This is a genomic window from Streptomyces olindensis (assembly GCF_040645895.1).
Classification (GTDB): Bacteria; Actinomycetota; Actinomycetes; order Streptomycetales; family Streptomycetaceae; genus Streptomyces; species Streptomyces olindensis.
In genome coordinates this window covers 1-42,133 of record NZ_JBEYZD010000079.1, presented here as the reverse complement: position 1 = coordinate 42,133, position 42,133 = coordinate 1, and the positions used below count along the sequence as shown (strand labels likewise).

At 70.0% G+C, this 42,133-nt stretch carries 32 protein-coding genes and 3 pseudogenes; 21 read left to right on the top strand and 14 right to left on the bottom strand.

Annotation, left to right across the window (positions count from 1 at the left end; all coding sequences use genetic code 11):
- Positions 1-76, bottom strand: a 76-nt coding sequence (locus ABZ948_RS34485; protein ID WP_359766329.1) for an alpha/beta hydrolase, incomplete at its 3' end; no start/stop codon positions are given.
- Between ABZ948_RS34485 and lnt the strand changes: the two are divergent.
- The 4 genes and pseudogenes from lnt to ABZ948_RS34465 all read left to right on the top strand — a co-directional run.
- A pseudogene (gene lnt / locus ABZ948_RS34480) lies at positions 44-982 on the top strand (apolipoprotein N-acyltransferase); the annotation flags it as partial. The gene ABZ948_RS34485 and the pseudogene lnt overlap by 33 nt on opposite strands.
- Positions 983-1,050: 68 nt before the next feature.
- A complete protein-coding gene (locus ABZ948_RS34475) occupies positions 1,051-1,530 on the top strand; it encodes an NUDIX hydrolase (RefSeq protein ID WP_359766323.1) in 480 nt (159 codons plus the stop codon).
- 54 nt (positions 1,531-1,584) lie between these two features.
- Positions 1,585-2,385 carry a 3-hydroxybutyrate dehydrogenase gene (locus ABZ948_RS34470; RefSeq protein WP_359766321.1) on the top strand — a complete coding sequence of 267 codons (801 nt, stop codon included), beginning with the start codon at positions 1,585-1,587 and terminating at the stop codon, positions 2,383-2,385.
- A 73-nt stretch (positions 2,386-2,458) separates the two neighbouring features.
- Positions 2,459-4,426: a helix-turn-helix domain-containing protein gene (locus tag ABZ948_RS34465; RefSeq protein ID WP_359766319.1), complete on the top strand. Its 1,968-nt coding sequence runs from the start codon at positions 2,459-2,461 to the stop codon at positions 4,424-4,426.
- Positions 4,427-4,472: 46 nt separating this feature from the next.
- Here the strand turns inward: ABZ948_RS34465 and ABZ948_RS34460 are convergent, their stop codons facing one another.
- On the bottom strand, positions 4,473-5,858 hold the full coding sequence (locus ABZ948_RS34460) for an MFS transporter (protein WP_359766317.1): 1,386 nt from the start codon (positions 5,856-5,858) through the stop codon (positions 4,473-4,475).
- Positions 5,859-6,548: 690 nt separating this feature from the next.
- On the opposite strand from ABZ948_RS34460, the pseudogene ABZ948_RS40975 reads away from it, so the two are divergent.
- The 7 genes and pseudogenes from ABZ948_RS40975 to ABZ948_RS34425 form a co-directional block, all read left to right on the top strand.
- Positions 6,549-6,836: pseudogene (locus ABZ948_RS40975) on the top strand (pirin family protein); the annotation flags it as partial.
- 1,124 nt (positions 6,837-7,960) lie between these two features.
- A complete protein-coding gene (locus tag ABZ948_RS34450; protein WP_359766315.1) occupies positions 7,961-8,173 on the top strand; it encodes a hypothetical protein in 213 nt (70 codons plus the stop codon).
- Positions 8,173-8,847, top strand: a complete 675-nt coding sequence (locus tag ABZ948_RS34445) for a restriction endonuclease (RefSeq protein WP_359766313.1) — start codon at positions 8,173-8,175, stop codon at positions 8,845-8,847. Before ABZ948_RS34450 ends, ABZ948_RS34445 begins: the two co-directional genes overlap by 1 nt.
- 43 nt (positions 8,848-8,890) lie before the next feature.
- Positions 8,891-9,604, top strand: a complete 714-nt coding sequence (locus ABZ948_RS34440) for a restriction endonuclease (protein WP_359766311.1) — start codon at positions 8,891-8,893, stop codon at positions 9,602-9,604.
- 36 nt (positions 9,605-9,640) lie between these two features.
- The gene (locus tag ABZ948_RS34435) at positions 9,641-9,895 is read left to right on the top strand and encodes an alkyl sulfatase dimerization domain-containing protein (protein WP_359766309.1); all 255 of its coding nucleotides are present in this window, start codon (positions 9,641-9,643) and stop codon (positions 9,893-9,895) included.
- A gap of 28 nt (positions 9,896-9,923) precedes the next feature.
- Positions 9,924-10,010 carry a hypothetical protein gene (locus ABZ948_RS34430; protein ID WP_359766327.1) on the top strand — a complete coding sequence of 29 codons (87 nt, stop codon included), beginning with the start codon at positions 9,924-9,926 and terminating at the stop codon, positions 10,008-10,010.
- 48 nt (positions 10,011-10,058) lie between these two features.
- Positions 10,059-10,493, top strand: coding sequence for an alkyl sulfatase C-terminal domain-containing protein (locus tag ABZ948_RS34425; protein ID WP_359766325.1), 435 nt, complete (start codon positions 10,059-10,061; stop codon positions 10,491-10,493).
- 50 nt (positions 10,494-10,543) lie between these two features.
- On the opposite strand, the gene ABZ948_RS34420 is transcribed toward ABZ948_RS34425, so the two are convergent.
- The 3 genes from ABZ948_RS34420 to ABZ948_RS34410 form a co-directional block, all read right to left on the bottom strand.
- A complete protein-coding gene (locus ABZ948_RS34420) occupies positions 10,544-10,891 on the bottom strand; it encodes a DUF4333 domain-containing protein (RefSeq protein ID WP_359766307.1) in 348 nt (115 codons plus the stop codon).
- A gap of 132 nt (positions 10,892-11,023) precedes the next feature.
- Positions 11,024-11,725, bottom strand: coding sequence for a response regulator (locus ABZ948_RS34415; protein WP_359766305.1), 702 nt, complete (start codon positions 11,723-11,725; stop codon positions 11,024-11,026).
- Complete coding sequence (locus ABZ948_RS34410; RefSeq protein ID WP_359766303.1) at positions 11,722-12,918, bottom strand: sensor histidine kinase; 1,197 nt, start codon at positions 12,916-12,918, stop codon at positions 11,722-11,724. The genes ABZ948_RS34415 and ABZ948_RS34410 overlap by 4 nt, the downstream gene beginning before the upstream one ends.
- A gap of 212 nt (positions 12,919-13,130) precedes the next feature.
- On the opposite strand from ABZ948_RS34410, the gene ABZ948_RS34405 reads away from it, so the two are divergent.
- The 4 genes from ABZ948_RS34405 (at position 13,131) to ABZ948_RS34390 (ending at position 18,932) form a co-directional block, all read left to right on the top strand.
- The gene (locus tag ABZ948_RS34405) at positions 13,131-13,943 is read left to right on the top strand and encodes an ABC transporter ATP-binding protein (RefSeq protein ID WP_359766301.1); all 813 of its coding nucleotides are present in this window, start codon (positions 13,131-13,133) and stop codon (positions 13,941-13,943) included.
- Positions 13,940-15,982, top strand: coding sequence for an FtsX-like permease family protein (locus ABZ948_RS34400; RefSeq protein WP_359766299.1), 2,043 nt, complete (start codon positions 13,940-13,942; stop codon positions 15,980-15,982). Before ABZ948_RS34405 ends, ABZ948_RS34400 begins: the two co-directional genes overlap by 4 nt.
- Before the next feature lie 70 nt (positions 15,983-16,052).
- Complete coding sequence (locus tag ABZ948_RS34395; protein ID WP_359766297.1) at positions 16,053-17,222, top strand: YdcF family protein; 1,170 nt, start codon at positions 16,053-16,055, stop codon at positions 17,220-17,222.
- 411 nt (positions 17,223-17,633) lie between these two features.
- The gene (locus ABZ948_RS34390) at positions 17,634-18,932 is read left to right on the top strand and encodes an alpha/beta fold hydrolase (protein ID WP_359766295.1); all 1,299 of its coding nucleotides are present in this window, start codon (positions 17,634-17,636) and stop codon (positions 18,930-18,932) included.
- Positions 18,933-19,129: 197 nt separating this feature from the next.
- Here ABZ948_RS34390 and ABZ948_RS34385 read toward each other — a convergent pair whose 3' ends face one another.
- The 3 genes and pseudogenes from ABZ948_RS34385 to ABZ948_RS34375 all read right to left on the bottom strand — a co-directional run bounded on the left by ABZ948_RS34385 (position 19,130) and on the right by ABZ948_RS34375 (position 20,949).
- A complete protein-coding gene (locus ABZ948_RS34385) occupies positions 19,130-19,297 on the bottom strand; it encodes an NPP1 family protein (protein ID WP_359766293.1) in 168 nt (55 codons plus the stop codon).
- Between the two features lie 159 nt (positions 19,298-19,456).
- Positions 19,457-19,639, bottom strand: a pseudogene (locus ABZ948_RS40970) (NPP1 family protein); the annotation flags it as partial.
- Between the two features lie 404 nt (positions 19,640-20,043).
- Positions 20,044-20,949, bottom strand: coding sequence for a ribosome-inactivating family protein (locus ABZ948_RS34375; protein ID WP_359766291.1), 906 nt, complete (start codon positions 20,947-20,949; stop codon positions 20,044-20,046).
- Between the two features lie 333 nt (positions 20,950-21,282).
- Here ABZ948_RS34375 and ABZ948_RS34370 point away from each other — a divergent pair, with 333 nt between their 5' ends.
- Positions 21,283-25,017 (top strand): nSTAND1 domain-containing NTPase, encoded by a 3,735-nt coding sequence (locus tag ABZ948_RS34370; protein ID WP_359766289.1) that lies wholly within the window; start codon positions 21,283-21,285, stop codon positions 25,015-25,017.
- 88 nt (positions 25,018-25,105) lie between these two features.
- Here ABZ948_RS34370 and ABZ948_RS34365 read toward each other — a convergent pair whose 3' ends face one another.
- The 6 genes from ABZ948_RS34365 to ABZ948_RS34340 all read right to left on the bottom strand — a co-directional run bounded on the left by ABZ948_RS34365 (position 25,106) and on the right by ABZ948_RS34340 (position 33,926).
- Entirely contained in the window at positions 25,106-25,894 is a 789-nt protein-coding gene (locus tag ABZ948_RS34365) for an NPP1 family protein (RefSeq protein ID WP_359766287.1), read from the bottom strand.
- A 338-nt stretch (positions 25,895-26,232) separates the two neighbouring features.
- The gene (locus ABZ948_RS34360; protein ID WP_359766285.1) at positions 26,233-28,749 is read right to left on the bottom strand and encodes an ABC transporter permease; all 2,517 of its coding nucleotides are present in this window, start codon (positions 28,747-28,749) and stop codon (positions 26,233-26,235) included.
- On the bottom strand, positions 28,749-29,519 hold the full coding sequence (locus ABZ948_RS34355) for an ABC transporter ATP-binding protein (protein ID WP_359766283.1): 771 nt from the start codon (positions 29,517-29,519) through the stop codon (positions 28,749-28,751). The genes ABZ948_RS34360 and ABZ948_RS34355 overlap by 1 nt, the downstream gene beginning before the upstream one ends.
- A 309-nt stretch (positions 29,520-29,828) precedes the next feature.
- Positions 29,829-31,430, bottom strand: coding sequence for an endo-1,4-beta-xylanase (locus tag ABZ948_RS34350; protein WP_359766281.1), 1,602 nt, complete (start codon positions 31,428-31,430; stop codon positions 29,829-29,831).
- A 119-nt stretch (positions 31,431-31,549) separates the two neighbouring features.
- Positions 31,550-32,983 (bottom strand): GH1 family beta-glucosidase, encoded by a 1,434-nt coding sequence (locus ABZ948_RS34345; protein ID WP_359766279.1) that lies wholly within the window; start codon positions 32,981-32,983, stop codon positions 31,550-31,552.
- 292 nt (positions 32,984-33,275) lie between these two features.
- Positions 33,276-33,926, bottom strand: a complete 651-nt coding sequence (locus ABZ948_RS34340; RefSeq protein WP_359766277.1) for a TetR/AcrR family transcriptional regulator — start codon at positions 33,924-33,926, stop codon at positions 33,276-33,278.
- 293 nt (positions 33,927-34,219) lie between these two features.
- Here ABZ948_RS34340 and ABZ948_RS34335 point away from each other — a divergent pair, with 293 nt between their 5' ends.
- The 5 genes from ABZ948_RS34335 to ABZ948_RS34315 all read left to right on the top strand — a co-directional run bounded on the left by ABZ948_RS34335 (position 34,220) and on the right by ABZ948_RS34315 (position 41,973).
- Positions 34,220-35,467 carry an ABC transporter substrate-binding protein gene (locus ABZ948_RS34335; RefSeq protein ID WP_359766275.1) on the top strand — a complete coding sequence of 416 codons (1,248 nt, stop codon included), beginning with the start codon at positions 34,220-34,222 and terminating at the stop codon, positions 35,465-35,467.
- A gap of 71 nt (positions 35,468-35,538) precedes the next feature.
- Positions 35,539-36,603 (top strand): carbohydrate ABC transporter permease, encoded by a 1,065-nt coding sequence (locus ABZ948_RS34330; protein WP_359766273.1) that lies wholly within the window; start codon positions 35,539-35,541, stop codon positions 36,601-36,603.
- Entirely contained in the window at positions 36,600-37,514 is a 915-nt protein-coding gene (locus ABZ948_RS34325) for a carbohydrate ABC transporter permease (RefSeq protein ID WP_359766271.1), read from the top strand. Before ABZ948_RS34330 ends, ABZ948_RS34325 begins: the two co-directional genes overlap by 4 nt.
- A gap of 128 nt (positions 37,515-37,642) precedes the next feature.
- The gene (locus ABZ948_RS34320) at positions 37,643-39,478 is read left to right on the top strand and encodes a glycoside hydrolase family 3 protein (protein WP_359766269.1); all 1,836 of its coding nucleotides are present in this window, start codon (positions 37,643-37,645) and stop codon (positions 39,476-39,478) included.
- Positions 39,479-39,519: 41 nt separating this feature from the next.
- Positions 39,520-41,973 (top strand): glycoside hydrolase family 3 N-terminal domain-containing protein, encoded by a 2,454-nt coding sequence (locus ABZ948_RS34315; RefSeq protein ID WP_359766267.1) that lies wholly within the window; start codon positions 39,520-39,522, stop codon positions 41,971-41,973.
- The last annotated feature ends 160 nt before the right edge of the window (positions 41,974-42,133 follow it).

Sequence of the window (42,133 nt, the reverse complement as noted above, 5' to 3'; positions counted from 1 at the left end):
GGGCCAGCAGGTGGTGCATGGTGACGGCGCCCTGGTACGGAGTGGCCGCGTCGCCGGTCGCCTGGAACAGCAGCACGGGCGGCAGCTTGCCGTTGCGGTCGCGGTGATCCAGGGCAACGTGCCCCGCGCGGGCCTGGAGTTCAACGCCCAGCGGCGGGCCGTGCTCGACTACCACGCGCGCGAGACGGAACGCCTGGCCGCCGAGGTCAAGGCCGGCAAGGCCGCGCGGCCCGACTTCGTGCTCTGGCCGGAGAACTCCTCCGACATCGACCCCTTCGCCAACCCCGACGCCCGGACCGTGATCGACACGGCGGCCAAGGCCATCGGCGTGCCCATCTCGGTCGGTGGCGTCGTCGAGCGGGACGGCAAGCTGTACAACGAGCAGATCCTGTGGGACCCGGTGAAGGGCCCCACCGACACCTACGACAAGCGCCAGATCCAGCCGTTCGGCGAGTACCTGCCGTTCCGTTCGCTGATCGGGGCGATCAACAGCAACTGGACCTCGATGCAGCGCCAGGACTTCAGCCGGGGCACCGAGCCCGGCGTGTTCTCCATGGACGGCGCCAAGGTCGGCCTGGTCACCTGCTACGAGGCCGCCTTCGACTGGGCCGTGCGCTCCGAGGTCACCGACGGCGCCCAGATGATCTCCGTGCCGAGCAACAACGCGACGTTCGACCGCAGCGAGATGACCTACCAGCAGCTCGCCATGTCCCGCGTCCGCGCCGTCGAGCACAGCCGGACCGTGGCCGTGCCGGTGACCAGCGGCGTCAGCGCCTTCATCATGCCGGACGGGAGGATCACCCAGCGGACCGGCATGTTCGTGGCCGACTCGCTGGTGCAGAAGGTACCGCTGCGGTCCTCGCTGACCCCCGCCACGCGGCTCGGCGTGCTGCCGGAGATCGCCCTCGTGCTGGTCGCGGCGGGCGGACTGGGCTGGGCCGTCGGCGCCGGCCTGCGCGGGCGACGCGCCGGTGACGTCTAGTCGTACTCCGGTCGCACGCTGCCCGAAACGGGCCGGGGTGTCCTGACCGGCCCCTTAGGGTCGACCTCATGGCTACTCCCGACTTCATCCGCACCCTTCGCGCCTCCGCCGGGCATCAGCTGCTGTGGCTCCCCGGAGTCACCGCCCTGGTCTTCGACGGCGAGGGCAGAGTCCTGCTGAACCGCCGGTCCGACACCCGCAAGTGGTCGGTGATCGGCGGCATCCCCGACCCGGGGGAGCAGCCCGCGGCCTGCGCGGTGCGGGAGGTCTACGAGGAGACGGCCGTGCGCTGTGTCGCCGAGCGGATCGTCCTCGTCCAGGCGGGGGACCCCGTCACGTACGACAACGGCGACACCTGCCAGTTCCTGGACATCACCGTCCGCTGCCGGGCCGCCGGCGGCGAGGCCCGGGTCAACGACGACGAGTCACTGGAGGTGGGCTGGTTCGACGTCGACGCCCTGCCCGAGCTGAACGAGCACTGTCTGTTCCGGATCAAGCAGGCCATGTCGGACGGCCCCACATGGTTCGACGCCACTGCCTCCGGCTGAACTATGGGGTCTGACCATATGGGGTAGGGGAGGGGCGCTGCCTAGGGTCGAGGCATGACCGCGCCCCGTGCCCTCCCGGCCCCCCACGCCTGCCCGCTCGACCTCGGCGGCCGCACCGCGCTCGTCACCGGCGCCGCCGGCGGCATCGGCCGCGCCTGCGCGCTGCGGCTCGCGGCGGCCGGGGCCAAGGTGAGAGCGGTGGACCGGGACGCCGCCGGCCTGGAAGCGCTCGCCGAGCAGGGCCGGGACCTCGCGGGCACCGTCGAACCGCACGTCCTCGACCTCACCGACCTGGACGCCGCCGAACTCGCCGCCGCGGGCACCGACGTCCTCGTCAACAACGCCGGGCTCCAGCTCGTGCGCCCCATCGAGGAGTTCCCGCCCGACGTCTTCCACACGGTGCTCACCGTGATGCTGGAGGCACCCTTCCGCCTCATCCGTGGTGCCCTGCCCCACATGTACGGGCAGGGGTGGGGCCGCATCGTGAACGTGTCGTCCGTCCACGGGCTGCGCGCCTCGGCCTACAAGTCGGCCTATGTGGCCGCCAAACATGGCCTGGAGGGGCTGTCCAAGACCACCGCCCTCGAAGGCGCGCCCCATGGCGTCACCTCGAACTGTGTGAACCCCGCCTATGTGCGCACCCCACTGGTCGAGAAGCAGCTCGCCGACCAGGCCCAGGCGCACGGCATCCCCGAGGAGCGGGTCCTGTCCGAGGTGCTGCTCCAGGACAGCGCCGTCAAGCGGCTCATCGAACCCGAGGAGGTCGCCGAGGCCGTGGCGTATCTGTGCGCTCCGCAGGCGTCCTTCGTGACCGGCACCTCGCTGGTGCTCGACGGCGGCTGGACCGCCCACTGAGCAGCGGGTCCGTCGGCCGGGGAGTTGTCCACAGGGCTGACGGGACGGCCGGGTCATGGTGAATCCTGTGGGCATGTCCAGCGATCACGTTCAGTCAGCCGGGCGCTTCGCCGGTGCCGCCGAAGCGCCGTCGGCCCGTGCGGAGGCGCCGGCGGTGAGTGCCGAGACGCCGTTCCTCGAGCTTCTGGCCCGGGGCGCGTCCGCCGACGCCTACGAGCAGCCGGTGCTGCTCGCGCGCGCCGAAGGACGGCCGGCGGAGTGGATCGCCGCGCTCCAGCGGGCCAAGCCGCTCGCCCTGCGCGTGCGCGCGGAGCTGGAGGGACGCCGCCGCCGCGAGGCCGAGCTGTCCGCCCTGTTCGAGACCGCCCACGACCTCGCCGGGCTGCGCGACCTGGACGCCGTGCTCCAGGCGATCGTGCAGCGCGCCCGGTCGCTGCTGGGCACGGACGTGGCGTACCTCAGCCTGAACGACCCGGAGCGCGGTGACACCTACATGCGGGTCACCGAGGGCTCGGTCGCGGCCCGCTTCCAGCAACTGCGGCTCGGCATGGGCGAGGGACTCGGCGGCCTGGTCGCACAGACCGCGCGCCCCTACGTCACCGACGACTACTTCAAGGACGACCGCTTCCAGCACACCCTCACCATCGACGCGGGCGTGCGGGACGAGGGGCTCGTGGCCATCCTCGGCGTGCCGCTGACCCTCGGGCACCACGTCATCGGGGTGCTGTTCGCCGCGGACCGCCGGGCCCGGGTCTTCGAGCGGGAGCAGATCGCCCTGCTCGGCTCCTTCGCCGCCCTCGCCGCGGCGGCCATCGACACCGCCAACCTGCTCGCCGAGACGCGCTCGGCGCTCGCCGGCCTGGAGCGGGCCAACGAGATCATCCGGGACCGCAGCGGTGTCATCGAGCGCGCCTCCGACGTGCACGACCGGCTCGCCGAGCTGGTCCTGCGCGGCGGCGGAGTGCACGACGTGGCCGCCGCGGTGTCCGAGGTCCTCGACGGCACGGTCGAGTTCGCCGAGGCCGCCGCGGCCCCGGCCGAGGCACTGGAGGCCTCCCGCGCGGACGGGCACGCGGTGCGGCACGAGGACGACTGGATCGCCGCGGTCGCCGCCGGCGGCGAACTGCTCGGCGCGCTCGTGCTGCGCGGACACCCGGGCCTCGACCCCGTCGACCAACGCACCCTGGAGCGGGCCGCCATGGTCACGTCCCTGCTGCTCCTGGCCCGCCGGTCCGCCGCCGAGGCCGAACAGCGCGTGCGCGGCGAACTGCTGGACGACCTGCTGGACGCCCGCGACCGCGATCCGCGCCTGCTGCGGGAGCGCGCGGCCCGTCTCGACGCCGACCTCGACGCCGTCCACGTGGTGCTGGCCGCGCGACTGGAGGGCGGTGCGGCCGACGCCGACCAGGAGGCGGACGCCCGCAGACGCCTGGCGGCCGCGGCGTCCCATCTGGCCGCGACCCGGCGCGGCCTCGCCGCAGCACGCGACGGCGGCACCGTCCTGCTGCTGCCGCTCGGCCCCGGCGACAGCGCCGCCGACCTGGCCCGCACTGCCGCCCGGCAGTTGGGCACCGCGGTCCACGCGCCGGTCACCGTCGGCGCCTCCGCACCCGCCGAGGCCCTCTCCACCCGCCCGGACGCGGTGGCCGCGGCCTACGCGGAGGCCCGGCGCTGCCTCGACGCCCTGGGCCTGCTCGGCCGCTCCGGGGACGGAGCCGCCGCCGAGGACTTCGGCTTCCTCGGGCTGCTCCTGGCCGGAGACCGGGACATCCCCGGCTTCGTCGACCGCACCATCGGCGACGTCGTCGCCTACGACCGACGACGCGGCACGGAGCTGCTGCGCACCCTCGACGCGTACTTCGCCTCAGGAATGAGCCCCGCCCGCACCAAGGACGCCCTGCACGTCCACGTGAACACCGTCGCCCAGCGCCTGGAGCGCGTCGGCCGCCTCCTGGGCGACGACTGGCAGAGCCCGGCACGGATCCTGGAGATCCAACTCGCCCTGCGCCTGCACCGGTTGTCGGCACCGGCACGGCACTGACCCCCGTACGCGCGCACGTACGGGGGCCGGCCGGACCGTCGAAGGCTCAGGGGGTCCGGGCGTCCGCCGCCGGGGCTGCGGCCCGGTCCGGGTCGGCGGCGGGAGCGACGTCGGACAGATCCCGGTGGCGGGTCTCCTTCGCAGCCGCCACGGCGACGACCGTGAGGAGGGACGCGGCGACGACGTAGAGGGCGATCGGTGTGGAGCTGCCGTAGTCGGAGAGCAGCGCGGTGGCGATCAGCGGCGCGGGCGCGCCCGCCGCGACGGAGGCGAACTGGGCGCCGATGGACGCGCCGGAGTAGCGCATCCGGGTCGCGAACATCTCGGAGAAGAACGCCGCCTGGGGCGCGTACATGGCCCCGTGCAGCACCAGCCCCACGGTGACGGCGATGATCAGGTTGCCGAAGCCGCCCGTGTCGATCAGCGAGAAGAACGGGAACATCCACAGCCCGACACCGACCGCGCCCACCAGGTACACGGGACGGCGGCCGATCCGGTCGGACAGCGCGCCCCACGCCGGGATGACCGCGAAGTGCACGGCCGAGGCGATCAGGACGGCGTTGAGCGCGACCTGCTTGGAGACGCCGGCCGAGGTGGTGGCGTAGACGAGGATGAACGCGGTGATGACGTAGTAGCTGATGTTCTCCGCCATCCGGGCGCCCATCGCGACCAGCACATCACGCCAGTGGTGCCGCAGCACGGCGACGAGCGGCAGCTTCTCCGCGCCCGCGGACCGGGTCGCCTTGCGGGCCTCGGCCTGCGCCAACGCCTGCTTGAAGACGGGGGATTCATCGACAGACAGACGAATCCACAAACCGACGATCACCAGCACGCCGGAGAGCAGGAACGGGATCCGCCAGCCCCAGCTGCCGAACGCGGCGTCCGACAGCAGGGCCGTCAGCAGCGACAGCACACCGGTGGCGAGGAGCTGCCCCGCCGGCGCGCCGGTCTGCGGCCACGACGCCCAGAACCCGCGCCGCCGCGCGTCTCCGTGCTCCGACACGAGCAGGACGGCGCCGCCCCACTCGCCGCCGAGCGCGAAGCCCTGCACCAGCCGGAGCACGGTGAGCAGGACCGGCGCGGCCGTCCCGATGGTGGCGTGCGTGGGCAGCAGCCCGATCGCGAAGGTCGCGCCGCCCATCAGCAGCAGACTCAGCACCAGCAGCTTCTTGCGCCCGAGCCGGTCGCCGTAGTGCCCGAACACCAGCGCGCCCAGCGGCCGGGCGGCGAACCCGACGGCGTACGTCAGGAAGGACAGCAGGGTGCCGACGAGCGGGTCGGAGTCCGGGAAGAACAGCTTGTTGAACACGAGCGCGGCGGCGGAGCCGTAGAGGAAGAAGTCGTACCACTCGATGGTGGTGCCGATGAGGCTGGCGGCGACGATGCGCTTGAGGTTGCCGGCGGGTGGGGGAGCGGTGGTTCCGGAGGCCATGTGCGCCACTTCCTCGTGTGCGGTGGGGACGGGTACGTGTCGGCACACGGTAGAAACATGCAGGTCAGGCGCACATGTGGTGGGACTACATAGTTCGCGGGCGGGGTGTGCGTGTCGCCCCCATGCCAGTGCTTCAAGGGCCGTCCTGAGGGCTTCATCGGTGGCTGATCAGACAGAGTCCATGTTGCGTCAATTGGGAGGATTTGATGCTGGCGTGCTTACTCCCGTGCTGGTTCGGTGCTGACTAAGAGCGCACGTCATCACCTGTCTTCACCTCTCCCGTGCTGACTTGGTGCTGACTACGCTGCGTTGAACTCGGTCATCTTCGGGCCGATCGGACAGCGACAGTCACCTGGTTTGACAGGGAGCTGAGACCTGGGGGCATGAAGATCGGGTCTGTGGTGACCGAGATGTTGGCCTGCGCATGGTCCGCAACTTGGACTTGTGATGCGGCGGGCGCCCCAGCCCGCGACCAGGTCCGTTGGTAGACCGCACGGGGCGACGCGAATGGCGACTCCTGCACTCTCCACTGAGAGCTGCCTGCCGGGAGTGTGCTTGCCAGGGGCACGCCGAATCGACCGCTGGGAAAGGATGTTGACGGGGGCAACTGCCGTACGGCGGACGGATTTGGTGAACGGACTGAGAGTCTGGGAAGCCGATTGCCCACCACGAGGTGCCGCACCTTGGTGCTCGGGGACTGCCGGGCTCGACAACGTCATCATCGACCCTGCCGACCCCGTACCGCCCACGCGTCGTACTGGGCTGGGAGATGGTCACGCCCGCCGACCTGCTCACCGACTCGGCCTGCTCCACTTGTTCTGGAACTGGATCGGACGGTCGCAGGACGAGATCGTACAGGCTCGTCGGGACTGGATGGAAGGTTCAAGATTCGGAGAGGTGAAGGGATGCGACGGGGCTCCACTTCCGGCCCCCGAATTGCCGCCTACTCCTTTGAAACCGCGAGGAAGGGTTCGCTGACCTGCCAAAACGGCAGATGGGTTGGTGGTGGGGCGGGCGATGCGTCGCTGTGCATGGCCTCCCGCCGCTCCGTCACGCAGGGCGGTCGATTGGACGTGTGCAGGCTCGCTCTGCGGTGCTGCGCCATTCCACGGTGTGTCCGTCTGTGGGTAGCTGTGACAGGACACTTGCTAACCCTTTGCTAACTCTACTGACGCGTCATCAAATCTGATGTGTGTACCAGGGCATACCCTCCGGCGACGTGGCGGGCACTTCAGGTTGGGCGGGCCCCTGGGGAAGGGGTTGTTCTGGCGGACGGGCCGAGTCACGCTCCGGTGCGGAAACTCAGTGCTCACCTTGATCTTTTGTGGAGAGCCGACAAGTGACAGTGCACGAGGTGGACTTGCGGTGCCCCTTCGTGAGGGAGGACTGCGTCGGAATGTTCCCAGCAGGTTCTTCGTCTGCTGGTGGTGCACGGCTCGGATGCAGTTTGACCAGCGAAAACAGCTCCGATGGCCACAAGCTGCGGATGGCTGGTCCGGGTATGGTCCGGAGCTTGGTTCGAAGTGTTCGTGGTGATGAGCGCTGCTCGCATGTTGCGCTTGTACGACGATGACGGCCTCGGCACTGCTTCGAGACGCGACGACACTGCGTTGAGAATTCGGCCCGTGGGGGCTCGGTCGGTGGAGGCGGCGCGGCGGTGCGTTGATCAGTGCCTACCAATGCCTCCCGACCCTGTGACGCCCCGGGGCATGGTCGCAGAACCACGGTTCGAAGGGGCGGCTCCGGCGCACTATGGCTGTGATTGCGCTTCCGCTGCTTTTCGCCATTCGTCGGCAGAGCTCCGCTTGGCGTGGCCGGGGCTGTTTCCGCAGGTGAGAGAGGCACGGTCACGCGCCGCGTCAGGGTTGGCGGAGCAGGGCCCTGGTGAATTGCTTGGGAGCTGAGAAGGGCGTTCGCCCAGCTGAGCTGCCTCAGGCTCGCTGCCCCGGGAATTGGCCTGACGGTGTGGGCCCTCCTGGCCTGATGGCGACTCGAATGGGGCGTAGCGCCGTGATGACCCATCAGCTGCTGTCAGTGCCCACTGCTACACCCTTTTGTTGGGATGAGTCGCGCTCCGCGGCCCACCGACAGGAGGGGGAAGCATGTCGAAGGTGCCGGACGGGTTCCACCGGGTACGCGGACACATCCGCCGCAATCCGAAGCCCAGGAGCGCCAAGCGCATGAGCGGTTGGATGATTGCCGGCTTACTGGCCGGCGTGTGGCTGTGGGGGCAGGCGTTCGGGTTCAGCGAGGCCACCGCCACCACACCGCCGACCGATCCGAAACCGGCGGCCAGCGCGACGGCAGACCGCTGATGGGACGGGTACGTCTGCGGCGCCCTCGCGGTGCCGCAGAACTGGTCGCAGCGGCTGTGGTCGCCCTGGCCGTGCTCGTCCTGGTGGCGCGAACAGCAGCCACGGCGGTCGGCGCCCTGAAGGCGGCCTGGCCTGGCCTGCTGGCTCTCGCCCTGCTCACGGGAGCCGTCGCGGCGTGGCGGATCAGGCAGGCGACCACGATGCGGCGCCGAGAGAAGGAGCGGCTGGCCACCCTGCGGATCACGCTGGCGGAGTTCGACGCCATGGACGACCGTCGCTTCGAGTACGCCCTGCGGGATCTGCTGGTCCGCGACGGCTGGCCCGCCCGCAGAGTGGGTGGCGGCGGCGACCAGGCCGCTGACGTCATCGGTGACCATCCGCAGCGCGGCCGGATCGTGGTGCAGGCCAAGCACACCCGCGTCGGCGGGAAGGTGGGCTCAGCTGTGATGTACGCGGTGAAGGGGACGGCCGGGCCGGTCCACAAAGCCGATCACGCTGTCGTCGTCACCAACGGGGTCTTCACCCGCGATGCCATGGCGTGGGGCGACCGACACGGCGTCCACTGGATCGACCGGGAAAAGCTTCGGCGCTGGGCCGAGGACGGTGCCGCTCTGCACGAGCTCCTCGGATTGTCCGCGCGCTCCTGCCCGAGCCGATTCAGGCGTGCGGCATGACTGGCAAAGACCGTGATCGCTGCCCAAGACGTCTGGAGGTGTGGTGTTCGACGAGGACGGGTCGCTCGACCCGCTGCTGAAGTTCCTGCTGTATGCGGTCATCGCGCTGGCCGTCGGAAAGATGCTCTGGGAGTGGCTCACCGAGGACGTCGGCCAGTGGATCACCGTAGATCTGTGGGGGCTGATAGCCGATCACCCGTGGTGGACCGGGCTCTTCGTGGTCGGCGGACTGTCCATGCTGCTCTTGCTCGGCAGAATCCTGTCATTCCTGTTCGGTGCCAACACCTACGCCGATGCGGACGACACGTTCGCCGCACCCTCTGGCGATGCGATCGAAGCGGACGCGCTGACCTTCAAGATGAAGCAGCTTTCGTCGATGAGCGCGACGGGTTTTGAGCAGGCGTGCAGTGATCTCCTGGCCCGTGACGGATTCCGGCGTCCCAAGCGAGTCGGAGGCGCCGGTGACCTCGGCGTGGACATCACTGCCCGCGATGACGAAGGCCGCCTCCTGATCGTGCAGTGCAAGCAGTATCAGAGCCCAGTCGGGTCAGGCCACGTGCAGAAGTTCAACGGGACAGCCCGCCCGCACCACGGAGCCGACCTCCCGATCATGATTGCGCTGAACGGCTTCACGCAGCCGGCGATCGACTTCGCCCAACATCACCAGCTCATCCTCATGGGCCGCCCGGAACTGAAACGATGGGCCCACGGCGAGCACCTCTACGACGTCCTCGGCATCCAAAGCACGACACAGTGACGCCAGCGCACGCGGAGCTGAGTCGAGACCCTGCGCTTGGCCAACCACGGCTACACGCCGAACGAGATCTGCGAACTGATCGAGCTGCCCCAGCCGCTCGACGCCTACTGGGCCAATCGCGGCACCTACGGCGCCACCAGCCACAACGTCAAGGCCGTCCACCAGCACTACCTCGGCTGGTTCGACGGTAACCCGGCGGGCCTCGACGCGCTGCCGTCCGTCGAGGCCCGCCGGCGTCACGTCGAGCTGATGGCGTCGACGCCGTGGTCGCCCACGCCCGCCCGCCCATGAGACGGGCGGGGACCGGTGGTCCGCCGAACTGCTCAAGCACGCCCTTGCCGCGGGCCCCGACCACCAGCCCGCCCGGCCACTGCAGGCTGACGTCTTCGAACAGCTCGGCTACTAAGCCGAGGCGGCGCCCTGGCGCAACTTCTACCTCGTCGGCGCCCAGGAGCTGCACCAAAGTGCCCCGAGCGGTCGGCCGTCCGGCGGTGCCGAACCAGATCTCGTCGCCGGGATGACCGCCGAGTTGGTGCGCGACTACCTGCCCATCCGCCTCAACGGCCGACGCGCCGCGGCGCGTCGGCTCCGCATCGGGCTCGAGGTCGACGGCGACCGGCCCGACCATGCCGATGAGCGGTCCCTGGTGATCGTCGAGAACGGCATCCTGCGGTACGCGCCGCCGCCCGTCGCCGAGACACCGGCCGGCACCCTGCGTATCCGCCACGCCGCGCTCGCCGACCTCGCGTACGGCGCGGCCACCCTCGACGAGCTGCTCGCGAAGGACACCGCACGGGTGGACGGCGACCGTCCGGACCTCGACACGCTGCTCGGCCTGCTCGACACGTTCACCGGCGCGTTCGAGGTCGTCGTCCCGAACCTCCGCTGAGGTGGGCCCGGTCACCCGGGGCTTCGGCCCGAAGTGCCAGGCGGAGCAACCTAGTCGCCCAGCACTACGTAGTCGTACGAGACTTCGTTGCCCTCGACCTTGGTGACGGCCACCGCGATGTTCTGCTTCTTTCCGTCCTTGGATGTCACCGTGCAGTCGATCGTGGCACGTTGCTGTGCCTTCAGACCTCCTGCGCAGCTGACTGCCCGCGGCTTCTCCTGCACCAGTGGCAGGGCGTAGTGCTCGCGGACCTGCTTCTCGACCTCCGTTCCCGACACGGTGGACGTGGCGTCGACGGTGCTGGTCGACTCGGTGCTCAGCAGTCGGGGTACGGCCACGGCCAGGCCGCCGAGGGCCACGGCGGTGGCGGCGGTCAGGGACACGACGACGTACTTCATGATCTTCTCCTCGGGAGGCGCTCGCTTCTGTGACGCTTCCTGAGGAGACTGGCTTGCCGCGCGGCCCTGACGCTTCGGCCCGCGGGCCGAAGACGGCTGCCCGTGGTCGGCCCGCAGGCCGACCCGGAACGGTCAGGCGGGCGGTGCCTGGCGGTCGCGTACGAGGCCGGTGTCCCAGGCCCAGGCGGCGATCTCGACGCGGTTGCGGACGTTCAGCTTGTCCTTGATGTTGGCCAGGTGGGTCTTGACGGTGCCCAGGGACAGGTAGAGCTCGTCGCAGATCTCCTGGTTGGTGCGGCCCACCGCGAGCAGGCGCACGACGTCCGTTTCCCGCTCGGAGAGCGGATGAGGGGTGGTCGGCGCGGGCTGTTGTCCGGCGAGGTGCTTGAGGAGGCGGACGGTGACGGCGGGGGAGACCAGGGCGTCGCCGCGGGCGGCGGATCGTACGGCCTCGATCAGGAGGGTGGATCCGGCGTCCTTCAACAAGAAGCCACAGGCTCCGCTGCGCAGGGCGGTGTACGCGTAGTCGTCCTGGTCGAAGGTGGTCACGACGACGACGCGCATCGGGTCGGTGACGCCCGGTCCGGCCAGGGCGCGGGTGACTTCCAGGCCGTCCAGCTTGGGCATGCGGATGTCGACGAGGCACACGTCGGGGCGCAGTCGGCGGGCGAGCTCGACGCACTCGGCGCCGTCGGCCGCCTCGCCGATGACCTCCAGGTCGGGCTGGGTGCCCAGGATCAGCCGGAAGCCGGTGCGGACCATCTCCTGGTCGTCCGCGATCAGCACGCGTGTGCGGGCACCGCCCGCCCCGTTCGTAGCGTCGGAGCCGTTCATGCGGGTGATCCTTCCACAGTCGACAGGACCGGGAAGGCGGCGCTCACGCTCCAGCCGCCGTCCGCTGTCCGGCCGCTGGTAAGAGTGCCTTCCACGGCTTCGACACGTTCGCGCAGGCCCACCAGGCCGAAGCCGCCCCGGCCGCCTGCCGGGGCGGTGGCGCGGGCCGTCGGTGTCGTGTTGCGCACCTCCACCCGCAGCCGGTGGCGGTCGCCTTGCTGGTGGAGGTCGAGGCGGACGGCCACGTCGGCGCCGGGGGCGTGGCGGCGTACGTTCGTCAGCGCCTCCTGCACCACGCGGTGGACGGAGGTCTCCACCTCCGGTGCCAGCCGGACCGCGCGCACCGCGTCCCCGACGTCCAGCCTCGCCTCGGTGCCGTGTCCGGCGAACGCGCCGACCAGGCGGTCCAGCTCGGTCAGCAGCTCGCCCGGGCGCGCGGCCTCGTGGTCCTCCTCGCGCAGTACCCGTACCAGGCGGCGCATGGAGTCCAGGGTCTCGCCGCCCGCCTGGGAGATGCCCTCCAGCAGGGGTTTGACCTGTTCCGGCGAGGTCTCCTGGATCATCAGGGCGGCGTTGGCGTGGACGATGATGCCGGTGACGTGGTGGGCGACGAAGTCGTGCAGGTCGCGGGCGAGTTCCAGGCGTTCGTTGTGGCGTACGGCGTCCATGGCCCGGGCCCGGCGGGCATCCAGCAGACGCAGGTAGCAGGCCAGGCCGACGGCCCCGCCGACGGCGAAGGTCAGGAAGAAGGAGAATTCGAGGAACTCACGTGCCGGGCCCCCGCGAACCGGCTGGACGATCACCGCGGCGCCCAGCGCCGCCGACAGCGCCACGGCGGTAACCGGCCGCCGCACCCGGCGTGCGGTCCGGGTGAGCAACGCGAGCAGGGCGACCGTTTCCAGCAGGCCCCACGTACCGCTGGAGAGCGGGGCATACGCCCACAGGCCCGCAGTCAGGGCCAGGGAGCCCAGCGCGGCGGCGCCGGCACGCCATTCGGGACTCGGCCGGTGGCTGGGGAAGAGCAGCGTGGCGGCGGCAAGCGGGCCGGCGACAAGGGGCAGCCAGCTCGACCACCGGTGCTGCGGGTCGTAGTAGGCCGTCACGTCGAGCAGCCACACCAGGGCCAGGCCCCCGCAGAGCGAGACCGTGATGGCGTGCCGGACGGCCGGGGAGAGCGGAGTATCGGGTTCCACGCCGGAAAGGGTACGGATGGACGGCCGATGCGCGGGTCGGCCTGCAGGCCGATGCCGGGTGCCCCGTACCGGCCCGGCGGCCGAGGACGCGCGGTGCGGTGCGGCGGGATCGTCAACGGCATGCAGATCCTCACCGTTCTCGACTTCGCCCTGGCGGCGCTCGCCGGGCTGTGCTTCGTCCTGTGCGCCCTCGTCACCGTGGACGTGGCCCGATGACCTCGTACCGTACGACCACCGCCTCCCCTGTTCTGGCCGGTATCGGTCTGACCAAGTCCTACGGCCTGACGCGCGCCCTGGCCGGTGTCGACGTGTCTGTCCCGGCGGGCGAGTCACTGGCGATCGTGGGCCCGTCCGGTTCAGGGAAGTCCACCCTGCTGCACTGCCTCGCCGGCATCGAACGCCCTGACGAGGGCCAGGTGCTGCTGGCCGGGGACCGGGTGGACCAGCTGGGCGAGCCGGAGCGCAGTGAGTTGCGCCGCACCCGTTTCGGCTTCGTCTTCCAGTCCGGCCAGCTGCTGCCGGAGCTGCCCGCGGACGAAAACGTGGCCCTGCCGTTGATGCTGGGCGGCATGCCGCGCCGCCAGGCGGTCGCGAAGGCGCGGGAGTGGTTCGCGCCGCTGGGCCTGGCGGGCAAGGAGGACCGGCGGCCGGGGCAGCTGTCCGGCGGGCAGGCACAGCGCGTGGCCATCGCACGGGCGCTGGTCGGCGGCCCGCAGGTGATCTTCGCCGACGAGCCGACGGGTGCGCTGGACCAGTCCACGGGCATGGAGGTCATCGGCATGCTGGCCGAGGTCACCCGCAGTCAGGGTGCGGCGCTCGTCGTGGTCACGCACGACGCGAACGTGGCGGGCTACTGCGACCGCACCGTCCGGGTCCGCGACGGCCGTCTGACCGAGGACCGCCGGATGTACGGGGAGGCCGCGGTCGGCGACGTGACCGCCCACGCGGCCGAGGCGGCGGGCCTCGCCGTCTGGCGCACGGCCGGACAGCCGTCCGGTGACGCGGACGCGAGGTACAAGCGATGAGGGCACTGAGTCCGACCAGGGCACGCAGCTCGATGAGGGCACTGGACCGCACCACCTGGACCCTGACGTGGCGCCTGACCCGCGCCGGCGGCCGCACCGGGCTGCTCGCCACCGGCCTGGCCGTCGCGGCGGCCGCCATCAGCACCGCCCTCCTGCTCCTCTGCGTTGCCACCAACCTCGGTTTCCAGCAGCGCGCCGACCGCATCGACTGGCGCAACCCCGTACGCTCCTCGGCCCCGGTCGCCGTCGAGGCGGTCGGCACCACCTTCAGCGGTGGCACCCCCGTCACTGTCGTCGATCTCGCACAACTGCCGGGCGAGCAGGCCCCGGCCCCGCCCGGCATGCCCCGTTTCCCCCGGCCGGGCGAGACGTGGGTCTCGCCCGCTCTCGCCGACCTGCTCCACCGTCTTCCCGCCGACCGGCACCCCGTGCCCGGCACCCCGGCCGGCACACTGGGCCGCGAGGCGCTAGCCCGCCCCGGCGAACTGGTCGCCGTCGTCGGCCACGAACCCACCGCCGCCGCCGTCACCACCCCGCGCGCGGACGACCCGCGCCGCCCCGGCGACACCATCACCCCCACCCGGATCGCCGACTTCACCGGACGACCCGTGACTTACGGCATCGGCGGCCAGTACGTGGCCCTCGCCAAGATCGCCACCATCCTCGTCGTCATCCCACTGCTGGTCCTGGGCGCCTCCTCCGCGCGCCTGTCGGTCTCCCGCCGCGACCAGCGCCTCGCCGCACTGCGGCTGATCGGCGCCACCCCCGGCCGTATCGCCGGGATGACCGCCGCCGAGGCCGCCCTCACCGGCGCGGCGGGCGCGCTGCTGGGCGCCGTCGGATACGCGCTGCTGCTGCCGGCCGCCGCCCAGGTGCCCGTGGCGGGCGGCGCCTGGTACATCGGCGACCTGTGGGTCGGACTGCCGGTTCTGCTCGCCGTACTCGCCGGAGTGGTCGCCATGGTGGTCGTCAGCGCGCTCGCCGGACTGCGTCAGGTCGTGGTCGGGCCGCTGGGCGTGGCGCGTCGCTCGCAGGTGCCCCGAATGAGTGCGCTGCGGGCGCTGGTCTTCGTCGCGGTGATCGTCGGCTACGCGTGGTTCACCGAGGAGAAGAAGGACGAAATCGACGGCATCCTGGTGTTCTTCGCCGTCGTCTTCCTCGCGCTGTCCGTGATCGGCCCGTGGGTGGTCGGCATCCTGGGCCGTATCGTCAGCGCCCGGGCCACGACCCCCGCGACCCTGCTCGCCGGGCGCCGCATGCTGGACGACCCCAAGAGCGCGTGGCGTACGGTCTCCGGGCTCACTCTCGCCGGATTCGTGGCCGGGTTCTTCGCCCTCTTCGGCGTCGCCGGCGGGTCCCCCTGGGGAAGCCCGGACACTCTCGCCGTGGCCGTACCCAAGAGCAAGGTGACCGCGGTCCAGCAAGAGGTGCGAGAGCGCCTCAAGGACGCTCGGGTCCACGCCACCGTGGGCAGCGACACCGACTGGGTCGCCGTCGGCGGCGAGAACAGCGTCCAGGTCACGGTCACGGTGCTCGGCGACACCGAGAACCTGGACCGCGCCCGCACCGCGCTGACGTCCCTCGTGTCCGGCCAGTACCCGGTCACCGGCACCGACGTCGACTGGTCCCACGAGCTGTTCGCGCGGGACTTCTCCACCGCCACCCGCGTCGTCCTCGGCCTCACCTTCGTGACCGCGATCGCCTCCGCGGGCATCACCGCGGCCTCCTCCGTCCTGGACCGCCGCCGCACCTACGGCCTGCTCCGGCTCGCCGGCACCCCGCTGCGGATCCTGGACGAGGCCCGCCGCAAGGAGACCCTCATCCCCGTGGCCGTACTGGCGGGCGGCGGCGTCCTCACCGGCCTCTTCACCGCCGCCCCGCTCACCGTCCTCGGCGGCTCCTCCTCCCTCGACCTCGGGGGTATCGCCCTGCTCGCCGTGTCCTTCGGCCTCGGCGTCGCGGGACTGCTGGCGGCGAGCGCCCTCAGCCGCCCCCTGCTGAAGTCGGTCACGGTCCGGCCGGGCCCGCGCGGCGAGTGACCGCCCACCGCCGGGGCACCGGTACCACTGGTGCCCCGTCAACCGACCCACACCTCACCGAAGTTGAGACATGGTGCCTTTCCTCTTCGCGATCGCCGCCGGGTTGACCTTCTTGGTCTACCTCGCCCGGGTACGGCGCGACCCCCGCCGCTTCGGCAACGCCGTGCTGCTCGGCCTGGCCCTCGTGCTGCTGACTCTGGCTCTGCTCGCCCGGATCGCGACCGGCAGCGCGCCCGCGCCGCTCGTCGCGGCGATGACCGTGACCGTCCTGCTGCTCGCCCTCGGTGTGTTCGTCCTCGCCTTCCTCCTGATCGCCAACGGCGGGAAGATGGTCCGCAGAGAAGGCCGACGCCCCGGCAACCTGCTTTCCGCTGCGTGTTCGAGGAGGGCGCCCGCATCGGCGCCGGACCGGTGCTCCGCCTCTGGCGCCGCCGGGCGAGCGAGGCGGCGTCCGCGTAGCACAGGAATCGGGGGTACCACTCGGGGCGGTACTTGGCGTTGGACCGGTACAGGGCCTCCAGTTGTCTCGGGACTGGCAGGACTGGGCATCCTCGGCTGCGTCGCCCTCACCCTGACCGCCGCCGACACCGACTCCCGGCTGGTCTGGCGGATCGCGGGCGCGATACTCCCGGTGGCGGCGTATGTCTCGTACCTCTTCCTCTCCTTCCTCGTCTACGCCTTCCTCTACGCGCGGATGAGAGTCGATCAGGACGTGGACTTCGTCGTCGTCCTCGGCTCCGGCCTGATCGGCGGGTCCCGGATGCCGCCGCTGCTGGCGAGCAGGCTGGACCGGGCGCGTGCGGTGTACGAGCGGCAGGCCGCGCGGGGCGTTCCCCCGCTGCTGATCACCTCCGGCGGGCAGGGCCCCGACGAGTACCTGCCCGAAGCCCACGCGATGGCCGCCCACCTCATCGCGCATGGCGTCCCCGAGACCCACGTCGTACGCGAGGACCGCTCACGCACCACCGAGGAGAACCTGCGCTTCAGCAAGGCGATCATGCAGGCACGCAGGCCGGACTACCGCTGTGTCATCGTCACCAACAACTTCCATGTCTTCCGCGCCGCTCTCACGGCCCGGCGTACCGACGTCGACGGCCATGTCATCGGCTCACCCACCGCCGCCTACTTCTGGCCCAGCGCGACGATCCGGGAGCTCGCCGCGATCTTCCTGCACCACAGGAAGGCCAATCTCACGGTGTGCGCGCTGCTCGCCCTGCTCGGCGTTCTGCTGTCTTCCTGACATCGCAACTGCTGCCGAGCGCTCGGGTGCGGGCCCAGAACGCGTTCGGCTCGGACGGGCGAAGCGTGACAGCTCGGCCTGTCGGCCGATGGGCGGTGCGGGGAATCGGCTCCGGGGCCGAGGCGGGAGGGGCGGGCGGGGCGGGATCGTCGGGGTCATGCAGATCCTCACCGTTGTCGACTTCTCCCTGGCGACACTCGCCGGGCTGTGTTTCGTTCTGTGCGCCGTCGTCACCGTGGCGGTGGCCCGATGAGCGCGGGGACGCGGGCCGTGACCCCCAAGTCCGTCGCCCTGACCGTCCTCGCGGCCGCCGTGTGCGCCGGCTGCCTCCCCGGAGCCGTGACCGCACGGCCGGGGCCGGAGAAACCAGCAGCCGAGGCCATCTCCTGGGGTCCGTGCGACCGTCCTGACATGCCGGTCCAAAAGGGGGTCCAGTGCGGCAATATCAGGGTTCCCGTCGACTGGGCCAAGCCGCAGTCAGGTACCGTGACGCTGCGGGCCTACCGCTTCAAGGCAGCCGGGCCGTCGAAGAGCAAGGGAACCATCCTCAATTTCCCGGCAGGTCCTGGTCAGACGGGTGACATCGCCTTCGCCTCTCTGCGCAAGCACCTGCCCGGCTACGACCTGATCGCGCTCGACCCGCGCGGCGTGGGCCAAAGCGGCCCGCTGAACTGCGCGATCGACAAGATCCTCAAGATTCCCTACGTCCCCCCGACGGACCCGGGGAAGTTCCGTGCGCTGAAGAAGAACCAGCGCTCGTTCTGGCCGACGTGCGCCCCCACCCCCGTTGGCCTGAAGAACCACCTGGACGCCTACAGCAACGCCAGGGACGCCGAAGCCCTGCGCAAGGCCATGCACCTGGACAAGATCAACCTCTCCGGGTTCTCGTACGGCACGCTGACCGCGGAACGCTACCTCGGCCTGTACGGAGAGCACGTCAACGGCTCCGTCCTCGAAGGCGTGATGAACCCCGCGCAGGAGCGGCGGCAGTTCGTCACCAGCGCGGCCCGCGGCATCGAGGCGATCTTCGACCGGTTCCGCAGCTGGTGTGCCGACGAGGCCGCCTGCGCGCTCCACGGCAAGGACGTGGCAGCCGTGTTCAGGAAGGCGCAGAAGAAGGCCGACGCGGGGCACATCCCCGGCTCGCTGATGACGACGCCCTGGTCGTCCGTGGCGGTCACCCGGTACTTCGAGCTCACGGCCCCGCACAGCTTCAAGGACACCGCCGACGGCCTCAAGAAACTGTCGGAGGGCAAGAACCCGATGCCCGGCGACGAGGAAACGGACCAGGGCCAGATGCCGAAGACCTTCCCCTACACGGATCCGATCGTCTGCTCCGACTTCGACCTGTCCGTCAAGAACGTCCACCAAGCTCGACGCGACCTGAAGGCCACCCGCAAGGCGGCCCCCGTCCTGGGATTCTCGACGAACAGCAACAACTACACGTCGATCTGCCTCGCCGGCCCCCAGCCTGCCAAGGGCTCCGGTAAGCCGGTCGCGTCGCGTAGCGCCCACCCCACCATGCTGCTGAGCAACACGCTCGACCCGGCCACCCCCATCGCCTGGGCCAACAGCGTGGCACGCCAGTTCGGGCACAAGGCTATTCAGGTGCTGACCGACCAGGTCGGCCACGGCGGCGGCCTGGAGAGCCCGGAGACCAGGCGCAAGGTGGTGACCTACCTGGATCAGGTCAACCGGAGCGGACGGTAACCCATCCCGGGCAAGGCGCCTCAGCCGAGGAGGAGCAGGTGAGGAACAGCCCCTGCTGAAGGCATTCGATTTTCTCCTCTTACCACCAGCCCGCCCAGGAGCGGACGGACACCCGGCGGCCGACGGACCAGTTACGAAACCCCTGGCGGGGAAGGGGGGAGTGTCCCCGCCGGGGGCTGCTGGTGCCGGCACCCCCGTCAGAAGGTGGGGGCCTCGGGGGGCCTCGTCTTGTTCAGGTTGCTGGTGAAGGTGCCGTCCTTGAGCGGGAAGTTCGCTCTGCCGCAGTCGGCCTTGACCAGCTTGTCGCGGTACCCGGCCGGTAGCCGTTCCAGCCGTTCCAGCCGATCAGCGGCGGGCGGTGCCACGTGCAGCTGCTGTTCTCGACGTGTCCGACCCGTAGGTCTTGTAGCCGCCGTGGGCGGACACGGACGCCGTACTTGGCCTCGCCCTTGTACACCCAGATGATGGCCGACCCCAGTCGTGGCGATGGCTGACGATGTCGCTGATGCCAGTGGGGTCGTCCTGGTCCTCTCGAAGTAGAGGGCGTACATGTAGGCGCACCAGTTGTTCTTGCAGGCCACGCGCGAGTAGCTGTTGTTGGCGAGGTGGCGGCAGCCGCCGGTCATCGACCCGGACGGGCGCAGACCGCCGTTGATGACCCCGCCCTTGCCGATGGCGACCGAGGGGTAGCAGCTGTCCGTGTCGTAGTCGAAGGCCGGGAGCTACTTCCACTCGTCGGCGGTGGCCATGGATCGCAGCACTTCCGGGGCTGCGGCGAAGGCGCTGCCTCGTCTGCCTGGGGCATGCGCTGTACTGCTGGTCGGCGCCAGGTTGTCAGGCAGCTCCATTCATCAGGGCAATCAATTCCGGCTGGCTTGTTCGCCCGGACGGCACGTTGTCGTCTGCGGTGCGTCGTACGAAAGCCGCGCGCCAGCGGCCCCCGGCGGGACAGGTGCCCTCGAACACGCCACACAAGGCCGGCGACCAGCAACCCCAGGGTGAGCAATCTTCGTTGCCTGGGCGCGATGCACCGCTGCCCCGGCGCGAGGCGTCGGGGCAGCGGGTGATCAGGGGCTCGGCGCTGCGGCCAGCTGGTGGCCGCCAGCCGTGGTCAGAGTTCGTCCTTGGGGTTGGGGTTGAAGCCGTCGTTGAGCGCGACCTCGAGCAGGGCCGCGGCCTGACGTGCGTCCGCGATGGTGGCGCCGGCGACGCTGGTGCTGGCGTCGGTGTCGGTGCCGTTGTTGTGGCCGACGAAGACGTGGCTGATGCGGGCCCAGTTGCGGATGAGCTCCGTCTGCTGCCTGGTGAGCTGGGTGTAGCTCCAGGAGTCCATGCTGGCGGCGATGCGATCCTGAATGGGCCGGAACCGGGCGGCCTCGGAGATGCCGAAGATGAATGTCAGCATGGCGCTGGCCTGGTCCCGGGTGGACGAGTCGCTCCGGGCCAGTGTGAAGGCGGAGTTGGCGAACTGGGAGGGGCCCAGACGGACATCCTCAAGGGCCGTGTTCGCCTCCTGGCCGAGTGCGTTGTAGTTCTCCCTTCCGAGGAAGTGCTTGGTGGCGTTTGCGTCTTCGTTGGGGATGCCGCGAACGAGGTTCAACTGGTGGCCGTCGCGGCCCTCCGCGGGCATGGTGTAGAACCGCACGACGTAGAAGTCGCTGAGTCGTACGACCGCATGCACCGCAGGCATTTCCCCGGAGCCTTCGATCACAATGTCGGCGAACTTGTTGGTCTTCGTGTTGTCGGTGACGTAGATGTTCACCCGGTTACCCCTGGTGTTGACGATCGGGCCCACGAGGCGCGCGTTGGCGGTGGTCCGAGCCAGTTCGTCCAGGTCGCGGAGCATCTTCCGGTAGCCCTCAGACCCGGTGTCGATGTTCCAGTGGACCTGCGGGAAATTGACGTTGGCGACGTTCTCGGCCTGGATGTGCACGCTGCCGGCCGCCGCGGTCGTACCGGGGGTGTGCGCGGCCGACGACACGCCGGACACGGCCACCGTCCCGGCGAGGGCGGACACGACGACTGCTGAGACGCCGAGACGGCGAAGAGCGCTGACACGCATCAAAGGGCTCCGATCACAGGAGTAGGGAATCCGGATGCCATCGGTGCCCGTGGCTACGGGACCAGCTGATGGCACCACCGAGGCTGGCAACGCAAAACTTGATCGGCACGTCGTCTCAGCTGGGCAATCAACTTCCGTGGGCGCCGCCAGGTTGTCCGTCTCCCGGTCGCGCACTGTCATCAACGCCACAGCCGCGCGGGGCACGCTCTGCGCCGGATCGGCGTCTACCAACGCGTATGACCCACGATGTCGTTTTCGCTGGGTGTGTCGTGTCTGGGAGGTGGACCCGTGGGGCGTCCGGAAAGACCCGTGGACCCGGAGGCGGGTCCCGTGCAGTGGCTCGCCCATGAGCTGCGGGAGCTGCGCCGGGCCTCGGGCGGTCCGTCGTACCGGGCCATGGCGAAGGCGGCGGGATTCTCGGCGACGACGCTGTCCGAGGCGGCGGCCGGGGAACGGCTGCCGTCGCTGGCCGTCGTCCAGGGGTATGTGCTGGCGTGCGGTGGCGACCCGGAGGAGTGGGAGCCGCGCTGGAAGGAGGTGGAGGCGGAGGTCAACCGGGCTCCGGTGGAGGAAGAGGACGACGGGCCGCCGCCGTACCGGGGGCTCGCGCGGTTCGAGCCGGACGACCACGCGCTGTTCTTCGGCCGGGACCGGATGGTGGAGGAGCTGCGGCAGCTGGTGTGCGAGCACCGGTTCGCGGTGCTGTTCGGGGCGTCCGGGAGCGGGAAGTCCTCTCTGTTGCGGGCCGGGCTGATCGCCCGCCTGCGCGAGGAGATCGCCCGCCGGGACCGTCCGGCGGTGCTGCGGATCCTCGCGCCGGGGCCGCGTCCGGCCACGACGTACGGGCATCTGCTGGCCCCGGCGGAGGGCGAGCCGGAGAGCTGGGTGGTGGTCGACCAGTTCGAGGAGGTCTTCACTCTGTGCCGGGACCGGACCGAGCGGGCCCGGTTCATCGACCTGCTGCTCGCCGCCCGGGACCCCGACAGCCGGCTCAAGGTGCTCATCGCCGTACGCGCGGACTTCTACGCCCGGTGCACCGAGCACCGCGGCCTCGCGGACGCGCTGCGCGGCGCCGGGTTGCCGCTCGGGCCGATGACCGCGGAGGAACTGCGGGAGGCGGTGATCCAGCCGGCGCAGGCGGTCGGACTGCGGGTGGAGAGGGCGCTGACCGCCCGCCTGGTGGCGGAGGTCCTGGACGAGCCCGGCGGACTGCCGATGTTCTCGCACGCCCTGCTGGAGACCTGGCGGCGACGCCGCAGCCGGATGCTGACCCTGGCCGCGTACGAGGCACTCGGCGGAGTGCGCGGTGCGATCGCGGCGACCGCCGAGCAGGTGTACGGCGAACTGTCCGCCCCCCAGGCGCGCACCGCCCGGCACCTGCTGCTGCGGATGGTCGAGCCGGGCCAGGGCACCCCCGACACCCGGCGTCCGCTCACCCGGGCCGAGCTGGAGGAGTGCCCGGACCCGGAGATGCCGGTGGTGGTCGAGCGGTTGGCCCGTGCCCGCCTTCTCACCGTCGACGAGGAGGGTGTCCAGCTCGCCCACGAGGCGCTGATCACCTGCTGGCCCCGGCTGCACGGCTGGATCGAGGAGGACCGCGAACGGCTGCGCCACCACCGCCGCCTCGCCGAGGCCGCCCGCGTATGGCTGGAGCACGACCGCGACCCCGGCACCCTGTACCGGGGCATCCGCCTGGACCGTGTGACGGAGCTGATCCCCGAGCACGAGCACGACCGCTCCCTGACCGTGCCGGAACGTGAGTTCCTCACCGCCGCGCTCGACGCCCGCGAGGCGGAACACCGGGCCGCCACCCGGACCGCCCGCAGATCCCGGACCCTCCTCACCGCGCTGTCCGCCGTCCTGGCGGTGGCGCTGGTCGCCGGGCTGGTCGCCTGGCAGCAGCACCTGGACAACGAGCGGCGGCGCACGGACGACGCGGCCCGCCAGGTCGCCGAGGTCGCCGACGCGCTGCGCACCACCGATCCGCGGACCGCTCTGCTGCTCGGCGTCGCCGCATGGCGCACCGCGAAGCTGCCCGAGACCCGCCGGGCCCTGCTCGGTTCGCTCGCCCAGCCCGAGACGGACACCTTCACCGACCCCGCGCCCGGGGATGCAGCAGGGCGTTTCCTCACCGCTTCCGGCCGCACGCTGCTCAGCGTCGACGGCCGCATGTGGCGCACCTGGGGCGTGGCCGCGCACCGCCGCACCGGCTCGGGACGGCTGCCGGAGGGCACCGTGATCGCGGCCGGCCCGGACGCCCGGGTGCTCGCGCTCTCAGGGCACGGCGGGGTACGGCTGTGGGACACGGCCACCGGGCGGTGGACCGGAACCCCGTACGCGCTGCTGGACGACTCCGCCTTTACCGCCGACGGCCGCGGCTACACGGTGAGCGATGCCGACGGCCGGGTGCGGCTGCGCTCGGTCACCGATGGAAGCGTGCTGTTCGAGACCCGGGCGCCCGGCCAGGCGGAGGCGGCTCCGAGCGCCGACGGCCGACTGGTCGCGGTCTGCCGCTCCGGGCGGGCACCGCAGGTCTGGGACACCGCCCGCGGGCGCACCCTGCCCGGCGCCTGGGAAAAGGCCCCCGGCAGCTGCGCCGACGATGGCTCACAGCTGGTGTTCGACGGCAGCGGGAGCCGGTTCGCCGCCGTCACCGGCACCGGGGCCCGCGTCTGGGACACCCGGTCGGGCCGCCAGGTGGCCGGACTCGACGGCCGGGGCGTGCGGTCCGCCTCCTTCAGCGGGGACGGGAGCTTCCTGGCGACGGCCGACACCCAGGAGATACGCGTCTGGCGGCTCACGTCCCCCGGCGCCCCAGTGTTCCGGCACTCCCTGAACAACCAGCACCTGTACGGCGCCCCGGCCTGGGACCCCGACCGCCCCGTCCTGCGCTACCTCGAAGGCGGCACTGTCCACTCCCTCGACCTCGCCACAGCTGCCACCTCCGGATGGCGCGACCATCTCCTGGACGACGTACGGCTCAGCCCCGACGGCCGGACCTACGCCACCGCCGAGCGGTCCGGCACCCGCTACCGGTTCCAGCTGCGCGCCACTGGCGACGGCCACCTGTTGCGCACCCTGGCCCCGGTGCCCGTCCCTGTCTCCCGTGACCCTGCCGCACCGGTCGCACCGGGGGACACCGTGCCCCTGACGGCGTTCAGCCCCGACGGCAGGGCGTTCGCGTACGGCGTCTCCGCGCCCGGTCGGGACGCCGACGCCCAGCGGTTCACGGTCTGGGACCTGAACCGGGGCCGCACCCGGAGCACGCTGGACCTGGCGGGGGCAGCAGTTGTCTCCGTCACCCTCGGACCCGGCGGCGGCACCCTGTACGCCGCCCGTATCCCGCCCGTCGGCAAGCTGAGCGACGAGGTGTGGGACACCGACCACCAACGCAGGACGGCGGTGCTCTCCGGCCTGGCCAGCAGTCACCTGGCGGTCCGCCCAGACGGACGGTTGCTCCTCGGCGACGGCCGCGTCGCGCGCCTGCCGTCGGGACGGGTCGGTGGACACGACCTCGTCCAGGGCGACGAGGTCGGCGCCCTGGCCTTCGCCTTCGACGGCTCCCTGCTCGCGGCCGGCGATCAGACCGGCCGGGTCGCGCTGTGGGACGGGGATCTGCGCCACCGCGCCGGCGTGCTGCGGAACGTGTTCCCCGCCCCGCTCGGCGACACCCCGGAAGCCGTCAGCGCACTCGCCCTCAGTCCGGACGGCCGCACCCTGGCCGTCGGCGGCGACGCGGGCAGCGTCCAGCTGTGGGACGTCGCCACCCGGCAACCCCTTGGTGGTCCGCTCACCACGCCCGGCGAGAGCATCGACTCCCTGGCCTTCGCCCCCGACGGCACGACCCTCTACGCGGGCAGCCCGCACGTCCCGCTGCAGCGGTACGTCGTCGATCCCGAGCGGGCGGTCACCGAGGTGTGTGCCCGTGCGGGAGGCACCGGCCTGACCCGGGCCCAGTGGCACTCCTACGTGCCGGACGCTCCATACCGCCGGATCTGCGGCGACGCGGCGTCGCTCGGATGACCGCGACCGGCCGGGCGGGTCGGCCGTCGCCCGGCGCCGGCCGAGGCGGCCCCCGCCCGGCCGGGGCGGCTGCCTGCGCTGGGTTCGCTCAGAGGCCGCGGTGAGGGGTGAACGAGCGGATCTGGGACGGCTTGGCCCGGTTGAGCGTGGTCTCGAAGCGGGCGTCCCGGTCCTGGAGGGGGAAGTTGGCGCTGCCCCAGGTGGCGTTCCACAGCGCGTTGAAGGCCCTGCCGTTGGTGTTCCTCAGTCGGTCCATGGCGACCAGGTTCGGCCGGTCCCAGTCCTTGACGACCTCAGGTGCTTCGCCCGACTTCGCGAAGCGGAAGACGTGCGTACCCGGCTCGTCCCGGTGGTAGACGATCTTGGCGCGGTTGCCGGAGCGTTCGATCCGGTTGAACGGCTTGGTGTCGTACTGGCCGTGCGCGGAGGCGGACACGTAGGAGGGCTCCTCCGCACCGCGCGCCTGCCAGACCACGACGGCCTCCCAGTCATGGCGGTGCCCGGAGAAGCGGCCCTGGTCCTTCTCGAAGTACAGGGCGTAGACGTACGCGCACCAGTTGGGGTCGCACGCGGTCCGGACGTAGGTGTTGGCGCCGCCGACGTACCGGCAGTCCCCGCCGGGGTTCCCGGATGGTTTCAGGCCGCCGTTGAGCCCGCCGTCGGGGCCGACGGCCGACGAGGGGAAGCAGCCGTCGCTGTCGTAGTCGAAGAGCGGCTGGTACTTGTCCTGGAAGGCGGAGGCCTGGTACGGCAGGGCGGCCGGGGCCGCGGCGAAGGCACTGCTCGACAGGCCGACGGTCAGCGCGGCGGCGCTGCCCGCGACTATCACGGCCTTGGCGAGGCGGGACGGTCTTCTGCCCTTGACTGCGTGGGACATGGGGGGTGTTCTCCAGTCGCTCGGTCTGTGCGCCGCGCCGGAATCCGCTGCGGCGGACCGAGACTGGCAAACGATGACGAGCAGCCGCCGTCCCTTGCGGAAATTGTTTCCGATGCCGACGCTCGGATTGTTCGGCAGCCCGTCACCGCGCTGCCGTCGACGCCGCGGACCGGAGCGGCTTCGGCCATTCAGAGCCGAGTTCGTACGTCCGTGGGTGCGTCTCGGTCGCGGCGCACCAGCAGCTCTCCCGCTCAGGGCTGCCCGGCCCGTGTGCCTGGACACGCCAAGGGCCCCGTTCCCTGGAGGGAAACAGGGACGGGACCCTACAGCCGGTGTCGCTACTCCGCCTTGATCGCCTGCAACATGTTCAGCCGCGCCGCCCGCCGGGCCGGCCACAGCGCGGCCAGGACACCGACCGTCGCCGCCAGCAGCAGGAAGACCCCCATCCGGCCCCAGGGCAGCACCAGTTCGTACGTCGCCATCTTCGCGCTCAGCAGCTCCCCGGCCGCCCAGCCGAAGAACACACCGAGCCCCATGCCGAGCACTCCGCCGAGGAGGGAGATCACCAGGGACTCCAGGCGGACCATCCGCTTGGTGCCCTGGCGGTCCAGGCCGATCGCCCGGAGCATGCCGATCTCCTGGGAGCGTTCGAAGACCGACATGGCCAGGGTGTTGACCACGCCGAGGACCGCCACGATCACCGCCATGGCCAGCAGGCCGTAGACCATGTTCAGGACCAGTGTGAACGTCTGTGCGCTCTCGTTCGAGATGTCCTGCTTGTCCTGGATCTTGATCGCCGGGTTGGTGCCGAGGGCCTTCACCAACCGGTCCTTCGTCGCGTCGGACGCGCCGTCGGCGGTCTTCACCATCACCTTCATGACGGCCGGGTCCGGCTCGTGCGGGGCGAGGGTCGCGGTGTCGATCATGATGCCGTTGAGCACACTGTTGCCCTCGTAGACCCCGGCGACCGTCAGCTTCTGCTCCTTGCCGTCCTCGTAGGTGGCCGTGAAGCTCGAACCGGACTGCCAGCCACGGGACTTGGCGGTCTCCTGGTCGACGACGACCCGCGTGCCGCCGACCTTGAGGGAGCCATCCTGGACCTTGAGGTCGGTCACGTCCCCGAGCGCGGCGCCGTTGACACCCGTCAGGGGCTCGCTCACGCCGCGGATCTGGGCGAACGCGCTGACCATCGGGCTGGTGGCGGTGACCCCGTCGGTGCGGGCCAGCTTCTCCTCGACCTGCGGCGACAGCAGGTTGCCGTTCGCCATGGACACCGTGTAGTCGGCGCGGATCGCGGACGCCGCCATCTTGTCGATGCCCTGCTGCAGGCTGTTCGCCATCACCGTCATGCCGGTGATGAGGGTGAGCCCGATCATCAGCGCCGCGGCGGTGGCGGCCGTACGGCGCGGGTTGCGCGCCGCGTTCTCCCGGGCGAGCTTGCCCGCGATGCCGAAGCCGCGCAGGGCCGGTGCCGCGGCGGCGATCAGCGGGCGGGACAGCAGCGGGGTGAGGATGAAGACGCCGATGAGCAGCAGGACGGCGCCCAGCCCCATCGGGGCCTGCCCGCTGTCGTCGTCCATCGTCGTGGCGGCCAGGACGATCGCGACGCCCACCGCCGAGAGCAGCGCGCCCAGCGTGTTGCGCAGCATCAGCGACTTGGCGCTTGCCTGCGCGTGGATGCTGCTCATCACCGCCACCGGCGGGATCTTCGCGGCCCTACGGCCGGGCAGCCACGCCGCCAGCATGGTCACCAGGATGCCGACCGCGAGGGCGGTGACGACAGTGCCGGGGGAGACGACGAGCGGCCCGTCGGGGATGGTCTCGCCGAACGAGCCCATCAGCAAGCGCAGTCCGGCGCCGATGCCGACGCCCGCGAGTAGACCGGTGACGGCGGCGACCGCACCCACCACGAATGCCTCGATGAGCACCGACCGCGTCACCTGCCGGCGTGAGGCGCCGACCGCGCGCAGCAGCGCCAGCTCCTTGGTGCGCTGGGCGACCAGCATGGTGAAGGTGTTGGCGATGATGAACGTGCCGACGAACAGCGCGATCGCGGCGAAGCCCAGCAGTACCTTCTTCAGGCCGTCCATCGACTGGGCGATCTGCGCCGCCTCCTGGTCGGCGAGCACCTGGCCGGTGGTGGTCTCGACGAGGCCCTTCGGCAGCGCCTTGTCGAGCTCCGCCTTGAGCGCGGCCTGGCTGACGCCCGGCTTCGCCGTGACGTCGATCTGGTCGTAGGTGCCCGGCTTGGCGAGCAGCTTCTGCGCGGTCGCCGTGTCGAAGAGGGTGAGGCTGCCGCCGGCGGCGACGTTGCCGTCGTCGGTGGTGAAGATGCCGCTGATCGTCGGGGTCAGTACGGGGCCGTCGACGGACAGCCGTACGGTGTCGCCGACCTTGTAGCCGGTGCGCTCGGCCGTCTTGGAGTCGATGAGGACCTCGCCCCGGCCCTTCGGGGCGTGCCCGCCGACCAGCGGGTACCGGGCGTCCTTGGCGCCCCAGTAGTTCCCTCCCCGTGACTCGAAGCCGCTGCCGGCCGGCTTGCCGTCCTTGCCGGCGAGGGCGGTGAAGCCGCTGACGACCCCGATGGCCTGCCCGGCCCCGGGCACCCGGGCGCTGTCGTGGAGCACCGCCCGGGTCAGCTCAGGTCGCCGATCCCCCTCGCTCAGGTACTTCGGCTGTATGGCGACGTCGACCTGGTCGAAGCCCTTGGCGGAACTCTTCTGGTACGCGTCGGAGATGGTGTTGGTGAAGACCAGGGTGCCGGAGACGAACGCGACGCCGAGCATCACGGCGAGCACGGTCATCAGGAGCCGGGCCTTGTGCGCGAGCACGTTGCGCATGGAGGTACGGAACATCAGCTGGTGCGGCCCTTCGCGTCGAACTGCTTCATGAAGTCGAGCACGTTGTCCGCGGTCGGCCGGTACATCTCGTCGACGATCCGTCCGTCCGCGAGGAACACCACTCGGTCCGCGTACGACGCCGCCACCGGGTCGTGGGTCACCATCACCACGGTCTGCCCCAACTCCCGTACGGAGTCGCGCAGGAAGCCCAGCACCTCGGCGCCGGACCGCGAGTCGAGGTTTCCGGTCGGCTCGTCGCCGAAGACGATCTCGGGCTTTGAGGCCAGTGCCCGGGCCACGGCGACGCGCTGCTGCTGGCCGCCGGAGAGCTGGGAGGGCCGGTGGCCGAGCCGGTCCGCCAGGCCGACCATCCGGATGACGGAGTCCAGCCACTGCTGGTCCGGCTTGCGGCCCGCGATGTCCATCGGGAGGGTGATGTTCTCCAGGGCCGTAAGAGTCGGCAGCAGGTTGAACGCCTGGAAGATGAAGCCGATCTTGTCCCGGCGCAGCTTGGTCAGCTGCTTGTCCTTCAAGGAGCCCAGCTCGGTCTCGCCGATGCGCACGGACCCGGAGGAGAACGTGTCCAGACCGGCCACGCAGTGCATAAGCGTGGATTTGCCGGAGCCGGAGGGGCCCATGATCGCGGTGAACTCGGCCTGCCGGAAGTCGACGGAGACCCGGTCCAGGGCGACCACCTGGGTCTCACCCTGTCCGTAGATCTTCGACAGATCCGTGGCGCGCGCGGCCACGGTGGTGGCCCGGTCGGCGAGGGATGCGGTGGTCACGGGACGGTGCTCCTGCCAGGACGAGGGGGTGTACGAGCTCATCGGGCCGCCTCCGTCGTGACGAGGGCGCACAGGACGAAGCACAGCCCGGCGAGCGCCGCCAGGGTGAGGCCGAGAACAGTGAGGATCTGCATGCTGTCGACGATCCCGCCGCAGCGCGCCGCCCGTCCTCGGCCACCAGGCCGGTACAGGGTGGCCGACATCGGCCTGCAGGCCGACCCCGCGGCGTTTCGGCCGAACGAGAGAGCGCCCGGAGTGTGATCACCCCGGGCGCTTGCTCTTCTGCCACCGGCAGGAACAGCCTCTGTGTCAGTTGACGGTGACGTGTATCGGGTCGGACTCGGTCGAGCCCCGCGCGTTGGTGAGGACCACCTTCAGGCTGTGGGTGCCCGCCGCCACTCCTGACAGGGTCACCTGAGGAGACTGGGCGTTCGGCGTGTTGGCGGTCAACGGCCCCTTGCCGACGACCGCACCGTCGAGCAGGAAGGTGTAGGAGGTGGCGTTCGTGCCCCACCACATGTTCGCCGTGGCGGTGAAGGTGCCGTCCTTGTCCCAGTTGTCGTGGCTGACCACAGGCTTGCCCGGCACCGCACCTGTGACCGTGACGGTCGTCGTGGTGGTGGCGGTGGTGCCGTTCGAGTTGATCAGTTCGGCCCGATACTCATAGGTTCCGTTGGGCTTGTCCGTGAACTCGGTCTCGACTGACTGAGAAGTGCCGCTGACCGTGTCGGGCACCCGCGCGGAGATGAGAGTGTCGTTCTCGTACAGGCGGTAGAAGCTGCCCGGGGTCCCATGCCAGAGGTTCATCACGACGCTGTAATTGCCGTCATGGAGGCCGTGCGTCCATCCACTGGTGTTCGTGAGGGTGCCGGCGCCCGGAGCCGAGGTGCCGGCGACGAAGCTCCGCAGGGCGTCCCGGGTGGCGAAGTAGGCCGGCTTGGGGTTGTAGTCCTCGTCGAACATGAGCGGCTTCGCGCCCGGCAGCCAGGTGAAGGCGTGTTTGTCGGTGAAGCCCCAGAAGCTGATGTCCCGGATGCCGGCGGCCAGCGCCTCGGCGACGACGTCGCCGTAGATCTGCGTTTGCTGCTCGACGTCGTAGGTGTGCACGTCGAGTTCGGTGATGGCGACATCGAGTCCGAGTGCCTGGTAGGAGTTCGCCATCTCGGTGATGACCCCCGGCTCCGGCCCCGCCTGCGTCTCGTGCATCTCGAAACCCACCCCGTGGATGGGCACACCGTCGGCGACCAGGCCGGCGACGAGGTCGTAGAGCTCCTGGCGCTTTGCCGGGTAGAACTCCACCAACGACTCGTTGATGAACAGCTTCGCCTCGGGATCGGCGGCGTGCGCGATGCGGAACGTTTCCGCGATGTAGTCCGCGCCGAGGACGTCGTAGAAGTGGTTCTGCACCAGGCCGGTTCCGCCGAAGGTCGAGAACGGCTCGGTCACGACGTCCCACCGGTCCATTTTTCCTGCGTAACGATCCATGATCGTGTCGAAGTGGGTTCTCATGACCGCGCGGAGCTCATCCGGGTCGGTGATCTCGGTCACGTAGTCAGGGTTGCAGCAGCCTGAGATGAGGCCGTGGCCCTTGACCACCATGTCGTTGTCTTCCGCGAAGTCCACGAGCCGGTCGAGGCCCGCGAACTTGAAGTCGCCTTTCTCGGGTTGGACGAAGTTCCACTTGAGCTCGTTCTCGGGCGACAGGCTGTTGAACTGTTCCGCGAGGACCTCGCGGAACCGGGGTTCGTCGAGGTAGTTGGGGTTGATCGCCCCGGAACCCATGAGGATTCCCTCGTCCGCGGCGAGTTCGCGGAGGGTGGCGCCTGAGTCGGCTGCGGCATCGGCGACCGGGATGACGGCAGCCGCGAGTCCTATGGTTGCGGTGACGAGCGCCGCAACGGTGCGGTGCATTCTCATCGAATCGCGCCTCGCATTCATGTGTGATGGACGGTCTGGGGGTGAAGCGTCGCCATACGGCCCTTCTTCAGGCCCGGTGTCGAGCTGGGTCCAACGAGCCCGGCCCGGTCATCTCACGGATGGGCGAGGACCGGGATGACCTTCGTCGCGCAGAGCTCGGCGAACCAGTGCGCGCTCAGCTTCGGAATGCGCTCCTGGGTGTCGTAGTCGACGCGGATGATGCCGAATCGAGGGCCGTAGCCCTCGGCCCATTCGAAGTTGTCGAGCAGCGACCACACCAGATACCCGACGACGTTCGCGCCTCTCTCCCGAGCGCGATGAGTCGCCGTCACGTGATCGATGAGGAACTGCGTCCGGTCGCGATCGAGGACCACGCGCCGACCGTTGGATTCGCTGACCGCGTCCGCGAACGCCGCGCCGTTCTCCATCACCATGACGGGCAGCTCGGGAAACTCCTTCGACAGGGCGACCAGGTGGTCCTCCAGCCCTCGTGGCTCGATTCCCCAATCCATCGCCGTTCGCCCCAGATCGTCGCGGCGAACGAACTCGATGCGCTCCGAGCCCGGGAAAGGCGTGCCGCCAGTGGCTTCGGTCGCGGGATCGAAGTCCCGCTTCAGGCGTACATGCATGACCTCGTAGTAGTTGACCCCGAGCAGGTCGATCGGCTGATGGCAGATCTCCAGGTCGCCCGGGAGTACGAAGCTCCAGTCGGTGAAGGTACGGGTGTCGTCAAGGAGATCGGCGGGGTACTCCCCGCGGAGCATCGGCCCCGTGAACACGCGGTTGGCCACGGCGTCGAAACGGCGAGCGGCCTCGGCGTCCTTCGGGGTCTCGGCTTCGATACGGAAGATGTTCAGCACGACGCTAATCCGAGCGTCGGGGTTCGTCACGGTGCGGCGCAGGGCTGCAACCGCGAGCCCGTGCGAGAGATTCAGATGATGCGCGGCCTTCAGCGCATCCGCGTGACTCTTCACGCCAGGTGCGAACACCCCGCTGCCGTACCCGGCGAACGAGTTGTTCCACGGCTCGTTGTGCGTCGACCAGACGGCGACCCGGTCTCCGAGGGCCGCGCCCACGATCTGCGCGTACTTCTCGAAGGCGAAAGCGGTCTCGCGCCCCCGCCAGCCGCCGTAGCGATCCTCCAGCGCTTGCGGGAGATCCCAGTGGTTGAGCGTCACGATCGGCTTGATCCCGCGTGCGAGCAGGCCGTCGACGAGCCGCGAGTAGAACGCCAGTCCCTCCGGGTTGACTGCGCCCTCGCCCGTGGGCATCACCCGCGGCCAGGAGATGGAGAACCGGTAGGCGTCGAGGTTGAGGGAGGCCATCAGGTCGAGGTCGGACTCGACGTGGTGGTAGTGGTCCGCGGCGACATCACCAGTCGCACCGCGGGCGGTCTTCCCCGGGGTGTGGCTGAAGGTGTCCCAGATGGACGGCCCCCGTCCACCCTCCCTCGCGCCACCCTCGATCTGATAGGCGGCGGTCGCGGCGCCGAGGACGAAGTCCGGCGGGAACGTCAGGTGCCCGGAATCGATCGAGTTGCCGTACATGGATCAGCCTCTCTGGTGACGTGGCGCCAAAACCTATCAGCTGAAATGTAATCGGCACAGGGGCAGCGCGAACTCCGTCGCCTCGTTGGCAGAGGGCCTCTTGGTCCTGTGCCAGAGGGTGTTGGGGAGCGCGGTGATCGATGAGGTGTGATGCCGGCCGATGGAACGGCGGGGTGTTGGAGACCGTGTGCAGGCGGAGACGCATGAGGTTCTTCGGCGCCCCTTGCAGGACTCGGGGCTCGACGTCGCCTTCATGCCCGCGTTCGTCGATCACGACCGGTTCGAGCAGAACTCAGTCGGAGTCGTCGCCGTCCTGCCGATCGGAGCCGTCACGGGCCGATTGCTGTGACCAGTGCGCCCGGGCAGCCGCCACGAGGCGCCAAAAGGCGTCGACCGCGGCGACGACGTCGATGTCGTCCCGATACCGCCGCTGCAGTTGCAGCCCGTCCTGTACGGCGATCCCGAGAGTGGCGATCATCTCCGGGCTCACTCCCATCGGGGCGTCCTCGGAAGCCTCGGGGCCGGGATCGAGCGTCTGTGTCTGGGCCGAGCGGTAGTGCTCGACGAAGTACTGGTGCGCCGGGTGATCGCGGTAGATCGCCTCGGCGGCCAGGATGATGTACAGGGACGTCAGCCCCTCGTGTTCCGCGGAGTGGCGCGCGACCTCTTTCGACCGGGTCGGTACGTCGGTGGCCTGGAGCTCCGACAGATACTCGTCGACTGACGAGTCACGCAGGTTGAGCACTTCGACCAGGAGTTCTTCCTTGTCGGCGAAGTGGTGGAGGACCCCTGTCTGTGTGAGGCCCATCCGCCTCGCGAGCTCACGCATCGACGAGTGCGTGTACCCGGCTTCGGCAAAGAGCTCGGCTGCAGCGGCGATGATCTCCCGGCGGCGCTGGAGCCCTTTGCGATAGGGGCCGCGAGGCCCGTTGCGTTCCGCCATTCCCTCAAGATACCGGTGCGTGACGTCGTGACCGGCCCGGTTGAGGGGGAGACGACGAGAACCGGCCGAAAACTTGTCACGTGAACTGTATTGCGGGATACTCGCCGCCACCGCGACATCCGGGACGACACCCCAGCCGGGGAAGCTGCAGCGTGAACGACCTTCGGGCGAAAGGCTCTCGTTCACCTCGCGGGAGCGCACAGCGGCCGGGCCGCCTGCCACGTCGCCGCGGAGCCGAGGTGCCCCGCATGGACAAAGGAGTACAGATGCGATTCCCCCGAAGGTCCCTTGCTGTGCTTGCAGTGGTCTCGCTGACCGCCCTCACTGCTGGGTGCGGATCCGGCGACGAGGGTGGCGCTGACGGCAAGATCACTCTCAACATCTCCACGTTCAGCGAGTGGGGATACGGCGACCTGCTGAAGGAGTACCAGAAGCTCCACCCGGAGATCACGATCAAGCACAACCGCTTCGCCACGAGCGACGAGGCCAAGGAGCAGTTCCAGACCGCCCTCGGCGCGGGCTCGGGCCTCGCCGACGTCGTCGGTGTCGACAACAGCTGGATGTCGCAGATCCTCAAGTACCCGGACAACTTCGCGGACCTCTCCTCACCGAAGGTCGATGGCCGTTGGAAGGACTGGACCACCAAGCTCGCCACCACGAAGGACGGCAAGCTGCTCGGATACGCGACGGACATAGGCCCGCAGACCATCGCCTACCGGGCCGACCTCTTCAAGGCAGCCGGCCTGCCGACCGATCGCAAGGCGGTCGCCGAACTCTTCGGGGGCGACGACGCGACGTGGGACGACTTCTTCACCGTCGGAGAGAAGTTCATGGCCGCCAAGACCGGCCCGGCGTTCTACGACGCGTCGGCCTCGGTCGCGACCAGCTGGGCCGACCAGTACGAAGTGCTCTGGGAAGACCCCAAGACCGACGACATCATCGCGGGTGAGAACAAGGATCTGCGGAACATCTACGACACGGTGACGTCGCACGAGGACTTGTCGGCTCACCTGGCGCGGTTCAGCGAGGACTGGGTGAGCGCCTTCCAGAAGGACAAGTTCGCGGTCATGCTCGCACCGTCGTGGATGCTCGGCGTCATCAAGGGCAACGCGGCCGGGGTCAAGGGATGGGATGTCGCCGACGTCTACCCCAACGGCGGTGTCAACAGCGGCGGGTCGTACCTCACCGTGCCGACGCAGTCGAAGCATCCCAAGGAGGCGCAGGCGCTCGCGGAGTGGCTGACCGCCCCCGAGCAGCAGATGAAGGCGTTCAAGGCGACGGGCAACTTCCCCAGCCAGGTCAAGGCCCAGAACAGCCCCGAGCTGCAGAAGGTGACCGATCCCTTCTTCAGCGACGCGCCCGTGGGGAAGATCCTCACCGCCCGTGCGTCGGCCATCAAGACGATTCCGTACAAGGGCGAGAACTACTTCGCGATCACGGCGGCGTTCAACGACGCGATCAATCGCGTCTCGGTCGACAAGACCCACTCCGTGAAGGAGTCGTGGGACATGTTCGTCGACGGGCTGGACGCGCTGAAGTGAGCAGCGCGTCCGCCAACTCGGGGGCGCCCGCCGCTGCGGGTGTCCCCGGGTCATCACCGAAGGAAGAGCCCATGGCCCATCCGGCAGCGAACGCGTCGACCCGCGCGGATGCCTCCCCTCCTCCACCCCCTTCACACTGGCGTCAGCGTCTGGGCCGCTGGGACATGAAGGCGTCGCCGTACGCCTACATCTCACCGTTCTTCATCCTGTTCGGGATCGTCGGCCTCTTCCCGCTGCTGTACACCGCGTACGTCTCGCTGCACGACTGGGACCTCATCGGCGGTCAGGGCGACTTCGTGGGGCTGGACAACTTCACCTTCGTCCTGGAACAGCCGGTCTTCTGGGATGCGATGGGCAACACCGTCAGCATCTTCCTGCTGTCGACCGTTCCCCAGGTCGCCATCGCGCTCGTACTGGCCAGCCTCCTGCACGCGAACATCCGCGCGCGAACCTTCTGGCGCATGGGCGTGCTGCTGCCGTACGTCATCGCGCCGGTCGCCGTGTCGCTCATCTTCTCGCGCATGTTCGCGGATCAGTCCGGCCTGGTCAACGCGCTGCTTGAGCAACTGGGGGTGGACCCGATCGGCTGGCATCGAGACAGCCTGCCGGCGCACATCGTCATCGCCAACATGGTCAACTTCCGGTGGACCGGCTTCAACACGCTCGTGCTGCTGGCGGCCATGCAGGCGATCTCCCGTGACCTGTACGAAGCGGCGATCCTCGACGGCGCGGGCCGGGTGCGGCAGTTCTTCTCCGTCACGGTGCCCTCCGTACGCCCGACGATCATCTTCGTCGTGATCACGTCCACGATCGGCGGCCTGCAGATCTTCGACGAGCCACGGCTGTACGACACACAGGGGCTCGGTGGCAGCTCAGGGCAGTGGAAGACGATCACTCTGTACCTGTACGAACTCGGCTGGAACCAGCAGCGGCTGGGCCGCGCCGCGGCGGTGGCGTGGCTGCTCTTCCTGCTGATCATCGTGTTCGCAGTGGTCAGCAACTGGCTGTCGCGCCGCATCGCCTCCGGCGACGATCCGGGGACTGTCCCCCGAAAGGCGCGCCGCGCCGCCGGGGCAGCAGCCCCTGCGCCCGCCTCCTCCGCACCGTCCGGTGACACGCCCGGGAGCAGCACATGACCACTCCTTCCGTCCCGTACATCGAGCAGACATCCGGCCGAGGCGCCGCCCGGGCGGCGCGCCGCCGTCGCGACCGGGACCACGGTGCCGTGCGCCGGCCCGGACGGATGACCTACGTCATCCTCACCGTGGTCGCGCTGATTTCGATCTTCCCGCTCTACTACACACTCCTGCTCGCGTCCTCGACATCGGCGGAGGTCGCGCAGAACCCGATCCCCTCGCCCATCCCGGGCGGGCACCTGGGCGACAACCTCGTGCGCGTCTTCGATTCGGACATCGATCTGCCGCGCGCGGTCTGGAATTCCGTCGTCGTCTCGGTGACGACGGCGCTGGCGGTCGTGTTCCTGTCCACGCTGGCGGGTTTCGCCTTCGCGAAGCTCCGGTTCAAGGGGCGGGCGGGTCTGCTCGCCTTCGTCGTGGCCACCATGGCGGTCCCGACCCAGCTGGGCGTCGTGCCGCTGTTCATCGTCATGCGCGAGCTGGGACTGACGGGCAGCCTGTGGGCGGTGATCATCCCCGGTGTCGCGTCCGCCTTCGGAGTGTTCTGGATGACGCAGTATCTTCAGGCGGCCCTGCCCTATGAGCTCATCGAAGCCGCCCGTATCGACGGCGCGTCGACCTTCCGGATCTTCCGGTCCATCGTCCTGCCCGCCGCGAGGCCCGCGGCCGCGATGCTGGGCCTGTTCACCTTCATCGGAGCCTGGACCAATTTCTTCTGGCCGTCGATCGTCCTCGGCACGACCAACCCGACACTGCCCGTCGCGCTGCAACTGCTGCAAGCCGGGTTCTTCAAGGACATCCCCCTCATCATGACCGGCGTGCTGGTGTCGGTGGTGCCGCTGCTGGCACTGTTCGCCATCCTCGGCAAGCAGCTCGTCGCCGGCGTGATGCAGGGAGCCATCAAGGGGTGACGCCGCTCGCAGCAGCGCGCGCCCCGACCTCAGTGGGACTCAGCGGTGCCACTGCGCCTGCGCCCCCACCCTGCCGAGGCCGCCCCCAAGGCCCCGGAGACGAACCTGAGAGGAACCACCGACCCCCCATGCACGCGACGACCGCACCGGACAGCACCGCATTCCGCGACCTCAACGGCAACGGCCGCATGGACCCGTACGAGGACCCACGGCTCAGCCCCGAGGAACGCACCGAGGACCTGCTGTCCCGGCTCTCGCTCGAAGAAAAGGTCGGTCTGCTCTTCCACACGGTCATCGAGATCGGCCCGGACGGCACCGTCCTCGAAGAGCCCGGCGCGATCAGCAAGTCGCCCACCAGCGAGGTGATCATCGGCAGGGCGATGAACCACTTCAACGTGCACCGCATCGAAGACGCCCGGTCGGCCGCACGATGGAACAACGCGATCCAACGGCTCGCGGAGAAGACCCCGCACGGCATCCCGGTGACGATATCCACCGACCCGCGACACGGGTTCCTGGAGAACGTGGGGGCGTCGTTCACCGCGGGCCCGTTCTCGCAGTGGCCCGACGGGCTCGGCCTCGCGGCGCTGCGGGACCCGGACGTCGTACGCGAGTTCGCACGCCGGGCGCGTGACGAGTACCGCGCTGTGGGGATCCGCATGGCGCTGCACCCCCAGGTGGACCTCGCCAGCGAGCCCAGGTGGGCACGCCAGCTCCAGACCTTCGGCGCCGACACCGATCTCGTGGTGGCCTACACGCGCGCGTATCTCGAGGGGTTCCAGGGCACCACCCTGGACTCGACGAGCGTCGCCTGCGTCACGAAGCACTTCCCCGGCGCCGGTGCGCAACTGGACGGTGAGGACGCGCACTTCCCGTACGGCCGAGAGCAGGTCTACCCGGGCGGGGCGTTCGACGAGCACCTACGTCCGTTCGTCGCCGCCATCGAGCACGACACCGCCGCGATCATGCCCTACTACGGGATGCCGGTCGGGCTCGAGATCGACGGCGTACCGATCGAGGAGGTCGGGTTCGGGTACAACAAGCAGATCCTCACCGGGCTGCTGCGCGAGCGGCTCGGTTACGACGGCCTGATCATCACGGACTGGGAGCTCGTGAACGACAACCCCGTCGGAGACCAGGTCCTGCCCGCCCGTGCGTGGGGAGTCGAGGAGCTCGACGCCCGCCGGCGCCTGGTCAAGATCCTCAATGCCGGCGCGGACCAGTTCGGCGGCGAACAGTGCACGGACCTGCTGCTCGAGCTGGTACGGGACGGCGTCGTCGCGGAGAGCAGGATCGACGAGTCGGCGCGCCGCGTCCTGCTGGTCAAGTTCCGGCTCGGCCTCTTCGACGACCCTTTCGTCGACGAGGATGCCGCCGAGGCCGTCGTGGGCAACGCCGAGACCCGGCGGATCGCCCTGGAGACGCAGTCCCGATCGGTCACCGTGCTCAAGAACTCCGTCGTCCATGGCGCGCCGCTGCTCCCCCTCGACCGGAACGCGCGAGTGTACGCGGAGGGTGTCGATCCGGACGCCCTCGCCCGGGCCGTCACTCCCGCGGCCACACCGCAGGAGGCGGACCTGGCCATCGTGCGCATCGACGCACCCTTCGAGCCACGGGACGACCTGTTCCTGGAGTCGTACTTCCACCAGGGGTCTCTCGAACTGCCCCCCGGCCTTGTGCACCGACTGCGCATGATCGCCCAGCAGGCCCCGCTCATCGTGGACGTCGCCCTGGACCGCCCCGCGATCCTCACCCCGCTCATCGACGCGCTCGCCGGCCTCACCGTCACCTTCGGCGTCTCGGACGACGCACTGCTCGACGCCCTCACCGGCCGCATCGCCCCCCGGGGCAGACTCCCCGTCGAGTTGCCGCGCTCGATGCAGGCCGTGCGAGAGTCCGCGCCCGACGTGCCGGCGAACACCGCGGATCCGCTGTTCCCTCTGGGATCGGGGCTCGACATCTGATGACCAGTTCAGGGCAGGAATTCGTACCGGAGGAACAGGCCATGACCGACGCACGTTCCCGCGCTGCCGAGTTGCTCGGTCGGATGACCATGCGGGAGAAGGTCGCCCAACTGACGTCGCTCACCCCGACGATGCTCTTCGACGCGAAGGGCATCCGCCCGGATGTCGCCGCGGCCAAACTCGCGAACGGCATCGGCTACATCGAGCCGCACATGGGCGGTTTCCCGACCGACGCGGCCGAACTCGCCCGGCTCAACAACGCGGTGCAGCGCCACCTCGTGCAGAACACCCGCCTCGGCATTCCGGCGATCATGCACATCGAGGCGCTCAACGGCGTCAACGCGCCCACCTTCACCTCTTTCCCCACGGCGATCGGTCTCGCGGCCACCTGGGACACCGCCGGGGTGGGCGAGATGGCCGCACTGATGCGCCGGCAGATGCGATCCGTGGGCCTGCACCACGCCCTGTCCCCGCTGCTCGACGTCGCCCGCGACGCCCGATGGGGCCGCGTACACGAGACCTACGGCGAGGATCCGTACCTGGTCAGCGCGCTCGGGGTGTCCTTCGTACGCAGTCTGCAGGGCGAGTCGCTCGTGGACGGCGTCATCGCCACCGGCAAGCACTTCCTCGGGTACGCCATGAGCGAGGCCGGTCTCAACATGGCGACCGTACCGATGGGAGCGCGCGAGCTGCGGGAGGTGTACGCGCGCCCCTTCGCCGCCGCCGTCCAGCTCGCGGGTCTCGGCTCGATCATGAACTCGCTGGCCGACTGGGACGGAGTGCCCGCTGCCGCCGACCCGCGTCTGTTCCGCGAGATGCTGCGCGACCAGCTCGGCTTCGACGGCACCGTCGTGTCGGACTGGCTCTCGATCGAGAACCTCGTGACACATCACCGCGCCGCGCGCGACGCACGTGAGGCGGGCGTGCTGGGCCTGCGGGCCGGGATCGATGTGGAGCTGCCCGAGCCGTTCGGCTACGGGGACAGCCTCATCGAGGCCGTCCGCGTCGGCGAGATCCCGGAAACGACCGTCGACGAGTCGGTGCTGCGGGTGCTGACCCACAAGTTCCAGCTGGGCCTGTTCGAGAACCCGTACGTGGAGACCGACCCCGTGGCCATCGTGTCCCTGGCGCATGAGGGACGCGACCTCTCCCTGCGCCTGGCGCGCGAGTCCGTCACCCTGCTCAAGAACGCCGGCGGGGTGCTCCCGCTCGGCGGCGCTCCACGCATCGCCGTCATCGGGCCGCACGCCGACCGGATCGGCGCGGCCTTCGCCCCCTACACCTTCCCCTCCTTCATCGCGCTCACCCGGGCATTGCTGAACGGCGCGACCAGCTCGATGGTCGGAGTCGACGACATCGACACCTTCGGCCCCGACGAAGCCTATGTGCGGCAGGAGATCGGGGACCTGCTCGCGATGGACGAGGACGAGTACGCCCACACGCAGTACGGGGCTGTCTCCCTCGCGGACGCCCTGCGCGCCGCGCTGCCCGACGCGGAGATCCTCGTCGCCGCAGGATGCGGCATCACGGACGGGGCCGAGGAGATGCGCGCCGCCGTCGAGGCCGCGCGTGACGCCGACATCGTGGTCCTGGCGCTCGGCGGCCTGGCACGGTGGTTCTTCAGCGAACGGACGGAGGGCGAGGGCGCGGACACCGCCGATGTGGGGCTGCCGGACGTACAGCGCCGGCTTGTGCACGAGATCGCCGCGCTCGACAAGGCAACCGTCGGCGTGATCTTCTCCGGCCGCCCCGTCGCCCTCGGTGACGTCGAGCCCGAGCTCGACGCGATCCTTCTCGGTTACTACGGCTCGCAGTTCGGCACGCGCGCGGTGGCGGACATCCTGACCGGCGCCGCCGAGCCGCAGGGACGCCTGCCCTACACGGTCCCCCGCTCCAGCGGACAGGTCCCCATCCACGCAGGCCAGCGGTTCGGCAGCGGATACCGCCGTCGCGAAGGCGACCCGCACGGCGGATACGTGGACGAGTCCGCGGCACCGCTCTATCCGTTCGGCCACGGCCTGACGTACACGCGCTTCGTCCACTCCGACCTCAAGCTGAGCAGCACAACGGTCGAACCCGACGGCACGGTCGACATCACTGTCACCGTCGAGAACGCCGGCGACCGCCCGGGCGTGGAGCTCGTCCAGCTCTACGTCGAGGACGATGCCCCCGGCATCTCGCGGCCGGCACTCCAACTCGCGGGGTTCCACCGGCTGGAACTTCAGCCAGGAGAAAGGGCGACAGTGAAGTTCGCACTGGAGCTTCCTGTGTTGGCCTACCTGTCCCTGGACGACAGGTGGGTCGTGGGCCCCGGTCCGATGTGGATCTCTGTCGGCTCGTCGTCGAGCGACCTCCCCCTGCGGAGCCGCCTGGAAGTCGTCGGTGACACGGCCGACGTCACAGAGCGGAGGGTCTACCTGACCCACGCCACACGGACCGCGCCGCACGACGGGGGTACGGCCGGCAAGGCAGTCGCCCCGACGGCTCTCACGTAGCCGCCCACCAGCAGCCCGTGGGGAGCGGACCTGACACCGCTCCCCACGGGCCATCGCGTGCAGGTACGAAGCTCGGCGACGAGACCTCCCCCGAACCTGCGCCGGGCCATCGGCCTGCAGGCCGATGGCCGCGGCCACGGACCCGGCCCCGGGCCCAACC

Bases quoted from the DNA above. Each gene is read 5' to 3' on its own strand.
- ABZ948_RS34475 (WP_359766323.1), top strand. From the start codon at position 1,051: ATGGCTACTCCCGACTTCATCCGCACCCTTCGCGCCTCCGCCGGGCAT.
- ABZ948_RS34470 (WP_359766321.1), top strand. From the start codon at position 1,585: ATGACCGCGCCCCGTGCCCTCCCGGCCCCCCACGCCTGCCCGCTCGAC.
- ABZ948_RS34465 (WP_359766319.1), top strand. From the start codon at position 2,459: ATGTCCAGCGATCACGTTCAGTCAGCCGGGCGCTTCGCCGGTGCCGCC.
- ABZ948_RS34460 (WP_359766317.1), bottom strand. From the start codon at position 5,858: ATGGCCTCCGGAACCACCGCTCCCCCACCCGCCGGCAACCTCAAGCGC.
- ABZ948_RS34450 (WP_359766315.1), top strand. From the start codon at position 7,961: ATGTCGAAGGTGCCGGACGGGTTCCACCGGGTACGCGGACACATCCGC.
- ABZ948_RS34445 (WP_359766313.1), top strand. From the start codon at position 8,173: ATGGGACGGGTACGTCTGCGGCGCCCTCGCGGTGCCGCAGAACTGGTC.
- ABZ948_RS34420 (WP_359766307.1), bottom strand. From the start codon at position 10,891: ATGAAGTACGTCGTCGTGTCCCTGACCGCCGCCACCGCCGTGGCCCTC.
- ABZ948_RS34415 (WP_359766305.1), bottom strand. From the start codon at position 11,725: ATGAACGGCTCCGACGCTACGAACGGGGCGGGCGGTGCCCGCACACGC.
- ABZ948_RS34405 (WP_359766301.1), top strand. From the start codon at position 13,131: ATGACCTCGTACCGTACGACCACCGCCTCCCCTGTTCTGGCCGGTATC.
- ABZ948_RS34400 (WP_359766299.1), top strand. From the start codon at position 13,940: ATGAGGGCACTGAGTCCGACCAGGGCACGCAGCTCGATGAGGGCACTG.
- ABZ948_RS34395 (WP_359766297.1), top strand. From the start codon at position 16,053: ATGGTGCCTTTCCTCTTCGCGATCGCCGCCGGGTTGACCTTCTTGGTC.
- ABZ948_RS34390 (WP_359766295.1), top strand. From the start codon at position 17,634: ATGCCGGTCCAAAAGGGGGTCCAGTGCGGCAATATCAGGGTTCCCGTC.
- ABZ948_RS34365 (WP_359766287.1), bottom strand. From the start codon at position 25,894: ATGTCCCACGCAGTCAAGGGCAGAAGACCGTCCCGCCTCGCCAAGGCC.
- ABZ948_RS34360 (WP_359766285.1), bottom strand. From the start codon at position 28,749: ATGTTCCGTACCTCCATGCGCAACGTGCTCGCGCACAAGGCCCGGCTC.
- ABZ948_RS34350 (WP_359766281.1), bottom strand. From the start codon at position 31,430: ATGCACCGCACCGTTGCGGCGCTCGTCACCGCAACCATAGGACTCGCG.
- ABZ948_RS34345 (WP_359766279.1), bottom strand. From the start codon at position 32,983: ATGTACGGCAACTCGATCGATTCCGGGCACCTGACGTTCCCGCCGGAC.
- ABZ948_RS34340 (WP_359766277.1), bottom strand. From the start codon at position 33,926: ATGGCGGAACGCAACGGGCCTCGCGGCCCCTATCGCAAAGGGCTCCAG.
- ABZ948_RS34330 (WP_359766273.1), top strand. From the start codon at position 35,539: ATGGCCCATCCGGCAGCGAACGCGTCGACCCGCGCGGATGCCTCCCCT.
- ABZ948_RS34325 (WP_359766271.1), top strand. From the start codon at position 36,600: ATGACCACTCCTTCCGTCCCGTACATCGAGCAGACATCCGGCCGAGGC.
- ABZ948_RS34320 (WP_359766269.1), top strand. From the start codon at position 37,643: ATGCACGCGACGACCGCACCGGACAGCACCGCATTCCGCGACCTCAAC.
- ABZ948_RS34315 (WP_359766267.1), top strand. From the start codon at position 39,520: ATGACCGACGCACGTTCCCGCGCTGCCGAGTTGCTCGGTCGGATGACC.